The sequence below is a fragment of the Burkholderia sp. SR8 genome (genome assembly GCF_052851275.1).
In genome coordinates this window covers 229,045-285,269 of the sequence record NZ_JAULUC010000006.1, presented here as the reverse complement: position 1 = coordinate 285,269, position 56,225 = coordinate 229,045, and the positions used below count along the sequence as shown (strand labels likewise).

Sequence of the window (56,225 nt, the reverse complement as noted above, 5' to 3'; positions counted from 1 at the left end):
GCGCGGAGTTCCGCGCACGATCTATTTCGACAACGTCGCCCGCACCGTATATTCGCCGCCCAGCGCCGCATGTTCGGGCCGCACGAAATACCGCGACGAATCCAGATCGGCCGGCATCGGCTCGACCGGATAACCGTGCTTCTCCCACGCATCGAGGCCGCCCTTCAGCGCCTTGATGTTGTGCAGCATCTTCTTGCGCTGCATCTTCGCGATGAGCCGCTTCGCGGTCGCTTCGTTCGGGCACACGCAATACACGACGATCGGCCGCTTCAGCAACTCGGGATCGAGCAGATCCGGCGAATCGAGATCGACCGGCACCGCACCGGCGATCCGGTATGGCTCGCGCTCACGGACCGCGCGCGGCCGCGCATCGAAGATCAGCGGCGGCTCGCTCGACGTCATCATCTCGACGAGCTGCGGCGGCGAGATGCGCACCTGTGCGAGGTAGCGGCGGAACTGCACGCGGCGCACCCAGCGGTAAAGCAGGAACGTGATGAAGATCGCGAGGAACGCGTCGAGGATCGTGCCGCCGCTCGCGCGCACCCACAGCACGAACTGGACGATCTGGTCGTGCACGGCCGCGCCGCCGACCAGCCAGAACGCGGCCCACAACGACGCGCCGGCCAGATCCCAGAACAGGAACACGCCGACGCCGATCGCGGTCGTGCCGAGCAGCGGCGCCGACACGAGCCCGAGACCCGGCAGGAATTTGGACAGGACGAGCAGCGGCGCGCCGTATCTTTCGAATACGTTACGCGCGAAGCGCAGCGTGGTGTCGAGCGACAGCGAGAAGCGCACGAGCCCGTTCAGCAGACGGCGGCCGCGCGTGCGGCCCATGAAGAACCACAGCGAATCGGCGAGCATCGTCGCTCCGATGGCCGCCGCAAACATGCTCGCCCAGGACGCCTGCCCCATCGCCGCCATCGTACCGCCGAGGATCAGCATCGGCACGGCCGGCACCGGCACGCCGAGCTGCGTGATCAGTACGCTCGCGAACACGGCCCACGGGCCGAGCGACGAGGGAATCGCAATGGGAAAGTGCCACACGGCGGCGCTCCTGGAAGACATGCGGACCGTGCGACGGGGGCGCCGCCGATACGGCTGGCAGCGATCGCCGCGGCACCTCCGCGCCGACCCTGCACCACGCTGCATTCTAAACGGGTTTGGCCGGGGCCGCGCGCAACGGTTGGCGCGGCGCGCTTACGCGTCGCCGCGCCGCGCGAGACCGGCGACGTATTCGGCGTACTCGGGGAACGCGGCAGCCAGCGCCGTCGCGTCCGCCAGTTCGAACTCGGCGAATTCGAAGCCCGGCGCGACCGTGCAACCGACGAGCGCGACGTGATCCGGCGACGCGCACCGTGCGCCGAACCAGCGTCCGGCCGGCACGACCGCCTGGAATACGGTGCCCGGATGCGTGAGCGGGTTACCGAGCCGATGGATCGTCAGGCCGTCGTGTTCGTCGAGCACCCACACTTCGAGCGGATCGCCCGCGTAGAAATGCCAGACCTCGTCGGAACGGATCCGGTGCCACGACGAATACGCGCCATCGCACAACAGGTAGTAGATCGCGGTCGACGCCGCGCGCGCCGCACCGTCGGCAGGACGCACGACCGAATCGGTTGCGCGGTACGTTTCCCGGAAATAGCCGCCTTCGGGATGCGGCTGCAGGTCGAACTGGCGAATCAGGTCGGCAGCGGAGATCGGCATGGCGAATGACGTCGGTAAAGTGGGAACCCGGGCACGCGGCGTATGGCCGTGCCGATCGAGGACGCGATCGGCGGCCGTCGCGTGCCGCTGCGTCGATCGCCGCGGCCATGCACGCGGCGACGGATCGCGTGCAACGCAGCGCGCGACGATGAAGCGGACACGCGCCGATGCTGCCAGAAGTGCGGGCCACGATGCAACCGGCCGCATCCGATCATGCGTGCGCGATACCTCGCATGTGCTGCACGCGGGTCGCTACGCGCGACGCGCCGCCACGCAGGTCACATCGACACGCGGCCGGCGTGCTGCGCACTGCAGCCCTCTGCACGCCCGCCAGCGAGCGTCAGCGCGCCTTTGCCGCCGCGACCGGCTCGTCGTGCCGCACCAGCAGCACGGGCCGGTCGGCCGCGCGCAGCAGCGATTCCGCGACACTGCCGAGCAGCAGCCGGCGCAGCCCGTGGCGCCCGCTCGTTCCCATCACGATCAGATCGGCATCCGCCTCGGCCGCGGTGCGCATCAGCACCGCTGCGACGTCCTCGCCATACGCGTCGAGCGCGCGCACGGTGCCCGGCACGTGCTGCTGCTCGAGCACAGCTTTCGCGTCGTCGAGCACGGGCGTCGCCGCGTCGACGGCCGCGACGTCGCCGGCGCGTTCGGCCGCAAAACCCGCGTCGACATCGACGAGCTGCGGCCTGTGTTCGACGACATACGCGCACGTGACCTCGCCGCCGGACGCCGCCGCGATCCGGATCGCCTCGTTCAGCGCGAGACGCGCGCTCGGGCTGCCGTCGAGCCCGACGAAAATCCGCTTGTACATGGTCTGCCCTCCGACCGGGTGCCCATCGCGCACCGGCGCGACGGCGCACCCGCCACTGCGGGCCGGCCCGATGCCGGCTCGCCTGCCGAACAGTCTGCCCCACGTGCCGACGCGCGGGTTGACGCGCATCACAACCGCTGCCGGAACGCCCGCTGCTCCGCCCGGCCAACGTCTTTTTAGCTGACCCTATTACAAAAAATGTGTAAAACGCGCACAATTTCGTCTTGAAAACAGACATCGCACGCGGCCGGTGCGAGTTTTTCCCGGTTTTGCCGCGCCGCCCGAGTGCCCCGGGCGGCCCCGATACCAGAATGGCCATCGAATGACCGCTAGTGGAACCCCGCCGCGCGACGCCCGAGGGCCCACGCGCTTCCAGACCATGTTACGCCAGCCGCTCGCGGCCGGCGTCGTTGCGCTGTTCGCCGGTGCCGCGGTGTCGCTCGGCGTCGCGCTGCTGGTGCGCGAACAATGGCAAGGCGCCGTCCAGACGCGCTTCGAGCGCCGCACGACGCACGTGACGGCGATGCTGCGCCACGAACTGCAGGCCGGCGTCGCCGTCCTCGAAGGGGCGCGCGGCGCGTTCGCGCTCGCACCGCAGATGACGCCCGAACAATGGCGCCGCTATGCGGACACGCTCGACCTCGACAGCGGCCGCTCGCCCGTCCGTCAGATCGGCTATGCGCCGCTGTCGCCGGCAGTGCGCGCCGCGCTCGTCGGCAACGCGCCGCTGCCGGCCGGTCCGCTCGCAGTGGCGGCACTCGGCGCGCCCGCGTCCGGCTCGGCCAGCGTGCGCTTCGGCGCGCAGGACCGCGCCCCGCTCGCGCGGACGCTGCGAACCGGCGATGTCGCGCTCGGCATCCATCCGACCGACAACGATACGTCGCGCGACACGCGCATTCTCACGCTGTTCCTGCCGGCGACCGCGGCGTCGCGCGCGGCCTTCACGCCGGCAGGCGGCCGTGAATCCGCAGTCGACGGCGTGCTGTTCGCGGAACTCAGTCCGAGCCGCGTGGTCGAGCGCGCGCTCGATGCGGAACGCGGGCTCGACCTGCGGCTGAGCGCCGGCGATGATCCGCATCCGATCGCGAGCGCGGAGACGACGACCGACGAGGCGTCCGCGTCGCCGGACCTGCTGCGGCGCACCGACCAGCTGAATTTCGGCGGCACCGTGCTGACGCTCGCCTATTCCGCGGACGGCCGGCCGAGCGCGACCGGCGCGCAGCGCGCGGCCGGCACGGTGCTCGCCGCGGGCCTGATCGCGTCGTTCGCGTTCGCGGCGCTCGTCCATGCGCTGCTGCGCGGGCGCGCGGGCGGCGCAGACGGCGCCAGCAGCCGCGGCATCCTGAACGAAGCGCGGATGATGGGCATCATCCGTTCGTCGATGGAAGCGATCATCACGATCGACGAAAAGCAGACGGTCGTGATCTTCAACCCGATGGCCGAACAGGTGTTCGGCGTGTCGGCGATGGAGGCGATCGGTGCACCGCTTTCGCGTTTCATCCCCGAGCGGTTTCGTGCCGCGCATGCGAAGCACGTCGACCAGTTCGGCGTGACGGGCGTGTCCGAGCGGCAGATGGGCCGCCAGCGCGTGCTGTTCGGGCTGCGCGGCAACGGCGAGGAATTTCCGATCGAGGCGTCGATCTCGCAGATCCGCGACGCGTCCGGCAAGCTCTATACGGTGATGCTGCGCGACATCACCGAGCGGCAGCGCGCGGAGAATGCGCTGAAGCAGTCGCGCGAGGAGCTGCGCGAGCTGTCGGCGAACCTGCAGAACGTGCGCGAGGAAGAAAAGACGCGGATCGCGCGCGAACTGCACGACGATCTCGGCCAGCAGCTCACCGCGCTGAAGATGGACCTGTCGGTGATCGAGCAGCAACTGCGCGCGCCAGGCGATGCGCAACCGGACGACGGAATGCTGTCGCACCTGCAGGGCATGCGCCGGTTGATCGACGCGACGGTCGCGTCGGTGCGCCGCATCGCCGCCGACCTGCGCCCCGTGATGCTCGACGACCTGGGCCTCGTGCCCGCCATCGAGTGGCTCGCGAACGACTTCACGAACCGGTACGGCATCGACGTCGAGCGGCACATCGAAACGGGCGGCCTCACGTTCACGAGCGCGGGTGCGACCACGCTGTTCCGGATCGTCCAGGAAGCGCTGACGAACGTCGCGCGCCATGCGGATGCGACGCGCGTCGCATTGCGGCTCGACATCGAGGAAGGCTTCTGCGTGCTGCGCGTCGCGGACAACGGCCGCGGCGCGGCACCGGGCGGTACCGCCCACGAGGACAAATCGTTCGGCCTGATCGGCATTCGCGAACGCGCCCACATGCTGGGCGGCAGCGTGACGATCGACACGGCGCTCGCGCGCGGCTTCTCGATCACCGTCGCGTTCCCGCTCGCCACCGTTCAACAGGAAACCACCCTCACATGATCAAGGTGCTCATTGCCGACGACCATACGCTCGTGCGCGACGGTCTGCGGCACATTCTCCAGAACGCCACCGGGTTCGAGGTGGCCGGCGAAGCGTGCGACGGCCCGTCGACGATCGCGCTCGTCCGATCGACGCCCGCGCAGGTGCTGGTGCTCGACCTGTCGATGCCGGGCCGCAACGGCGTCGAGCTGATCAAGCAGATCAAGGACGAGAAACCCGCATTGCGCGTGCTCGTGCTGACGATGCACGCGGAACAGCAATACGCGGTGCGCGCGTTCCGCGCCGGTGCGTCGGGCTACCTGACGAAGGAAAGCGCGAGTGCCGAACTGGTCGGCGCGGTGACGAAGGTCGCGACGGGCGGCGTCTACGTGAGCCTCGCGATGGCCGAGCAGTTCGCGCAGAGCCTGAACGAGCCGGCCGAGACGCTGCCGCATCAGCGGTTGTCCGATCGCGAATTCGACGTGTTCCGCCGGATCGCCGCCGGACAGACGCTGACCGAGATCGCGCAGGCGCTGTGCGTGAGCGCGAAGACGGTCAGCACGTACAAGACCCGGATCCTGGAAAAGATGCAGATGCCGCACGAAGCGGCGCTGGTCCGCTACGCGCTGCGGCACAAGCTGCTCGACGAAACGGACGACGTGTAGGCTTCGGAACGACGGACCGGCTTCGTCGACACAGCCATCCGCGGCTGCCGCCGAACCGGCGCATCGTACCGGTCACGCGCGCGGCGGCCTGCCGCGCGCGCGCACGCCGGTTACGTCATTTGGCCGGAACCGGGCACGCGAGATCGCCTTCCTCGCACGACAGATAACCCCTCAGCGTTTCGTTGCGCGTCCTGGTCAGATCGTCGAGACAGGTCGACACGACCATCGGGTACACGCTGCCGCCTTCGGCGTTCGCGCTGGAGAAGTTGCACTCGGCATCGCGATAGGCGATCCATGCGCGCTGCGCATTCACGAGTTTCTCGGCGAGCGGCTTCGCGTCGCGTAAGCGCGCGGTGACGGCCTGGTACGTGCGGTTCAGCTCTGCGTCGGATTTCTTGTACGCACGATCGGCGCACGCGGTCAGCGTCGCCTGGTCCGTCGCGTTCGCACAATTCGCCTGCGCATGGGCAAGGTTCGCCGTCAGCGCGAGCGCGCACAGCAGGCCGGTCGAGACACGCATGGATGCTCCTGTTTGTTTTCGTTGAAGTCGTGGAACGTGGTGCCGGGCTTGCCGTCGCGCGGCGTCGCAGGCCTGCCGGCGCTACCCCATCCGCCGCGCCTGCGACGGCGCGGCGATGCCGACCGCGATGCTAGCGCACGCGCGGCGGATTGTCAGCCGGCGCGCTGCTCGCCGCAGATGCAAGAAAGCCCGCACTCGGCATACGAGTGCGGGCTTTGCGGTTCGGCACTGCGTGGCGGCCGACAGGCCGCGCGGTGAGCGCTTAGTGACCGAAATAGACCGACGAACGATCGGCCGCAGCCGGCACGACCACGCGCTGGCCCGACTGCGACGCGGCGACCGCGTTCGCGCCGTAGCCCGTTGCGTCGGCTTGCGCGCCGGTGTTCTGGGCCGCGGCAATCTTCGCCTGCGCGGCCTGGATGTTTTCCGGATAGTTCATCCAGTCGTTCGGGTTGTAGCCGGCCTTTTCGAGCTGGACCAGCTCGGCGCGCACTTGCGCGCGCGTCAGCGGTTGCTGGTTCGACTGCGCAAACGAGACGACCGGTGCGGCCACCAGAGCGGCCAGTGCAACTGCCTTGATCAGCGATTTCATGATGCTTACCTCCAGATTGTTTTGTCAGGCGCTTCCGACTCGGTGGTCGTTGCGCATGAGTGGAAGTCTAGGTGGCGCGGCTATCAGGGTAAATACCTAAATCGCTAATTCACTGTTGACCGAATCCGTACAATTGGCGGGCATGCGGCTGAATCGTCGGAGGATTATCGACGCATCCGCACCCAATAGGCGGTGGCGGGTTCGGGGCCAGCCGCCAGCATCGGTGGAGCGATCAAGCGCTCGCTACTGCGAACTGCTGGCCGCGTCGGGCGAAACCGGTGCAGGCGTGGGCGCCGGCGCCGGTACCGCAGAAGGCGCGGCGGCCGGTGCGGAGCCGACGCTCCCGCCGCCCGGGTTGAGCGGGCTCGTCGCGCTGCCGCCCGCGGCCGGCGGCTGTACGGGCTGCGGCTGCGGCTGCGACGACTGCGACGCGCCTGCCGACAACGCAGCGGCCGATGCCGCCACTTCCGATGCCGGAATCCACTCCTCGACGATGCCGCCGGATGCAGCCTCGGGCGCCGATGCCGCAGCAGCAGCCGACGCCGCACCGTCGTCCGCCTCCGGCTGCCGCTCGATCCGCTGCGGCCTGACCGGCGCCGGCGCCTTCTTCGGCTCGGACCCGAACCAGCCGTCGAACAGGTCCGTCACGCGTTCGCGCGCCGACGCGAACCAGCCGGGCGACGGCTCGGTATCGAATTTCAGCTTCGTGTCGACGATCCGTGCACGCTGCGCGCGCTGGAAGAAGTCGCCGACGATCGGCAGCGCGCTGTGCGCGCCTTGCCCCCAGTAGTCGCTGCGCAGCGTCACGCGGCCGTCGTCGAAGCCGACCCACGCGCCGGCGACGAGCCCCGGCTGCATCAGGATGAACCAGCCGTCCGCGTTGTCCTGCGTGGTGCCGGTCTTGCCGGCCACGTCGCCGCGAACCCCGAAGCGCGTGCGGATGCTGCTGCCGGTGCCGCGCGTCACGACGTCGCGCATCACGTCGAGCAGCGTCTTGTCGGTTTCGGCGTCGAGCGCGCGCTCGGGCGGCGCCGGCGTGTATTCGGCGAGCACGTCGCCGTGGCGGTTCTCGATGCGCGTCACCATTTGCGGCTCGACGTACAGCCCGCCGTTCGCGATCGTCGCGTACGACGCGACCATTTCCTTCAGCGTCACGGGGCTCGTGCCGAGCGCGAGCGACGGCACGCGCTCGAGCGGGCTTTCGCGCACGCCCATGTCGCGGGCCAGCCGCGCGACCGCCGACGGGCCGACCTTCTCCATCACCTGCGCGGTGATCCGGTTGCGCGACAGCGCGATCGCATCGCGCAGCGTCATCGGCTTGCCGGTGGGCGGCACGTCGTCGTTCGGCCGCCAGATCTCGCCGCCCTTCAGCGGAATCTCGACCATCTGGTCGATGAACGTGTCGTCGGGCTTCATCCCGTTCGCGAACGCGACGCCATAGACGAACGGCTTGAACGTCGAGCCCGGCTGACGCCGTGCCTGCGCGACGTGATCGAACGGCTCGCTCGTGAAGTCGCGGCTGCCGACCCACGCGCGGATCTGCCCGTCGCGCGGATCGATCGCGACGAAGCCGGCCTGCACGTTGGTCTTCGCCTTGCACAGCGCGCGCATGAAGCCGCGATCGGCCGCGAGCTGCTTCATCGCCGCCGCATCGTCCTTGCCGGCATCCTGCGCGGCCTTGTACTCGGGCGACTCGCGCATGAACGTGCGGAACACCTCGTTGTCGGTGCCGCAGCCGTCGCGGCCGCTCCATGCGTTGTTCGCAATGCCCTGCAGCTGGTTCGCCTGCTGCGTCAGCGCCTGGGTCGCCATCTGCTGCAGCCGCGCATCGATCGTGGTACGCACGATCAGCCCGTCCGAATAGATGTTGTAGTCGTTGCGGTCGGCCCAGCCGATCAGCCATTTGCGCAGTTGCTGCGCGAAATGCGGTGCGGGCCCCGGCGGTTCCTTCTGGCGCTCGAAGTCGATGCGCAGCGGGCGCCGCTGCAGTTGCGCGAACTGCGCGGGCGACAGCTTGCCGTACTTCACCATCTGGCCGAGCACGGTGTTGCGCCGCTGCAGCGCACGCTCGGGGTTCAGCACCGGGTTGTAGTAGCTGTTGCCCTTCAGCATCCCGACGAGCGTCGCGCTGTCGAGCACGTCGAGCTCGTCGGCCGACTTGTCGAAATAGGTGCGTGCGGCCATTTCGACGCCGTACGCGTTGTACAGGAACGGCACCGTGTTCAGGTAGGTCTCGAGGATCTGGTCCTTGCTGTACACGGCCTCGATCTTCAGCGCGGTGATCGCCTCCTTCACCTTGCGCGTGAGCGTCGGCGCGCGGCCGATCTCGTCCGGATACAGGTTGCGCGCGAGCTGCTGCGTGATCGTCGAGCCGCCCTGGCGGTCGCCCGAGAACGTATGGAGCGCGGCCGACGCGGTGCGCTTCCAGTCGAGGCCGTGATGCTCGTAGAAGCGGTGATCCTCGGTCGCGATCAGCGCGTCGACCATGTGCGGCGAAATCTGCTTGAGCGACACCCATTCGCGGTTCGACGGCTTGAATTCCGCCAGCAGCTTGCCGTCGGCGGACAGCACCTGCGCCGGCTGGTCGACACGCGCCTTGCGGATGTCGCCGATGCCCGGCGTGAACGGAATCAGCGCCAGCACGTACAGCACGAACAGCGCCGGCACGGCGGCGGCGGCGCGCAGCACGCCGCGGCGCGTCGGATGACGGACATGGTGCCGGGCAACGGCCAGCACACGCTTGATGGACACGGCGGCAGCGGCCGCGACGGGTTGGGCGCGCGCGACCCATTTGGCACAGAGGTCACGCACTGACGACACGTTTCGGCGATTCACGCGGATGGGGGATCTGCTGGAAAGGCTGCATCGTACCAAAAGTCGCGCGGCCCGCCGGCTGGCGGGCTTCCGCGCCCGTCCGAATCGCGTCCGGTCGCGCATCGCCGCAACAAAAAAGGCGCGCGCCCCGCAGCGGGACGACGCGCCAGGCCTGGTACGACCCGGTAGCGCGCGCCGCTGCTCAGCGCACGAGAAAACCGTAGGTCAGCGGATCGCGCTCGTCGACGATCCAGTTCGCGAACCCGCAGATGTGCGCGCTGCCCTCCACTTCCGGGATCACGGCCGGGATGTCGCCGACCGTCGTTTCGCGCAGCACGCGGCCTTTGAACACCGTCCCGACGATCGACTCGTTGACGAGCGTCTCGCCGGCCGCGAGCAGCCCGCGCTGGTACAGCTGCGCGACGCGTCCGCCGGTGCCGGAGCCGGTCGGCGAGCGATCGACCTCGCGGTCCGCGAACACGCAGCAGTTCGCCTGCGTCGAGCCCGGATGGCGCGGCGCGTTCGCGACGATCGTGCCGTAGATGTGGTTGATTTCCGGAATCTGCGGATGCACGACCGGATACTTCGCGTTCGCGGCGGCCTTCACTTCCGCGCCGAAGCGGATCAGCCTTTCCACCGCCGCCTCGCGCACCGGCAGGTCGAACGGCGCACCGTCGACGTAGAAATAGAACGCGCCGCCGTACGCGATGTCGCCGGTCACGGTGCCGAACGACGGCGTGTCGACCGACACGTCGCGCCGCCAGATGAACGACGGCACGTTGACGAAGCGCACCGGGCCCGCGTGCTCGCCGTCCCATTTGACGAACGCTTCGATGAAGCCGCACGGCGCGTCGATGCCCACGCGCGTCTCCGGCACGGTGCGCTGCACCCAGCCCAGCTCGACCGCCGCCGTCGACAGCGCGATCACGCCGTGTCCGCAATGGTCGCTGTAGCCTTCGTTGTGCACGAAGATCACGCCGAAATCCGCGTTCGGCGACACCGGTTCGGTCAGGTAGCCGCCATACATGTCGGCGTGGCCGCGCGGCTCGAACATCAGCGCGCGGCGGATCTCGTCGGCGTTTTCCTTCAGCCACGCGCGGCGCTGGACGATCGTGTCGCCCGGCAGGCGCGGCAGCCCGCTCGTGACGATGCGGAACGCTTCGCCGCCGGTATGGACTTCGACGGTGGAAAGGGATCGGGAAATTTTCATTGAGAATCGAAAGCGTAAAGACGAAGGACGGCGCCGCGGCGCCGTCCGGTGACGATTACTTCGCGTACGGCACGGGCAGCCCGTCGCGGATCACGTAGACGGTGGTCGGCGCGCCCTTCAGGTCGCCGCGTTCGTCGAACGCGTACGTGCCCGCGACGCCCGCATAGTTGGTCTTCGCGAGCTGCGCGATCAGCTTCGCCTTGTCGGTGGTCGTGCCGGCCTTGACCATCGCGTCGGCGAGCAGCTTCATGCCGTCGTAGTAGTTGACGCCGTAGACCTGCGTATCGGTGTGATAGGTGTCGTGGTACTTCTTCAGGAATTCGCGGCCGGCCGGCGTCTTCTCGAGCGCGACGCCGCCCTGCGCGCAATAGACGATCGACGCGGCCTCGCCGGCGACCTTGCCCATGTCGGCCGAGCAGATGCCGTCGCCGCCGAGCAGCTTCGCGCGCAGGCCGCGCTGCTTCATCTGCTTCGCCATCGGCGCGCCCTGCGCCGCATAGCCGCCGAGGAAGATCACGTCGGGGTTGCTGGCCTTGATCTTGGTGAGGATGCCGAGGAAGTCGGTGGCCGACGAGTTCGTGTACTCCTGGTCGACGATCCTGATCCCGTTCGCCTTCGCGACGTTCATGAACTGTTCGGCGACACCCTGCCCGTACGCGGTGCGATCGTCGATCACGGCGGCGGTTTTCGCGTGCAGCGTCTTCGCGGCGAAGGTGGCCATCGTGCCGCCGAGCTGTTCGTCGCTCGCGCCGATCCGGAAGATGTTCTTGAAGCCCTGCCGCGTGAGCGCCGGGTTCGACGCGACCGGCAGCATCGGCACACCGGCATTCGCGTACACGCGCGACGCGGGAATCGCGACGCCGGAGTTGTACGGCCCGAGCACCGCGACGACGCCCTGGTCGACCAGGTTCTGTGCGACCTGCACGCCGGCCTTCGGGTCGGCCTGGTCGTCCTCGGACACGAGCTTGAACGTGACCGTCTTGCCGGCCACCTTCACGCCCGCCTTGTTCAATTCGTCGACGGCGAGGCGCGCGCCGTTTTCATTGTCCTTGCCGTTCGCGGCCTGCGGGCCGGTGAGCGGCGCCGAATGGCCGATCGTCACGACTTCCTGCGCGTGCGCGGCAGTCAGCGAGCCGGCGGCTACGGCCACCGAGAGCACGGTCATGAGGTGTCGCATCGCGTCTCCTGATTGGTTTTGTGTGAAACCAATGTAGGACACGCGTGGTCACCGTGCAAGCAGTTTCAAAATGTTTGTCGCGGTTCTGGTCGATTTCAAAACCACCATGCCGACGTGCGGCCCGTTCGAAGTCACTTCGGCGCGATGTCGCGCCGCACGCGCCGAATGTGCTGCTCGACGTAGAACGCGGCCGCGTCCGCGTCGCCGGACACGATCGCCTCGTAGATCAGCCGGTGCTCGGACACGTAGAGCCGGATGCGGCCCGCGTCGTAGATGCCGTCGTCCTTCAGCCGCTTCCATAGCGGCTGGTCCATCGTCTTCGCGACTTCGTCCGCGATCTTCACGATCAGCGCATCGCCGGTCATCAGCGCGAGCTGCCGGTGGAACAGCCGGTCGCTCTCGTTCCACAGCGCGCGCTGCTGCGGATCGTCGATGTCGGCGACGGTTTCCATCTGCGCGAGATAGCGTTCGGCAACGGGATCGGCACGGCCGTGCGACGCCGCAAGCCGCGCGATCGCGGGCTCGAGGATGAGCCGCACGTCGAGCGTCGACGTCGGGCTGAAGTCCGCAGCGGACGCGTCGCGCGCGTCGCCCCGCTGCGCGAGCACGTCGAGCGGCGCCGACACGACGTAGGTGCCCGAATTGCGCTTGGTGAACACCAGCCCTTCGTTCTGCAACGCGCCGAGCGCCTCGCGCACGGCCGGCCGGCCGACCTGGAACAGCGCCGCGAGTTCGCGCTCCGACGGCAGCCGCGAATCGGCCGGATAGCGGCCCGCGCGGATCTCGTCGCGGATCTTCTCGGCGACCTGTTCGTAGATCTGCAGCGGCCGGAAACCGGCTTCGAGCGATTCGGGACGCGCGGACATCATCTGGGGCTCCTGCCCGGTCGGGACGGTGGTTCGGGAATGGGTTCGCACTATACCGAAGCCGCACCGGTACCGGTATGCGTGGCGCCCGTCTGGACCGATACTAGAACCAAAAGCGCCGATCCGCTTGATTTTCCGGCTTGCAGGCTGCCCAGTAACTGGTATAGATTCGATCCACGATACCGCCATCGCGATGACGGCGGCTTCCGGGGCGAGCGCGCGCTGCGCCCGTCGTCCACGCTCACACGACACAACCCACCGACACGATGACCGCTCTCTCCCGGATTCCCGCCTTCGATGCCGCCGAAACGGCCGCGCTGCTCGACTACCCGGCGTTGCTCGCCACGCTGACGCACACGGTCGCCGAATACGCGGCCGGCGAAATCGTCAGCCCCGAGCGGCTCGTCGTGCCGCTGCAGGCGGGCGGCGTGATGCTGTCGATGCCGTCGAGCGCGCGCGACCTCGCGAGCCACAAGCTCGTGAACGTATGCCCCGGCAACGGCGCGCGCGGCCTGCCGACGATCCTCGGCCAGGTCGCCGCGTACGACGCGACGTCGGGCGAAATGCGCTTCGTGCTCGACGGCCCGACGGTCACCGGGCGTCGCACGGCGGCCGTCACCGCGCTCGGGATTCAGGCGCTGCACGGGGCCGCGCCGCGCGACATCCTGCTGATCGGCACCGGCAAGCAGGCGGCCAATCACGCGGAAGCGCTGACGGCGATCTTTCCGGATGCGCGGCTGCACGTGCGCGGCTCGCGCGCGGGCAACGCGGCCGCGTTCTGCGCCGCGCACCGCGCGCAGGCGCCGCAACTCGCGCCGCTCGACGGCGACGCCGTTCCCGATGCGATCGACGTCGTCGTCACGCTGACGACGAGCCGCACGCCCGTCTATCGCGAAGCGGCGCGCGAAGGCCGGCTCGTGGTGGGCGTCGGCGCGTTCACCGCGGATGCCGCCGAAATCGACGCCGACACCGTGCGCCACAGCCGGCTCGTCGTCGACGATCCGGCCGGCTCGCGCCACGAGGCCGGCGACCTGATCGTCGCGCAGGTCGACTGGCTGCAGGTCGCATCGCTGGCCGACGTGCTGGCCGGCCGGTTCGAGCGCCGCGGCCCGCTGCTGTTCAAGACCGTCGGGTGCGCCGCGTGGGATCTCGCCGCATGCCGCACGGCCCGCGACGCGCTGGACGCGCGGCAGCGCGGCTGATTCGGCGACGACACCGGCACAACGACGGCAACGACGGCACAACAACGCCGCCGCTCCCCGCATTGGCGGCTACGCCCGCACCGCGGATACGCCGATACGGCGCACGCACCGCGCTGCCGGTTCCCCGTACGCGTTGTAGGAAACGCCCTACAACGCGGCGAAGCGGCCTACACAAACTTCCAACTCGGCCGATTTCATTTTTGGCGGCGCAACACGATACTGCGCGCATGAATGCCAGCCTGCCACCCGATGCCGCGCTCAGGGTATTCCTCGTCGATCACGCCGTCGCCGTCCGGCAGCGGATCGCGCTGCTCGTCGGCGCGATCAGCGGTGTCGTGGTCGTCGGCGAAGCCGAAGACGGCCAGGACGCGTGGCTGCAGATCGTCAGCAGCCGCGCGGACGTGGTGATCGTCGACCTGCGGCTCGCGGACGGCAGCGGTCTCGAGCTGATCGGGATGCTGTCGAAGGCCGCGCCGAAGGTCGTCACGATCGTGCTGACGAACCACTCGGCGCCGGCATTCAGAGAGGCATGTGCGGCAGCCGGCGCCGATCATTTCTTCGACAAGACCGCCGAATTCGACGCTGCATGCCGCGTCATCGAATCCCTGGTGCACGCTCGCGCGCGCCACCCCTGACCGAGCCGGAGTGACTCATGTCTACCGCCACCGCCTGCGCCCCGCCCGTCGCGCGCCGGCCCGCGATTCCGCTTCATGCGGTCGCACGCACCGACGTCGCCAAACATCCGGCTGCGCGCTGCTCGGTCTGCGCGATGCGCTCGATGTGCCTGCCGCCGGACCTCACCGCCGACGAGTACGGCCGGCTCGACGCGATCATCTGCTCGACCCGGCACGTCCGCCAGGGCGACGCGCTGTTTCGCACCGACGATCCGTTCCAGAGCATCTATGCGGTCCGTGCGGGGTCGTTCAAGACGGTGATGATGCATCGCGACGGACGCGAACACGTGACCGGCTTCCAGATCGCCGGTGAAACGCTCGGGATGGACGGCATCGGCGGCGGCCGGCACTGCTGCGACGCGATCGCGCTTGAGGACAGCGTCGTGTGCATCATCCCGTTCGGCGCGCTCGAGGCCGCGTGCCGCGAAATGAAGCCGATGCAGCACTTTCTGTATCAGATGCTGAGCAGCGAGATCGTCCGCGAATCGACCCAGATGCTGCTGCTCGGCACGATGTCGGCCGAGCAGCGCGTCGCGCATTTCCTGCTGAACCTGTCGTCGCGTTTCGAGGCGCGCGGCTATTCGGCATCGGAATTCAACCTGCGCATGACGCGCGAGGAAATCGGCTGCTATCTCGGCATGAAGCTCGAGACGGTCAGCCGGATGTTCTCGCGGTTCCATCGCGACGCGCTCGTCGAAACGCGCGGCAAGCGTGTGCGGATCATCGACGCGCAGGCGCTCGCGGAAGTCTGACCGACGCGGCACGCGTCACGGCGCGACCGCCGGCAGCCCGGATGCGCCGGAAGCGCCGGAAGCGGTTCATACGCTGAACGTCTGCGATGCCTTCATTTCGATCCATGTCATCCCGGCCCGCAGCCCCTCGATCGCGGCCTCGTGCTCGGTCGCGTACGCGTGACTGTGCTCGAACGTATGATGAAAGCGCGCCGGCCCCGAGCCATGCTCGACCGACACGCGGCAGCGGAACTCGCCGGATTCGCACGGCCGCGTCTCGATTTCGACCGACCAGTCGCGTTCATGAAGCGTGCCTTGCAGTGTCATGCGCCCTCCTGCGGTGTCAGTCGCCGATCCGGAAATGACCGCTGTGCAGCAGCACCGGCCGGCCGCCGATTTCATCGAGCATTCGTCGTGCCATCGCCTCGATCGCCGACCGATGCGCTTCGAACGCCTCCAGCAAGTCGCGTTCGAGCAGCGACGGCGCGCCGAAATGGTCTTCCAGCGCTTCGGCCGTGATCGCGCACTGCACGCAGCGGCCGTCGACCAGCGCCGAAAACGCGACGACCAGATCGCGTGCGCAATATTCGGGCGGTTCCGGTGGAAAGGCAATCTGCATCTGTCCGCGTGTCATCGTCGGGAGATCCCGTGACATCCATGACATGAGCATAGCGGCCCGCCTCGCCGCACGCTTGACCCACGTCAACCGGCTCGCTGCGCCGCACGATGCGGCGCGTCATCGCGCGGCCGGACGCGGTTCAGCCCGCGTCGGCGTCGATTGCCGCACCGCGCTCCGCCAGCAGCTCGCGCAGCACGCTGCGATGGCAGCGGCGCTCGTCCTCGCAATAGCAGCCGAGCGAGAATGCGCTCGTCGCCGACAGCGCGGCGAGCAGGTCCAGTACCTTCGGCGCGTCGCCATGCGCCATCTCCGCGCGGAAGTGGCGCGTGAACGCGCGCCATTCGGCGTCGGTTTCGGCAGCCAGCGCCTGCGCGACGAGTTCGGGGCTCGGCGACAGCGTCGGCAACCATACATCATAGTAGTTGCGCGTCGCGAATTCCGCCTTCGGTACGCCGCGCGGCGGCCGCCGCACCGTGCCGATCCTCACGCCCTCGCCGGCCGCGCGCGGCGAGCCGAGCCGTACGATCCGAATTGCCATGCCGCTCCTTCGTCGTGAATGCGCTGCGCTCGATCCGTCATCGTAACGCCGCGCCGCCGGCGCGCAACAAAAAACCGGCTGCCTCCGCGCGGGAGACAGCCGGTTTCGACGCTGCAGCCGCAGCGCCCGCAGGCGCGCCGGTCAGACGCCGCTCTTCAGCACCTTGCCGATCGCGTCCGCGACGATGCCGACGTTCGAATCGTTCAGGCCCGCGACGCACATGCGGCCCGAACGCAGGATATACACGCCGTGCACTTCGCGCAGCGCGTCGACCTGCGATTCGGTCAGGCCCGTGTACGTGAACATCCCGCGCTGCTTCACGTAGCGCGTCAGCGCTTCGCCGCTGACGTGGTCGCGCAGGCCGTCGTGGATCGACTGGCGCATGCGGGCGATGCGGCGGCACATCGCGGCGAGCTCTTCTTCCCACTGCTTGCGCAGCGCGGGCGTGTTGAGCACGGTCGCGACGACCTTCGCGCCGTAGGTTTGCGGGTTGCTGTAGTTCGAGCGCACCGCGCCGGCCAGCTGGCCCAGCACGCGCTCGGCAGCCGCCGCATCCTCGCAGACGACGCTCAACCCGCCGACGCGCTCGCCGTACAGCGAGAAGTTCTTCGAGAACGAGTTCGCGACGAGTGCCGGCACGCCGCGGCGGGCCAGTTCGCGCACCGCGAACGCGTCCGCATCGAGGCCCGCGCCGAAGCCCTGGTACGCCATGTCGACGAACGGCAGCAGCCCGCGCGCCTCGATCACGTCGATCAGCTTCTCCCATTGGCCTTCGTCGAGGTCGACGCCGGTCGGGTTATGGCAGCACGCGTGCAGCAGCACGACGCTGCGCGCCGGCAGCGCGTCGATCGCCGCGAGCATCGCGTCGAACTTCAGGCCGCCGGTCGCTTCGTCGTAGTACGGGTACGTGTTCACCGTGAAGCCCGCGCGCTCGAAGATGAAGCGGTGGTTTTCCCAGCTCGGGTCGCTCAGCCACACCTGCGCGTCCGGGAAATAGCGCTTCAGGAAATCGGCGCCGACCTTCAGCGCGCCCGAGCCGCCGAGCGTCTGCACGGTCGCGATGCGGCCGGCCGCCCGCGCCGGGTGATCGGCGCCGAACACCAGCGCCTGCACCGCGTCGCGATACGCGGCGAGGCCGACCATCGGCAGATACGGCCTCGGGCCGAGGTCGCGCTGCAGCGCGGTTTCGGCTTCGCGCACGGCATCCATCACCGGAATCCGGCCTTCGGCATCGAAATAGATGCCGATGCTCAGGTTGACCTTCTGATCGCGCGGATCTTTCTGGAAGTTCTCGTTGAGCGTCAGGATCGGATCGCCCGGGTACGCGTCGATGTGTTCGAACATGGCTATGTCGGTCTCGTTTGGAAGAATGGTCGGGGTGCCTGTGTCGGCGACGTCAGCGCACGGACGCGCGGTCGCGCAACGCGTAGCCGGCATTCTTCTGACGGAAGCGATACCCGATCGCGAGCACCGCGAGCCATACGGGGATCAGGTACACCGACAGGCGGAGGTCCGGCGTCAGGTACATCACGACGAGAATGCCGGCCATGAACGCCAGGCACAGGTAATTCGTGAAAGGATAGCCCAGACTGCGGAAGGAAGTCTGCTCCCCGGCGATGCGCTTGGCCTGGCGGAACTTCAGGTGGATCAGCGTGATCATCGCCCAGTTGATGATCAGCGCCGACACGACGAGGCCCATCAGCACCTCGAACGCCTTGCCCGGCATGAAGTAGTTGACCAGCACGCACACGCCGGTCGCGAGCGCCGACGCGCCGAGCGCGGCGAGCGGAATGCCGCGCTGGTTCACCGAGCACAGCACCTTCGGCGCATTGCCCTGCTTCGCGAGGCCGAACAGCATCCGGCTGTTGCTGTACACGCCGCTGTTGTAGACCGACAGCGCGGCCGTCAGCACGACGACGTTCAGCACGTTCGCGACCATGTTGCTGCTGAGCGCATGGAAGATCAGCACGAACGGGCTGCCGCCGGTGACGACCTTTTCCCACGGATACAGCGACAGCAGCACGGCGAGCGCGCCGATGTAGAAAATCAGGATCCGGTAGATCACCTGGTTCGTCGCGCGCGGAATGCTGCGCTTCGGATCGTCGGCCTCGGCCGCGGTGATCCCGATCAGCTCCAGCCCGCCGAACGAGAACATGATCGCCGCCATCGACATTACGAGCCCCGACACGCCGTTCGGGAAGAAGCCGCCGTGCTGCCACAGGTTCGCGACGCTCGCCTCCGGCCCCGCATGGCCGCTCGCGAGCAGCCAGCCGCCGAAGCCGATCATCCCGACGATCGCCGCGACCTTGATGATCGAGAACCAGAATTCCGTCTCGCCGTACGACTTCACGCTCGCCAGGTTCAGCAGGTTGATCGCGACGAAGAACACCAGCGCGGACACCCAGGTCGGCACGCCGGGCCACCAGTACTGCACGTAGATCCCGACGGCCGACAGCTCGGCCATGCTGACGAGGATGTACAGCACCCAGTAGTTCCAGCCGGACAGGAAGCCGGTGAAGTGGCCGACGTATTTGTCGGCGAAGTAGCTGAACGAGCCGGCGACGGGCTCGTCGACGACCATCTCGCCGAGCTGGCGCATGATGAAGAACGCGACGACGCCGGCCACCGCGTAACCGAGCAGCACGGACGGGCCGGCCATCTTGATCGTCTGCGCGATGCCGAGGAACAGCCCCGTGCCGAGCGCGCCGCCGAGCGCGATCAGCTGGATGTGCCGGTTCTTCAGCCCCCGCTTCAGGCCGTCCTTCTCGTTTCCAGAAACCATGTCTTCTCCACTCTGTCCGCCTCCGCCGGAAGCGGTGCGGCGCGCCTCGGTGTGCCGGGCGCTGTTTTACTGTGCCGGCCGCCGTTCGTGGGGCCGCCGGGTTGGGGACTGCAATCTTCGCGCGGCGACGCCCGATTCCTGTCCGCAGGCCCGCCGGACCGGCCGCCGACCGTCGCTGTCGCCCGCATTGCTGCGGCCGCACACGAAAATCCGGCGTCAGTTTAGCGTCGCGACGGCGAAATCGGGTTGCGTAACCCGCTCATGCAAACCCTACATTATGAGATAAGATTGCATCCAGGAGACAGATGAGGAAACAAAAATGCCTGAACCGGTTCTCGATCGCATCGATCGCCACTTGCTGTCGGTGTTGCAGGAGAACGGCCGCGCGTCGAACCTCGACCTCGCGAAGGCCGTCGGCCTGTCGCCCGCGCAGACGCTGCGGCGCCACCGCCGGCTCGAGGAAATCGGCGCGATCCGCCGTTACGAAACGCGTCTGTGCCCCGATACGCTCGGGTTCGGCGTCACCGCGTTCGTGCACGTGACGATGGAGCGCGGGCATATCCGCGACCTGTCGAAGTTCCAGAAACTCGTGTCGGATCTCGCGCAGATCCAGGAGTGCTTCTCGGTCACCGGCGACATCGACTACGTGCTGAAGGTCGTCGCGCACGACCTCAAGGGGCTGTCGACGTTCCTGCTCGAGACGCTGATGCGCATCCCCGGCGTGAGCGGCGTGCATTCGAGCGTGTGTCTCGACGAGATCAAGTGCACGAGTGCGATGCCGGTGGAGAGTTGACGCGACGGGCCGCGCGCTGCCGGGCAGCCGCGCTCAGTGAACCGCCTCGAACGCGCCGATCAACAGCGCCCCGCACGCAATCACCAGACACCCGCCCGCGCGGCGCGGCGTCAGCCGCTCGCCGAGATAGACCCGCGCGATCAGCGCCGCGAACACCACGCTCGTTTCGCGCAGCGCGGACACCGGCCCCATCGGTGCGCGATCCATCGCCCAGATCACGATCCCGTACGCGAGCGCCGCGAACACGCCGCCGCACGCGGCCTTCGCCGTTTCGCCGACATCCTGCGCAAGCCGCAACGGGCCTGCGCGCAACCGGTAGTACGCGGCCATCAGCAAGCCCGTCAGCACGAACATCCACGCGGTATAGCCGACCGTGCTGCCGCTTTCGCGCACGCCGATCCCGTCGACCACGCTGTACGCGGCGATCGACACGCCGGTCGCGAACGCGGTCGGCAACACCTGCGTCATCCGGTGCCGCGCATCGCGTCCGCGCCCGAGTCCGATCGCCATGATGCCCGCGCAGATCAGCACGAGCCCGCACTGCGCGCCCGCATTCAGACGTTCGCCGGCAAACGTCGCGGCGCCCAGCGTGACGAGCAGCGGCGCGGTGCCGCGCGCGACCGGATACGCGACGGTCAGGTCGCCGTGCTCGTACGCGCGCACCAGCAGCAGCGTATAGACGACGTGAATCACCGCCGACGCGACGACGCACGCCCAGCTCGCCGGCACGATCGGCGCCGCGGCCGGCAGGAACAGCAGCGCGAACAGCCCGATCGCGATCTGCAGCACCGTGGCCGAGCGCAGCCGGTCGCCGCTGCTGCGCACGAGCGCATTCCATGACGCATGCAGGAACGCGGCACACAGGACGGCGAACAAAACGGGAATCGGCACGCTGAATACTCGCTGACGGCCGGCAACGCGAAATCGTCGCCGCAGGCCGACCATCGTATGAATGCGTCACGGGATTGTCAAAAAAGCGCGCCGGCCCGCCTGCCGGCCGAATCCATCCGCCGCTCGCCGTCGCCCGGCCCACGCGGCGGCGGCGGCCGCGATCTCGCGCGCGGACGGCCGTGTCGCAACGATGGCATCCGGTCCGTCCCTTTCCGGTTTCTTTCGGTGCGCCGCGTGCCGTAATGAAATCGATACCGCGGCGCAACCGTCGCGAAACCGCTCCGCCCCCATATCTTCATACCGGGCTGTTCCAATGCCGGTGCTCTCTCACGATCACACGCTCCGCGCCGAACCGACACGGCGACGGCGCCGGTCTCCACCATCGAAAAACCTACCTGGAGTTTCCCGATGTTCCGTCAAGCCTTGCTCGTCACCGCCTGCGCCGGCGCAGCGCTTGCGCTGTTCGCCTGCGGCGGCAGCGACGATCCCACGTCGACGCCGGCCGTGTCGTCGCAGGACGCGCTGCAGACCGCCACGCCGATCAAGCACGTCGTCGTGATCTACGGCGAAAACGTGTCGTTCGACCATTACTTCGGCACCTACCCGAACGCGTCGAACCCGGCCGGCGAACCGGCGTTCACCGCGAAGGCCGGCACGCCGACGGTCAACGGGCTGACGGGCACGCTGCTCACCGCGAACCCGAACTTCACGAACACGGCCAACGGCACCGACGCCGCGAACCCGTTCCGCCTCGATCGCACGCAGGCCGCGACCGCCGACCAGAACCACGCGTACACGGCCGAGCAGCAGGCCGAGGACAACGGCCTCGCCGACCTGTTCCCGAAATACACCGGCAAGGGCTCGTCCGGCGGCGCCGGCGCGTTCGGCACGAAGGGCCAGGTGATGGGCTACTTCGACGGCAACACCGTCACCGCGCTGTGGAACTACGCGCAGCGCTTCGCGATGAGCGACAACGCGTACACGACGGTGTACGGCCCGTCGACGCCGGGCGCGCTGAACGTCGTGTCGGGCCAGACCAACGGCATGCAGATCGTCAAGACGTCGAAGCAGCCGTCGACGCTCGCGGCCAGCTCGTACTACATCAACGACGGCCAGGGCGGCTTCACGATGATCAACGACGTCGATCCGGGCTTCGACGTGTGCTCGAGCACGACCGACCAGGCGATGATGACCGGCAAGAACATCGGCGACCTGCTGAACGGCGCGAAGATCACGTGGGGCGGCTTCATGGGCGGTTTCAACCTGTCGACGACCAACAGCAACGGCACGACCGGCTGCAACCGCAGCACCGTCGCCACCGCCGTGAACGCCGCGACGGCCGACTACATCCCGCACCACAACTGGTTCCAGTACTACGCGTCGACCGCGAACCCGCAGCACACGCGCCCGAGCTCGGTCGCGGCGATCGGTTCGAGCGTCGAAGCCGACGGCAAGACCGCCGAACCGGCCAACCACCAGTACGACACCGACGACTTCTTCGCGGCCGTGAAGGCCGGCAACTTCCCGTCGGTCAGCTTCCTGAAGGCGCCGGCCGCGCAGGACGCGCACGCGGGCTACTCGGATCCGCTCGACGAGCAGGCGTTCGTCACGAAGGTCGTCAACTTCCTGCAGCAGCAGCCCGACTGGCAGAACACGGCCGTGATCGTCACCTACGACGACTCGGACGGCTGGTACGACCATGCGTACACGGCGCCGACGCGCGCATCGTCGGATGCGGTCGACCAGGTCAACGGCAACGGCAAGTGCGGCTCGGGCGGCACCACCGGCGTGAACGGCGGCACGGTGAACGGCCGCTGCGGCCCCGGCGTGCGCATCCCGCTCGTCGTGATCTCGCCGTACGCGAAGCAGAACTACGTCGACCACACGATGATCGACCAGGCGTCCGTCGTGCGCTTCATCGAGGACAACTGGCTCGGCGGCCAGCGCATCGGCGGCGGTTCGTTCGACGCGACGGCGGGCGACCTGCGCGGGCTGTTCGATTTCGCGTCGAAGCCGAACACCGCGCCGCTGTATCTCGATCCGACGCAAGGCACCGTGCTGAGCGCGGCGCCGTCGATCTGACCGGCATCGCATAACCGGTAGCGGCAAGCAGCAGGCCGGCGCATCGTGCGCCGGCCGTTTCCATTCAATGCGCCGCCTTTGCGCGGCATCCGACTTTCGATCGACAGCATGACAGCTCGTCCCGCGTTCCCGCCTCCCGATGCGTCCGGCGCTTCCGGTACCACTGCGCCGCGCGCCCCTGCCCGCGTGCTGCGTCGCGCGGCATTCGTGCTCGGCGCGGCCGTGCTCGGCTACGGCGCGTTCGCAATCGCGTTTCCGGCCCGTACGCCGGCGGCGATCGGCGACGTCGTCGCGGACTGGACGGGCGCGAACGCGCATCCGGTCGTGTTGCAGCGCCCCGCCGCGCAGCCGCTGTCCGCGGTCGCGCAGCTCGGGCGCGCGCTGTTCGTCGATCCGTCGCTGTCTGCGTCCGGCAAGCAGTCGTGCGCGTCGTGTCACAGCCCCGATCATGCGTACGGGCCGCCGAACGCGCTCGACGTGCAGCCGGGCGGCCTCGCGATGACGCAGCAGGGCTACCGCCCGCCGCCGTCGCTGATGTACCTGTACCGGCAGCCGAACTTCAGCATCGGCCCCGATGCCGGCGAAAACGACGCGGCGCCGAGCGTCGCGCAGCAGGCCGCGTCGGCGGCCGGCGTCGTCAAGGCGCAGAAGGTGGCCGGCACGGCCGCCGCGCCGCAACTCGTGCCGCAAGGCGGGATGTTCTGGGACGGCCGCGCCGATACGCTGCAGCAGCAGGCGTTCGGGCCGCTGCTGAACCCGGTCGAAATGGCGAACGCGAGCATCGACGACGTTGCGCGCAAGCTCGCGCAGTCGTCGCATCGGGCGCAGTTCGAGCAGCTGTTCGGGCCGCGCGTGTTCTCCACGCCGCAGCTCGCGGTGTCGGAGGCGATGTTCGCGATCGCGCGGTACCAGGTCGAAGATCCGTCGTTCCATCCGTACAACAGCAAGTACGACCGCTGGCTCGAAGGGCGTGCGCGCCTCACGCAGGCCGAGTTGCGCGGGCTGCGGCTCTTCAACGATCCGGACAAGGCGAACTGCGCGGGCTGCCACTTGTCGAAGCCGGGCAAGGACGGCTTGCCGCCGATGTTCACCGACTACCAGTACGAGGCGCTCGGTGTGCCGCGCAACCAGGCGCTCGCGCAGAACCGCAACCCCGAGTTTCACGATCTCGGCGTGTGCGGGCCGTTCCGCGACGACCTGAAGGACCAGACGCAGTATTGCGGGATGTTCCTCACGCCGACGCTGCGCAACGCGGCGACGCGCCAGGTGTTCTTCCACAACGGCGTGTTCCATACGCTCGACCAGGTGATGGCGTTCTACAACGAACGCAGCATCTCGCCGCAGAAGTTCTACTCGCGCGGCGCGGACGGCAAGGTCGACGTGTACGACGACATCCCGGCGAAGTACCGCGCGAACGTCGACGTGACGGATGCGCCGTTCGATCGCAAGCCCGGCGACAAACCCGCGATGACCGAGCAGGACATCAAGGATATCGAAGCGTTTCTCGGTACGCTGACGGACGAGCCGGTACGCTGACGGTTGGCTGTCGGTTGCCGCTCGCGCCCGCGGTGGGGGGCAGCCGCGCGTGCGGGATCAGCAGTTCGATTCGTAAGCTTGACTAGCGTCGGGGACGACTTGTCGGACGCCTGTCCCCCTTGATTCGTCTCCGCGGGCTGCGGAGTCGGTTCGACGAATACTCGTCCCGCCCGTTCGCTTTCGGCAACCGCGCTGCACTAGCGGAGCAGCGCAACGTTCTCGTCGATTCGGCGCTGAATGTCCGTCAAGGTGTCTTCGGTGATGATTTCCTCGTAGCGGCGCTTCGCAATGGCCGAAAACTGGCTGGCCACGCCGCACATTCCGTCGATCATGTCGCCGGCAGCAGCTGCGGGGAGCTCCGCTTCCTTTGCCAGTCCCAGCAATGCCGCTCGGTCGATCCGCAACGCCTCGCCCATGACGTCCATTTGGTGGTAACCGCCCGGCCCCTCGCAGAACGTCACATCGTAGGCCGGCGCGAGCTTCCAATCGCCGGATCGCGACATGACGTACGCGAAGTTTTTCGGATGATCGTCGCGATTGTTGAACGCGACATTGAACACAGCCCGTTCAAACGCCCGCGCCCTCTCGCGTACGTCGTTGGTGCACATGTGCGTCGCGCGCAAGAAGTTCACGTAATCGAGCGCACCCGGCGTTTTGTAATCGGCACCGGTAAACGCCGCAACGCTTTGCATGGGCACGCGCAGACCGTCCAGTCGATCGAAACGCCGGGACGCAAATGCCGCCATCCCGTCAGGCAAATTGAAATGCAGCGTGTCGGGAGTCTCGATGCCGCACATGCGCAAGCACTCGGCGTAGACCATTTCGATCGCGCACACCTCGGGATGCTCGTGCCGAGCGGGGAACTTGACCAACCACGCGTCAAACCCCGCCACCGCGGCCGTGGTAAATGTGCCGGACTGCGGATCACGATAGACCAGCGCCTTTGGCCTGGCGCCTTGCGGCGAGCCGCCGACCTGCAGCAGTCGATGAAGGAATTCGCCGCCGTCACCATCGAGGACGTCCTGGACCTCGGCCGCGAGCCGATCGAGAGGAATATCCGGCTGCGGTGCCCGGATCTCGGGCGCGACGGGCTCGAACGACATGGCGCCCATTGCGTGGTTGCCAATGTACGCCAACCGCTCCAGCGGCCCGATGCGTGCAGCGTTGAGACCGCGGCGTTTGAAGAGGCGGTCCATCAGCAGCATGCCCCATCCGTCGGGCAGCGCGTCATAGACGGGTCCCGGCAATCCAAGGTGGTGGGCCGGAAAGTCCTTGCGCAGCCTCGCCCCATCCAATGGGAGCGCATAAGACGACAGTTCCAGCCCCCTCTTGCGCGCGTCATCGCTGTATTCGAATACGATCAGCGGGCGCCCGGTGATCGCTGTCGTAGAAACCATCGATCCCCACAGCCAGTGTTCCCCCCAGCCGTCGTAATAGACATCGATCCGCTCGATCATTGTTCGTTGCCCCTCTTGACGCGCCGGCGTTTGGCACTTTCTTCGTACCGGCGAACGTCTTCCAGGCTATCGAGCCTCGGCAGGAACAATCCTTCGAGTTCCTTGCTTCGTCCCAGCACCATCGCGACACGGACGACCGTCTCGAGGCTCACATTGCGGCCGGCTTCCAGATTGGACACGGTATTGACGCCGACGCCGGCACGGGCGGCCACGTCGCTCTGCGTCAGCTGCAACGCCAGACGCTCGGTGCGAAGCCGCGCGCAAAGCAGTGCGACGATTTCGTCGGGTTTGCGGAAGCTTAATTCCAACATAGTGGGTCTTGTGTCGCGATATCGCTCATAACTCACAATATTATAGAGTTATGGACGAAGTGCGTGCAAGAAGAGTTATTCCCGCTTGTTGGGTCTTACGGCCGGATTTTCGATGCCAAGCCACTTCATGACGGAATTATGCCTCGCGACCCGTGCGCTTCGCGCATCGGGAAGAAGCAGTCCAAACACGCCAACGCGTGGCGCGGTTCGTCACATTCTCCGATACGTAGATGTGACCTGCCGTGGACCAGCTAGCGAGCAGCCGCCTCCGTCGTGCTGACGGCCGCGATCGCATTCTGCCGCCGCTCCGCCAATTGCTGCGCGAACCGGTACGCGACGAGCGAACCGGCGACGGCCAGCAGCATCGGCACGAGGCTGTCGTGATTCGCGCGCGTGAATTCGAGCACCAGCACGACAGCCGTGATCGGCATCTGCATCGAAGCGGCGAGAAACGCGGTCGCACCGACCAGCGCGCATCCGCCGATCGACGCCCCGGGCCACGCGACGCTCCACAGCCCGCCGAGCACGACGCCGAGCAGCGCGCCGTTCGCGAGACCGGGCGTCAGCAGCCCGCCTTCGGCACCGGCGCGCAGGCTGGCTGCCTCGATCGCCACCTTCAGCACGAGCAGCGTCGCCGCGAGGCCGATCGTCAGCGTGCCGTCGAACCCCAGCGACGCCGGCCCCTTGCCGTTGCCGAGCAACTGCGGAAACCGCATCGCGAGCATGCCGATCACCGCGAAGTTGACCAGCGCGAGCACCGGCAGCAGCCGGCCCTTCGGCGCATCGGCGCGTGCGCGCGTCGTGAGCCGCACGAAGCCGTACGCGGCGAAACCGAACAGCGGCCCGCAGACGATCGACCATGCGGCGAGCGGCGTGCTCGGCACGAACGCCGGCACCGTGTACTGGTGTTCGTTGCCGAGGCCGATCCACGCGACGACGGCCGCGATCGCCGACGTGACCACGGCGACCACCAGCGCGCGCAATTCGAACGTGCCGAGCAGCACTTCGAGCACGAATACCGCACCGCCGAGCGGCACGTTGTAGACGGCCGCGAGGCCGGCACCTGCGCCGCACGCGACCATCAGCCGGCAGTCGGCCGGCGTCAGCCCCGCGCGGTGCGCGAGCTGGCCGGCCAGCAGCGCGCCGATCTCGCGCGGCGCGACTTCACGGCCGAGCGGCGACCCGAGCGCGACCGTGACGATCTGCAGCAGCGCGTGAACCGTCGTGCTGACGAACGGCATCCGCGAATCGGCCGCGCGCACAGCGCGACGGATGCTGACGAGCGGCCGGCCGTAGCGGTACAGCGCCCACCAGCCGCCGCCGGCGACGAGCCCGCAAACGGCGAGCACCGCGACGCGGCGCAGCGGGTCGGCCCGGCTCACGCCCGTGAGGAAGCTCTCGGTGCCGACCGCGTGCGCGAGGCTGTAGCCATACGCGACGTGCTGGATCGCGTGCAGCAGCAGCGCAAGCAGCATCCCGCCGAACCCCGCGCCGACGCCGGTCAGGATCGTGACGGCAGCCATCCGCGCGAACGGACTGGCGAACGGACTGGCGGACGGCGAAGCAGATGCAGGAGCGGACGGGAGATCGAGGCGCATGGAATCGGCGAACGAGAGTCGGAAGGACGGCGCGCACCGCGCACGCCGCTGTCAGGACCGCATCGTAGGCGCCTGCCTCTCATGAGACAAACGTATTTTTTCGATCAACTCATGTGTTTTTCGCATACGACCGATAAGGCGACACCCGGCGGCTCATGCCGCCGTCACCGAATCCGCGTCACTCCGGATACGTGACGCGCTCCGGCTCCCGCCGCATGATTACTTTCCCGTGGCGCACCGACAGCGTGACCTTCGCCTGCCGGCGCACGGCCTCGTAGTCGCTGTCAGCGTCGAGCACGACCAGATTCGCCGGCCGGCCGGCCGCGATCCCGTAACCGTCGCCGAGATGCATCGTCGCCGCGCTGTGATCGGTGACGAAGTCGAGGCAGCGCTGCAGATCCTGGTAGCCCATCATGTGGCAGATATGCAGGCCGGCATCGAGCACGAGCAGGATGTTGCCGTTGCCGAGCGGATACCACGGATCCTTGATCGAATCCTGCCCAAAGCACACGTTCAGGCCCGCGCGGTCGAGCTCCGCGACACGCGTGACGCCGCGCCGCTTCGGAAACGTGTCGAAGCGGCCCTGCAGGTGAATGCTCTCGGTCGGGCACGACACGAAGTTCAGCCCCGCCCGCTTGAGCAGCCGGAACAGCTTCGAGCAGTACGCGTTGTCGTACGAGCCCATCGCGGTCGTATGGCTGGCCGTCACCCGCGCGCCCATGCCGCGCACGCGCGCTTCTTCCGCGAGCACTTCGAGAAAGCGCGAATGCGGATCGTCGGTCTCGTCGCAGTGCACGTCGACGAGGCAGCCGGTGCGCTCGGCCAATTCCATCAGGAAGCGGATCGAGCTGACGCCCTGCTCGCGCGTGTTCTCGAAATGCGGAATGCCGCCGACGACGTCCGCGCCGAGCTCGATCGCCTGCTCCATCAGCGCGCGCCCGCCGTCGAACGACTCGATGCCTTCCTGCGGAAACGCGACGATCTGCAGGTCGATCAGCCCGCGCGCCTCGTCCTTCACTTCGAGCATCGCCTTCAGCGCGGCGAGCGTCGGATCGGTGACGTCGACATGCGTGCGCACGTGCTGGATCCCGTGATCGCGCAGCATGCCGATCGCCGCATGCGCGCGCGTCTTCGTGTCTTCGTGCGTGATCGTCGCCTTGCGCTCGGACCACCGTTCGATCCCTTCGAACAGCGTGCCGCTCATGTTCCAGGCCGGCTCGCCGGCCGTCAGCACGGCGTCCAGATGGATATGCGGCTCGACGAGCGGCGCAATCGCGAGGCGGCCGCCCGCATCGACATCATCGGTACCGACGGGCGCGCGCGGCGCGGCTTGCGCATCGATCCGCGCGATCCTGCCGGCGTCGATGCCGATCGTGAACAGTCCGTCGCGGCCGCGCAGGCGTGCATTGATGAGGTTCATGTCGGTCCAGGCATGGGTGCGGCGCCAGCGCGCCGCGTGGTGGGGAAAACCGGTGTCGGCAACGCGGGCCGCGCCCGCTCAGTCGAAGTATTCGATCGTCAACCCGGTCGCCGCGCTCATCTCGTCGTTCGTCACGTCGCGCACGTGCTTGCCGAACGTCCATACATGCCGGCCGGGATCGCGCGCGCGATACACGCGATCGCCATAGAACGCGTCGGCCGGCGCCTGCAGGATCTCCGCGCCGGCCGCGCGCGCGTGTTCGCAATGCGCGTCGATGTCCGCGTCGTCGGGCAGATGCACGTGGACGTGCTGGGTATTGCGGTCGCCGGTGTCTTGCGGCGACGCGATGAAGTCGGCCCACGTGCCGCCGATCATCACGAGACTGTCGCCGAATTTCATTTCGGCATGCGCGATGTCGCCTTCCGGTGTGGTGACGACGAGCGCACGCGCGAAACCGAATGCACGTTCGAGCCATGCAAGCGCGGCTTTGGGGTCGCGGTAGCACAGCGCGGCACTGAAGGACGGACGGTGATGCGTGCTCATCGATGTCTCCTTGTCTCGGCATGGGTCCGCCCATTCTCCACGCGCACGCGGCGGCGATCAACTCCCCGCCGCGGCGGCGCGCGTGTTGTCAATGCGCGACGCGGCGGCCGCGGCGGCCGTACGCCACGCGTCGCGCGCTCCGCCGAAACGCCCGCCCTTCGGGCGCCGCACCGGATTGTGAACGCCGTGTGACGCACTCTTGCGCGCGTCGCAATGGAGCACTCGCACGCGGGCCGACGGAATCGGCCGCACGCGCCCCTACACTTGCGCCGAACTTTGGTTACCCAGTCCCACACGCAGGAGTCTCCGCATGAACAAAACCCTGGTTGCCGGCGCATGTGCCGCCGCGCTGTTCGCCCCGCTCGCGCACGCGCAGAGCTCGGTCACGCTGTACGGCCTGATCGACGCCGGCATCGCATATACCAACAACGTGAATGGCGCCGCCCAGTGGCGCATGGCGTCCGGCACGATCAACGGCAGCCGTTTCGGCGTGCGCGGCAGCGAAGATCTCGGCGGCGGCCTGAAGGCGCTGTTCGTGCTCGAGAACGGCTTCAACGCGAACAACGGTGCACTCGGGCAGGACGGCAAGCTGTTCGGCCGGCATGCGTACGTCGGCCTGAGCAGCGCCGGCTACGGCACGCTGACGCTCGGCCGCCAGTACGACACGATGGTCGATTTCGTCGCGCCGCTGTCCGCGACGTCCGGCGACTTCGGCGATACGGGCTTCGCGCATCCGTTCGACAACGACAACCTGAACCACTCGGTGCGCATCAACAACGCGGTCAAGTACACCAGCGACACGATCGGCGGCTTCAAGGTCGGTGCACTGTACGGCTTCTCGAACTCGGCGAACTTCGCCGGCAACCGTGCGTACAGCGTCGCCGCGAGCTACACGAACGGCCCGCTGAAGCTGGCCGGTGCTTACCTGCAGATGAACGGCACGAAAGGCTCGACGAGCGCGAGCCCCGGCGCGACCGACGTGGCCGAAGCGAAGAGCGTGAGCCAGGGCGGCTGGTCGGTCGGCGCGGACCGCATGCGCACGTATGGCGGCGGCATCAGCTACGTGTTCGGTCCGGCGACGGTCGGCTTCGTCTATACGCGCTCGCAGTACGACAACACGGGTTCGTTCGGTTCGACCGGCCAGGTCGCGTTCAACAACTACGACGTGAACGTGCGCTATGCGGTGACGCCGGCCGTCAGCCTCGCCGCGGCCTACGTGTATACGGACGGCAGCGTGTCGAACCCGGACAGCAAGCACGGCACCGATCCGAAGTGGCACCAGGTCGACCTGCAGGCCGTGTACAAGCTGTCGCGCCGTACCGACCTGTATGCGGAAGCGATGTATCAGCACGCATCGGGCCGCGGCTACCAGGCGTTCATCAACACGTCGGGCGGCGCATCGAGCACCGCGAACCAGATCGTCGGCACGATCGGCATGCGCACGCGGTTCTGAGCGCCGCCAGGCACGATCCGACCGCACGCCGGCCGCCGGCCATGCCCGTATTGGCTGAGAACGGGCTCGGCCGGCACGGTCGGCACGGTCGGCACGGTCGGCACGGTCGGCACGCATCAATGTTGTGCCATATGGAAAGCTGCCTGCCTGGAATCGGGGTTTTTGCGGCCGCACGCGCTGCATAGACTGGCATCGACGGTTCGGATCGCGCAGCGATCGACGAACCGGCCTCACACCCGTCTACAGGAGAACATCGTGAAATCGCTCGTCGCAACCGCCGCCGCTGCCGTCCTGCTTGCCGCACCGGCGCTGTCGTTCGCGCAATCCGCCAAGTCGCCCGTCACGCGCGCGCAGGTGCTGCAGGAGCTGTACGACCTCGAATCGGTCGGCTACAACCCGTCGCTCGGCGACGCGGGCAACTATCCGGACGATCTGATGGCCGCGCAGGAACGTCTCGCGGCAAAGCGGCTCGCCGAGCACAAGGCTGCGCAAGCCGCATACGGCCCGGCCGGTGCGGGCGCAACCGAATCGGGCGTCGCCGCGAAGCCCGCGCTGTGAACGCATCGCGCAAGACCGCGCCCGCATGACGTGTGTCGTGCGGGCGCGGTTTCCGTCGCGAAAAGCAGTTGGTGACGATGCGGCGGTCAGCGTGCGATCGTGCACGGCACAGCCGCCCGTGCAGCCGCAAAGCTGCGCGTGCCTCAGCAACCGCTGACCGCGACGCGGCGGAAGCACGCGGATGGAATTCGCTCAGGCGGCCTGCGGTTCGCGGCCGATCGCGTTCAGCGTCTCGACGTCGCGCGCGATCATCCCCGGCACCTGCGCACGCAGCATCTCGACCCACGTGCGCACCTTCGCATCGACGAAGCGGCGCGACGGATACAGCGCATACACGTTCATCTTCTGCAGGATGTGGCCGGGCAGCACACGCACGAGCGTGCCGTCCTGCAATGCGTCGATCGCCGAATACAGCGGCAGCATGCCGATCCCGATACCGTCGCGGATCGCGAGCGCGAGCGACTCGGCCGTGTTGGTCTGCACGGGCCCGGCCACGTGGATCTGCTCGACGCCGTCGGCGCCTTCGAGCACCCATTCGTGCGTCGGGAACGCGGGCGTGCAAAGCGTCAGGCATGCGTGCGCGCCGAGATCCTGCGGACGCGCGGGCGCACCGTGGCGCTTCACGTACTCTGGCGACGCGCACAGGATGCTGAAGGTCGAGCCGAGCAGGTGCGACACGAGTTCCGAATCGGGCAGCGACGACGCGGTCACGACGGCCATGTCGCTCGTGCCGTCGAACAGGTCGGGCATGCGCTGCGACAGCGACAGCTCGATCGACACGTCCGGGTACTGCGTGTGATAGCGCGTCAGCGCGGGCATCACGTAATGATGGCCGACGCTCGCGAAGCTGTGCATGCGCAGCACGCCGGCCGGCCGCTCGTGCGCGCAGCTCGCCTCTTCCTCCGCACGATCGACGTCGGCGAGGATCTGGCGGCAGCGCCGCAGATAGCTTTCGCCGGCCGACGTCAGCGCGAGGCGGCGCGTCGAGCGATTCATCAGACGGGTGCGCAGGCGCGCCTCGAGCTCCGACACCGCGCGCGACATCGCGCCCGTCGTGGAATTCAGCGATTGCGCGGCCGCGGTGAAACTGCCCGTCTCGACGACGCGCGTAAACACCCGCATGTTTTGTAGGGTATCCATTCCTGTGAACCACCTGTAGCGGAGCCGCTATTTTCCTCCAGCGGGTGCGGCAGATTGTTACGCGGCCTGCAACTATCGTTTCCCCGCAGCTGCGTTAATGCCCGCGCGCCGCACTCCTACAATCGGCGCCTCATCAGTCGAACGGACCCGTCCGGACGCGCCGCGGCACCGCACGCGCCCTTTCTTTTCATGAAGCCACAACCTGCGATCGAGCGACCTTCCATCGAACCGGCACGATGGAGAACCTGGCTCGATCCGCTTCGCGGCGCCGCGCGCGACTGGGCCGTGAGCGACGGGCTGATCTGGCTGCACCTCGCGAAGACCGTGCTGGCCGCGCTGCTCGCGATGGGCATCGCGATGCGGCTCGAGATGTCGCAGCCGCGCACCGCGATGACGACTGTGTTCGTGCTGATGCAGCCGCTGTCGGGGATGGTGTTCGCCAAGAGCTTCTACCGCGTGCTCGGCACGGCAGCCGGCCTCGTCGCCGCGCTCGCGCTCGGCGGGCTGTTCGCGCAACAGCCGGAGCTGTACATGGCCGGCATCACGCTGTGGATCGGCACGTGTATCGCGCTCGCAGTGCGCAACCGCCACTTCCGCTGGTACGGGTTCGTGCTGGCCGGCTACACGGCCGCGCTGATCGGCCTGCCGGCGGTGATGACGCCGCAGACGCTGTTCCAGTCCGCGCTCACGCGCGCCGCGGAAGTCGCGCTCGGCATCGCGTGCTCGGGCGCGGTCAGCGCGCTGATCCTGCCGCTCAGCTCGGCGAAGGCGCTGATGCGCTCGTTGACCGCCCGCCATGTGAAGTTTCCGGCGTTCGCGGCCGGCGCGCTGTCGGGCGATCTCGCTCGCGGCGATTTCGAACGGCGCTTCGCCGATTTCGTCGACGAGATCGTCGGCTTCGAAGCCAATCGCGCATTCGCGTCGTTCGAGGATCCGCACATTCGCGCGCGCAGCCGCCGGCTCGCACGGCTGAACAGCGAATTCATGAACGCGTGCACGCGGCTGCATGCGCTGCACCAGCTCGTCAGGCGCGTGCGCGCCAACCGGTCGGACGCCGTGCTCGACGCGCTTGCGCCGCACATCGACGGGCTCGCGCAACGGATCACCGCGTTGCGCGACGAACGGCAGCGCGGGATCGCGTCGACCACCGGCGCGCTGCTCGAACTGCGCCGCTTTCACGACGCATTGCCGAAGGCCGCGCGCGCGTCGCGCCGCGCGATCGAGGAGCATGCGGCCGGCGGCCTGCTCGATTTCGATACCGCGATCGAGCTGATGTATCGCTTCATCGGCGAGTATGTCGGTTATGCGGATACCTACGCCTCGCTCGACCGCGACGATCACGCGTTCGAACGCTCGGTCACGCGCTACGCGGTGAAGACCAATTCGTTCTTCGTCGGCTTCGCGTTCCTGCGCACGCTGGTCGCCGTCGGCGCGATGAGCGCGTTCTGGATCGCGTCCGAATGGCCGAGCGGCTCGCTCGCCGTGATCGCCACCGCGATCGCGTGCGCGCTGAGCTCGACGTCGCCGCGCGCGCCGAAGTTCGTTGCGCAGATGGCCGTCGGCGCCGCGTTTGCAACGGCCGCCGGCTACGTGTTCCTGTGCTACGTGTATCCGAACATCGACGGCTTTCCGCTGCTGTGCGCGGCGCTCGCCCCGGTGCTCGGCCTCGGTGCGTTTCTCGCGATGCGTCCGGGCCTGTCCGGCTACGGGATCGGCTTCGCGGTGTTCTTCTGCCTGCTGGCCGGCCCCGACAACACGATTGCGTATACGCCCGAAGTGCTGGTCAACAACGGCTTCGCCGTCGTCGTCGCGATGCTGGCGTGCGCGCTCGTGTTCGCAGTCGTGTTTCCGACCCACATGCCGTGGCTCACGGCGCGCATCGCGCACGATCTGCGCCGCCAGGTCACGCTCGCATGCGACGGCGCACGCGACGGCCTCGCCGCACGCTTCCAGTCGAGCACGCACGACCTGATGGCGCAGCTGCGCACGCTGCTCGTCAAGCGCACGCGCCAGCATCGCGACGCGCTGCGCTGGATGCTGGCGACGCTCGAAGTCGGCCATGCGGTGATCGACCTGCGCGACGAACTGCACGGATTCTGCGCATCCCGACCGCCGCAGACGCTGCGCTGGACCACGTCGGTCGATGCGGTGCTGCACGAGCTGCCGCGCTTCTTCGACGATCCGACGCCCGTGCACCACGCACGCACGCTGAAGTCGGTCAACCTGGCGATCCGCGCCGCGCAGCATGCGCTGCACGCGTGGTACGCGGTGCCCGATGCGCGTCACCGCATGCAGCGCATCGTCGGCTGCCTGCACTTCATCCGCAGCGCGCTGCTCGACAAGGACGCACCGTTCAACCGCCATCGTCATTGACGACAGGAACCGATCGCCCGCGGGCGGCGGGAATCGATGCGTGCGCAACGTGATCCTTGTGCCGATTGGAAATAAGCTCTGCACCCGCGGCGCTTAATCCTTAAGCAGTGCGAGCCTATAGTTTCCTCACTGCCAGCGAGACTGGCACCGACCCAGGAGAAACCGAAATGAAGCCGCTGCACCTCGCCCTCGTTGCCCTGTCGCTCACCGCCGCTGTCGCGCACGCACAGCCCGCGCCGGCCGATGTCGCGCAGCAACCGGCGAACCGCGCCGAAGCCGTCCAGGCCGCCGGTCGCGTCGATCGCAGCCGATCGACGCAGGAAGACCCGAACGCATGCGTGGGCCCCGTCAGCTTCTGCAACGTCTACTTCGGCAGCTGAGCATGACGGCGCGTCGTCACGGCCCGCGCCGCCGCGCGCGCATCGCACGCATCGCATGCGTGCGCGCCCGACGAGCCGGCCGCTCGCCGCAACGACACTGCCTGCCACGCCGCTTCGATTGAAGCGGCGCATGCCGTTTCAGGCGCCGCGTCCCGGCCGCCACCCCACTTCGCGCAGCGCATCGAGCAAGCGCGCCGGCCCGATCCCCTCGACCCGCGCGCCGCGTGACTCGACGTCGGTCCCCGCCACCAGCGCGTTCACGATCGCTTCCTCCACCGCTTCGGCCGCCGCGACGAACAGCGCGGAGATATGGTCGTTGTTCACCATCTTCACGGCCGTCGTCGGTGCGCCTTTGCTGCCGTAGTTCGCGGCCGGCAGCCCGTCGTTGCCGGTCGCGAACGCAAGGAAAATGTCGCCGCTCGAATCCTCGGTGCCGCCACCGACGCGCGCAAGCCCGACGCTCGCACGCTGCGCGAGCCGCGTGCATTGGTGCGGGAGCAGCGGCGCATCGGTCGCGATCGTGACGACGATCGAGCCCATCCCGGCTTCGCCCGGTGCGTCCGGCGCGCGGAACGGCGAATACACGTGCCGCAGTACTTCGCCGACCGGGTAGCCGGCCACACGCAGCATCTCGCGCACGCCGTAGTTCGCCTGCACGAGCGCGCCGACGGTCCAGCCGCCGGCGTCTTGGGCGACTACACGCGACGCGGTGCCGATACCGCCCTTGAACTCGTGGCAGATCATCCCCGTGCCGCCGCCGACGCCGCCTTCCGCGACGGGCCCGGACTGCGCGGCGGCCAGCGCGCGCAGCACGTGCGCGGCGCTCACGTGCTGCCCCCAGATATCGTTGAGCAGGCCGTCGTAAGTTTCCATCACGACCGGCATGCACCAGTACACGCGGCCGGCCGCCGCTTCGCGCTCGTTCGCGACCAGCGCATCGCGCACCGCGCCGACACTGTGCGTGTTCGTACAGGCGATCGGCGTCGTCAGCAGTCCGGCTTCGCGGATCCATTCGAGCCCCGTCGCATCGCCGTTGCCGTTCAGCACGTGCACGCCCGCGAAGCACGGCGAATCGTGCGCGGCGCCCGCCCGCGGCTCGATGACGGTGACGCCGCTGCGGATCGATGCGTCGCCGTTCTCGACGTTCAGCGTGCAATGCCCGACCCGCACGCCCGGGACGTCCGTGATCGCGTTGAAGCGGCCCGGCGTGCCGAGTCCGATGCGGATGCCGAGATCCCTCGTGCGCATGATGCAGTTCCTCCAGTCTTTCGGTGGTTCGGTGGTTCGGTGGGTTAGCGGGTTCAGAGCGCGCGGAACGCATCGCTGTGGCGCGCCCAGACCGCATACATCGCGAGCGCGGCCGCCAGCAGCCCGCCGATGATGATCAGGTCGGTCGGCTTCGTCGCGGTCGCAAGCGTCGTGTACAGCGTGTACGCGGCGCCTGCGACCGCGACGAGCGGCGTGACCGGCCACAGCGGCATCCGGTAATGATGTTCGACGTCGCGGCGCACGAACCGGCTGGCCAGCGCGGCCAGTCCGACGACGAGATAGATCAGCAGCAACAGGTCGACCGTGAACGCGGTCAGCTCGTCGAGGCTCGATACGAACACCAGCCCCGACGACGGCACCGCCAGCGCAAGCGTCGCGAGCCACGGCGATTCCAAGCGCGGATGGATCGTCGAGAATGCGCGGTTGCAGGTGCGCGACCAGAGCGCATGCCGGCCGCTGCTGTACAGCAGGCGCCCCATCGTGATCACGATCGCGATGATCGCGTTGAACACCGACAGGAAGATCCCGCCGCTGACCACGCGCGACACCACCGGGTTGCTCAGCGAGCGCACGACATAGCCGATCGGATCCGCGCTCTTCGTCAGCTCGGTCAGCGACGGCGCGCCGAGCACGATCGCGGTGAGCGGCACGAGCTCGACGACGAGGATCACCAGCAGCGAATAGATCACCGCCTTCGCGACGTTGCGGTTGCCGCCGCGCAGATCTTCCGCCAGATATGCGGCGGAGCCGAAGCCGTTGTAGCAGAAGATCGCCGTGCCGATCGCGGGCACGATCGCGGCGAGCGTCGCCGGCACCAGCGCGGTACCGCTCGCGACGACCGGCGCGACCAGCACGTCTACGCCGCGATGCGGCGAGCCGAAGCCGAGGCCCGCGATCAGCATCAGCACGCCGATCTCGACGACGAGGAACGCGCCGGTGATCCACGCATTCGTCTTGATGTTGAGCATCCCGAGCACGTAGCTGAGCAGCACGATCGTCAGCGCGACCGACTGGTTGCTGAAGTGCGTGCCGAGCGCATTGTTCAGGTACGGCGCGGCGCCGCTCGCGAGCACGGCCGGAATGAACACGCTGACGGACAGCACCGTGACGAAGGTCAGGTAACCGGGCAGCGTGCCGAACACGCGCTTGGCCATCACGTATTCGCCGCCCGCGCTGCGGTGCGCGGCGCTGAGTTCCGCGTAGCACAGCGCGAACGCGAGCGCGAGCACGCCGCCGAGCACGAACGACAGCACCGCGCCGCTGCCGGCCTGCTGGATCGCGAACGGCGCGATCACGAAGATCGAGCTTGCGGGCGTCACGCCCGACACGGTGATCATCACCGCGTCGCGCACGCTGAGCGTCTGCGACAGTGCGCGCGGCCCGTCTTCGCTGGCAGGCGTCGCTTGCAGCGTGCCCGTCGATTCCGACATCATCGCCATTTCGTTCTCCTGTGCTCCTTTGCTGCCGTTTTTTGAACGCCCATACTCGGGCCCGGATCATTGCGTGGCAGTCTAGGAAGCCAAATTCAGGACCGCTATTCCCCCTTCGTGTTACGCCCTCCGGTGGTGGTATGGATCGACTCTTCTCCGAAATCGCGATGCATCACGCGCTCGGCCGCGCGATCGATCATCTGGGCCAGCCGCGCTTCTGGCGCTTCCTGGTGCTGCTGCTCAACGAGATGGTGCCGTTCGACAACGCGCTCGCGACCGCGATCGGCCGCGACGGCGTGCCGCTCGTGCTCGAAGAATACGACACGGGCGGCACCGACGGCGCGTCGCCGGTGCCGCTTTACCTCAACGGGTTATATCTGCTCGATCCGTTTCTGCAGGCCGCGCACGACGGGCTCGCCGACGGCTGCTACCGGCTCGAGGAAGTCGCGCCCGACCTGTTCCGGCAAAGCGAATATTTCCTGAGCTACTTTCGCGACGCGGTCGGCGACGACGAAATCCAGATCCTGTTGCGTCCGCACCGCGACCTGCTGCTGTCGCTGTCGCTCGGCGCGGCCACGCGCTTCGACGTCGAGCCGCTCGGCAAGCTGACGGCCGCGATGCCGTGGGTGCTCGCGACGATCCGCCAGCACTGGCGGCTGGTCGGCGATGCCGCGCGCGCGACGCCCGACGACGATCTCGGCGCGCGCGTCGAGCGGGCGCTCGCGCGCTTCGGCGCGGGCGTGCTGACCGATCGCGAGATGGCGATCGCGCGAATGGTGCTGCGCGGCAATTCGTCGAAGGCGATCGCGGAGCGGCTCGCGATTTCACCGGAAACGGTGAAGGTGCACCGGCGGCATCTTTACGCGAAGCTCGGGATTTCGTCGCAGCCCGAGCTGTTTTCGCGATTCATTCAGGCGCTCGGCGAGGATGCGGCCGGCTAGGCGTGTCGATGCCGGGGAGCGCCGTCAGCGAGCCGATTCGATGAATCCGCCATCGGGCGCGTGGTGCGGCACGTACCAGCCGAAATACACCTCGGCCTCGACGATTCGCCCGTCGCGCACGCGCAAACGTTCGGCATTCCGGAAGCGCCTGCCGGCGGTCGTCGCGGCTTCGTACACGACGAACACGTATTCGCCGTGCACCGCCACGTCGACGAACTCGAAACCGGCGAGCATCGAGCTGTTCGGCCAGCAGCGCGCCAGATACGCGTCGCGGTCGAGCCGGTTGTCGAGCGGGCTCGTGAAATGAAAGTCCGGCGCGATCAGCGCTTCGATCGCGTCGCGGTCCTTGTCGACGTACGCGCGATAGCTCGCACGCGCTACGTCACCGGGATCGTCAGGCATCGTCGTTACCTCCGCGAAGTATCGGCGTGTGCGCAGCGGCCTGCGCCGCACCGACGCATCGATGAAACGAATTCGGGCAGCACGGGCGTGAACGGCCGGGCCGCGTGCGCAGATATGCGCGCACGCGCGGCCCGATGCGATTCGCGAAAACCGCACCGGCCGCCCCGCCTATTCCCCGCGCGCGACCCCGCGACCTGCAGCATCGCCGCGCCGACGCCGCGGTTGCCCGTTTCCGCACGCGCGGGCATGATGTCCGCCAGCGTGCGGGCGGCGCCGATCCGCGCTGGCGGTCGCCGGCAGCACGACCGGCATGCCGCGGACACGCCGCCGCCCGCATCATCGAGAGCAATCCGCGTGCCGCTCCCGGCCGCTCCTTCACCGACGCCATGTCACTACGCGCATTCAGAACGCTGGTCGCGATCGCCCGATACCGGACCTTCGCGCGCGCCGGCGAAGCGATCGGCCTCACGCAGTCGGCCGTGAGCCTGCAGATCAAGTCGCTCGAAAGCGAATACAACGTTCAGTTGTTCGACCGTTCGCGCCGCCAGCCGGTACTGACCGAAGCCGGCAACATCCTCGTCGCGCAGGCCGAACAGGTGCTCGCGATGGTCGACCGGATTCCCGATGCGCTCAGCGACGAGAAGAAACTCGTCGGCCGGTTGCGGATCGGCGCGATCCAGACCGCGCTGTCCGGCCCGCTGCCCGATGCGCTGCTCGCGCTGCGCGACGCGCATCCGTCGTTGCGCGTGCACGTTTCGGCCGGCATGTCGGCCGAACTGGCGAACCGCGTCGCGGCGGGCGAACTCGACGCGGCGATCACGACGCGCCCGGTGCGCCCGCATCCGGCCGAGCTCACGTGGACCACGCTGTACGAAGACCGCTTCTGGCTGCTCGCGCCGCCGCAATACGCGGAGCGCGACGCCGGCACGCTGCTCGACGCGTTGCCGTTCATCCGCTTCGACGCGCAGGCGTGGGCCGGCCGGATGATCGCGGCCGAACTGCGCCGCATCGGCGTGCGCGTACGCGAGGAGATGGTGCTCGACAGCGCGGAAACGATCGCGCGGATGGTCGCGCGCGGCCTCGGCGCGGCGGTCGTCGCGCTGCCCGACGCGACGCTCGCGCGACTGCCGCCCGTCACGCGCTTGCCGTTCGGCGAGCCGCAGATGGGCCGCGCGGTCGTGCTGCTCGAACACCGGTCGCGGCCGGCCGAGCGTTTCGCACGTGCGCTGGCCGCCGAAGTCACCGCGTCATCGATGAGAATTTCTCATTGAAGACCCGATAATTAACCATTATTCCTGCTGCATCCGCGTGTTAACTTGGCGGCACCGTCACTCTTTCGATTGCGTGCCGCCATGTCGCCTGCCGGATGGATTCCCGCTTCGTTCCGCTGTTCCGCCTGCCGGCCCTCCCGCCCGCTCGGCCCCGTCCGTCCGAAGGCACGCCGATGATCGGTCCGATCCTGCTCGCGCTCGCGCCGGTCGCGCTGCTGGTCGCGTTCGGCCACGGCCTGCGGCGCACCGGCTTCATCGCCGATGCGTTCTGGCCGCACGCGGAGCGCCTCTGCTATTACGTGCTGCTGCCCGCGCTGTTCGCCGACGGTCTCGCGAATGCGCGGTTGCAGGCGTTGCCCGTCGTGCCGCTCGCGGCGGCGCTGGTCGGCTCGACCGTGCTCGTCGCGGCGCTTCTTCTGCTGGTCCGCCGCTTCGTGCCGGTCGACGGCGCCGGCTTCACGTCGGTGTTCCAGGGCGCGGTGCGCTTCAACAACTATGTCGGCACGGCGCTCGCGGCCGGACTGTTCGGCGCGCACGGGATCGCGCTCGCGGCCGTGTGCGTCGCGGCAATCGTGCCGACCGTGAACCTGATGTGCGTGCTGGTCTTCGCGCGCTACGGGGAAACGCGGCTCGGCGCGTGGGCACTCGTGCGCCAGATCGAGTCCAATCCGCTCGTCGTCGGCTGCGCGCTCGGGATCGCGATGCAGGCCGCCGGTGTCGCGTTTCCGGCCGCGGTCGAGCCGGCCGTGCGCGCGCTCGGCGCCGCGTCGATGCCGCTCGGCCTGCTGTGCGTGGGCGCGGCGCTGAAGTTCGATGCGGCGCGCGGCTGGATGCCGCCGATGTGCATCGCATCGGCGTTCAAGTTCATGGCGATGCCGCTCGTCACGCTCGCAGCCGGCCGCCTGTTCGGGCTCGGCGATGCCGCGCTGACCATCGCGCTGCTGTTCCAGGCGCTGCCGACGTCGTCCTCGTCGTACATCATGGCCCGGCAGCTCGGCGGCGACGCGCCGCTGATGGCCGGCATCACCGCGTTCCAGACGATTGCCGCAGCGCTCGCGATGCCGGTCGTGCTGAGCACGCTCGCGTCGGCGCCGGGGTTGCGCTGACGGCCGGCATCGGTGCGCCGATTCAACAAGAACAGGATCGGCGACAGCCGCAGCAATCGCGACCGAACCCGTATGAATTCGACCGTCGCGCGGATCGGCGCCTGTCGGCGTTCGATCGCCGTGCGCACATTGCAGTCGCGCGTTCGCGATCGCGGGCGTCGCGCTGACCAATCGCGCGCAACGCCCATGTTCGGCTTCGCACCACTTCGGGGACGGATGTCGAATTCCCCCGCCCGCCCGCAATGGCCATGTCGTTGCACGAGACATACGCATCGCCGATACGCCCCCGGTTCTGCTCGCAGCCCCGCCAAAAACCGCCTATGGTGAAAGAAGCGGGTCGTTCCGCCGCCATTCGACTTCGCGTCGCTCGCACCGGCGGCCACGGCGCCGCGTTCCGGCACCATTCCCCGCGATCGTGCGCACGCCCGGCCGTGCATGCGATCGCGCCGCCAACCGGACTATCAGGAGGGCCTCATGAAAGCCGTGCTGCTCGTCAGTTCCGCCGTACTCGCCATGGCGTCGGTTTCGGCCTCGGCACAAGGCTCGATCACGAAAGCCGAAAACGGTGCGCTCGTCGCCGCGAACGGGATGACCGTCTATTCGTTCGACAAGGACAAGCCCAACGCCGGCACCAGCGCCTGCACGGGCCAATGCGAATCTCTGTGGCCGCCGTACAAGGCCAGCGCGACCGACGTCCCGGTCGGCCCGTACACGATCGTCAAGCGCGACGACGGCAGCCCGCAATGGGCGTACAAGGGCAAGCCGCTGTATTTCTTCTCGAAGGACATGAAACAGGGCGACCGCAACGGCGACAACTTCAAGAACGTGTGGCACGTGGTCGCGCCATAAGCGTTCGTTCCACGCGTTGCGCGCCGGCACACCCGCCGCGCGCGTAAAAAAGCCCGCCCCGATCGCGAATCGGGGCGGGCCTGTGCGCGTGCGTGCCGGCTGCAGCGATCGCGCTGCTGCCGGGCCGTGCGTCAGCGGTTCGACGGGAAGCTGAACACCGTGCCTTCGCGCACGCCGGCCGACGGCCAGCGCTGCGTGATCGTCTTGCGCTTCGTGTAGAAACGCACCGCATCCGGGCCGTACGCGTGCAGGTCGCCGAACAGCGACCGCTTCCAGCCGCCGAACGAGTGGTACGCGACCGGCACCGGCAGCGGCACGTTGATGCCGACCATGCCGATCTGGATGTTGTCGCTGAAGTAGCGCGCCGCTTCGCCGTCGCGCGTGAACAGGCACGTGCCGTTGCCGTATTCGTGCGCGTCGATCAGCGCCATCGCGTCGTCGAGCGACTTCAGGCGGATCACGCCGAGCACCGGCCCGAAGATCTCGTGCTGATAGATCGGCATGCCGGGCTTCACGTTGTCGAACAGGCACGGGCCGAGGTAGTAGCCGCCGTCGTGGCCGTCGACCTTCACGCTGCGGCCGTCGACGACGAGCGTCGCGCCCGCTTCCACACCCGCTTCGACGAAGCTCGTCACCTTCTCGAAATGCTGTTTCGTGACGAGCGGCCCCATGTCGACGCCGGCGCCGCTGCCCGGGCCGACCTTCATCTTCGCGATCTCGGCCTTCAGCCCTTCGACCACCTTGTCGCCCGTTTCGTCGCCGATCGCGACGACCAGCGGAATCGCCATGCAGCGCTCGCCGCACGAACCGTACGCGGCGCCCATCAGCGCGTTCACCGCGTTGCCGATGTCGGCGTCGGGCATCACGACCGCGAAATTCTTCGCGCCGCCGAGCGCCTGCACGCGCTTGCCGTGCGCGCAGCCGGTCGAGTAGATGTATTCGGCGATCGGCGTCGAGCCGACGAAGCTCACGGCCTTCACGCGCGGATCGGTCAGGATCGTGTCGACCGCTTCCTTGTCGCCGTTCACGACGTTCAGCACGCCCGGCGGCAGTCCGGCCTCGAGCGCGAGCTCGGCCATGCGCAGCGTCGACGACGGCGTGCGCTCGGACGGCTTCAGCACGAACGTGTTGCCGCATGCAACCGCCATCGGCCACATCCACAGCGGCACCATCACCGGGAAGTTGAACGGCGTGATGCCGGCGGCGACGCCGAGCGCCTGGAACTCGCTCCACGAATCGATCGCGGGGCCGACGTTCTTGCTGTGCTCGCCCTTCAGCAGCTCGGGCACGTATGTCGCGTATTCGACGTTCTCGATCCCGCGCTGCAGTTCGCCCATCGCATCGGCCAGCACCTTGCCGTGCTCGGCAGTGATGAGCGCGCACAGTTCTTCTGCATGCTCCTCTAGCAGCGTCTTGAAGCGGCTCATCACGCGGGCGCGCTTCAGCGGCGGCGTGTTGCGCCATGCGGGGAACGCGGCCTGCGCCGAGGCGATCGCGGCTTCGACGGTCAGCTTGTCGGCGAGCGCGACGCTCTTGTGCGATTCGCCCGTCGCCGGATCGAACACCGGCTGGACGCGGCTGCCGCCGTCGACGCGCTTGCCGTCGATCAGGTGGCCGACGGTGGAGGTTACGTTGCTGTCGTGTTTCATGTTTCGGGCTCTTTCGTGAATTCGGTTTTCGCTTGGGGACGCGCGGCGGCTCAGTCCACTTCGTTCAGTGCGTCGGACAGCGCGTTGATCAGGTTGTCGATCTCGCGCTTCTCGGCGATGAACGGCGGCGCGAGCTGGATCGTGTCGCCGCCGTAGCGCACGTAGAAGCCCTTCGCCCAGCAGCGCATCGCGATCTCGTACGGGCGCCGTGCGGGCTCGCCCGGCAGCGCCGCGATCGTCAGGCCGGCCGCCAGTCCGTAGTTGCGGATGTCCGCGATGTGGCGCTGGCCCTTCAGCCCGTGCACGGCCGCCTCGAAATGCGGCGCGAGATCGCGCACGCGGGCCACCGCGTCTTCCTTCACGAGCAGGTCGAGCGCCGCGACGCCGGCCGCGCATGCGACCGGGTGCGCCGAGTACGTATAGCCGTGCGGGAACTCGAGCATGTACTCGGGGCCGCCCGCAGCCATGAACGTGTCGTAGATTTCCTTCGTCGCGATCACGCCGCCGAGCGGCTGCGCGCCATTCGTGACCTGTTTCGCGAAGTTCATGATGTCCGGCACCACGCCGAATGCGTCGGCGCCCGTCATCGCGCCGGCACGGCCGAAGCCCGTGATGACTTCGTCGAAGATCAGCAGGATGTCGTGCGCGGTACAGATGTCGCGCAGGCGCTTCAGATAGCCTTTCGGCGGGATGACCACGCCTGCCGAGCCCGAGAACGGCTCGACGATCACGGCCGCGATGTTCGATGCGTCGTGCAGCGCGATCAGGTCGAGCAGACGGTCGGCCAGGTCGGCCCCGTTTTCCGGCATCCCGCGCGAGAACTTGTTTTCGGCAAGCTGCGTGTGCGGCAGGAAGTCGGCGTCGATCCCCTGGCCGAACAGCTTGCGGTTCGCGCCGATCCCGCCGACCGAGATGCCGCCGTAGTTCACGCCGTGATAGCCCTTCTCGCGGCCGATCAGGCGCGTCTTCGTACCCTTGCCCTTCGCGCGCCAGTAAGCGCGGGCCATCTTCAGCGACGTGTCGGCCGCCTCCGAGCCCGAGCCGGTGAAGAACACGTAGTCGAGGCCGGCCGGCGTCAGGTCCTTGATCTTGTTCGCGAGCTCGAACGACTTCGGATGGCCGAACTGGAATGCCGGCGCGTAGTCGAGCTGCGCGACCTGGCGGCTCACGGCCTCCGTGATTTCCGCGCGGCCGTGACCGAGGCCCGTGCACCACAGCCCCGACAGGCCGTCGAAGATCTTGCGGCCTTCGCCGTCCGTGTAATACGCGTCCTTCGCCGACACGATCATGCGCGGGTCGGACTTGAACTGGCGGTTCGCGGTGAACGGCATCCAGTGGGCGTCGAGCCACGCGGCGTCGGTACGGAGGTTCGTCTCTTCGTGCTGTTTGGCGATGGTCGTATCGGTCATGTCGGTCGGCGCGGCGCGCCCCTCCTCCTCGGGTTGATGTTGCGCATTGTCGGGACGTCAATTAGTCTTTTGAATATCGCAATATCAATGTTCACTTGCGCAACTATGCAAGCAAAGAAACCGAAGAGCCGCGCACTGCTCGGGCAGCTCAGCGACATGGACCTGCGGCTGCTGCGGGTCTTCAAGGGCGTCGTGCAATGCGGCGGGATGGCGGCGGCCGAGCTGGAGCTGAATATCGGCATCTCGACGATCAGCCGCCACGTGAAGGATCTGGAAACGCGCCTTGGGCTCGTGCTGTGCCGGCGCGGCCGCGCGGGCTTCACGCTGACCGCCGAGGGGCAGACCGTCTACGAGGAAACGCTGCGACTGCTCGCGTCGATGGAAGCATTTCGCAGCAGGATCGACGGCATTCACGACAAGATGGGCGGAGAACTGCACGTCGCGGTGTTCGACAAGACGGCCACCAACGCGAACGCGCGGCTCGGCGACGCGATCCGCCAGTTCGCGGACGAGGCGCCCGACGTCGCGCTGAACCTGCACGTCGCGTCGATCAACGAGGTCGAGCGCGGGATCATCGACGGCAGCTATCAGGTCGGGATCATTCCCGCGCACCGCAATTCGGGCAGCCTCGTGTATTCGGAACTGTTCGACGAGCGGATGCTGCTGTACTGCGGCCGCCAGCATCCGCTGTTCGACGCGCCGCACGGCAAGCTCACGTGGACGACGATCCGCAACCACGCGTTCGCCGGGCTCGGCTTCCATTCGCCGAACATGGAGTTGAGTCACCGCGCGAAGCTCACGCGCAGCGCGACCGCGTCCGACCAGGAATCGATCGCGACGCTGATCCTGTCGGGCCGCTACCTCGGCTTCCTGCCCGACCATTACGCGGAAAGCTTCGAGAACAAGGGCTTGATGCAGCCGATCGCGCCGCACCGGTTCAACTACCGGTGCCGGTTCGTGAGCCTGCTGCGGCGCTCGCCGCGGCCGTCGCGGGCGGCGCTGCTGTTCCAGTCGTGCCTCGACGCCGCGCATGCGGCGGCGCGGCCGGCCGGCGACGGCGGCGACGCGTAGCAGCCCGGCTCAGGCTTCACCGGCGCCGCTGCCGGCTTGCGACTGACGTCGCATCCGCACCAGGAAACAGACGGCGACCAGCGCGGCCGCGAACCCGGACGCCGCGCCCACCCCGAGCGCCCAGCGCGGGCCGAGATGGTTCGCGACCCACCCCGCGACCGGCGCGCCGATCGGCGTGCCGCCGAACGCAACGGCGAGCCGCAGCGCCATCACGCGGCCGCGCATCGCCGGCTCGGTCGACAGCTGCATCAGCGCATTGGTCGACGTGGTGAACGTCATCGCGGCGATCCCGGTCAGCACGAGCGCCGCCGCGAACAGCCAGTAGCCGGGCGCAACCGCACCGAGCGTGCAGCCGATTCCGAACACGGCGGCGCCGATCCACAAGTGCCGGAACAGCGGCCGTTCGCGGCGCGCGGCGAGCAGCGCGCCCGTGATCGTGCCGACCGCCATCATCGACGACAGGATGCCGAAGCGGCGCGCATCGACGTGGAACACGCCTGCTGCCATCGTCGAGATGAACAGCGGGAAGTTCAGCCCGAACGTGCCGATCAGGAACAGCATCACGAGCGTCGCTTTCAGGTCCGGCCGATGCCAGACGTAGCGGAACCCGTCGAGCAGGCTTCCTCGCGTGCGGCCGGCACGCACGTTCTCGCGCAATTCGTCGGCGCGCAGCAGCGACAGTGACGCGAGCACCGCGACGAAGCTGACGCCGTTGAGCAGGAACGCCCAGCCCGTGCCGACCGACGCGATGACGAAGCCGGCCGCCGCCGGCCCGATCATCCGCGCGGCGTTGAACGACGTCGAATTGAGCGCGACCGCGTTGGCGAGCTCGCGGTCGCCGACCAGTTCCGCGACGAAGGTTTGCCGCACCGGCGCATCGAACGCCGACGCGCAGCCGAACAGGAACGCGAACAGATATACATGCCACAGCTGCACGACGCCGGTGACCGTCAGCAGCCCGAGCGCGATCGCGAGGCCGCCCATCAGCGCCTGCGTCGTCATCAGCAGCCGGCGCTGGTTGAAGCGGTCGGCCGCATAGCCGGTCCATGGCAGCAGCAGGAGCTGCGGGCCGAACTGCAGCGACATCACGATGCCGACGGCCGACGCGTCATGGTGCGTGAGTTGCGTGAGCACCAGCCAGTCCTGCGCGGTGCGCTGGATCCACGTGCCGACGTTGGACACCAGCGCGCCGGCTGCCCACACGCGGTAGTTGAAACTGCGCAGCGAGCGGAACACGCCCGCGGCCGGCACGCTCATGGCCGCTCCGGGCGCGCGGCGTCCCGGAATTCGGCAAGCCGCTGCAGCAACTGCACGGCCGACGCAAGTTCGGCCTGCTCGTGCGCGGACAGCTGCACGTGCAGTGCGCGGAACAGCCAGTCGTCCTTCGCCGCGCGATTGGCCTGCAGCCGCTCGCGGAACGCGGGCGTGAGCGCGATCAGCGTCTGCCGGCCGTCGGTCGGATCGGGCGCACCGCTGACCGCGCCGATCGCTTCGAGCGTCGCCACCGTCGTGCGCATCGACTGCGGGCGCACGCTTTCCGCGCGCGCGAGTGCGGACACGGTCGCGGGGCCGTCGCGGTCGAGCCGCAGCAGGACCGACTTCTGCGACGACGTGAGGTCGTTCGGATGGGTTTGCTCGCGCATCCGGCGCATCAGCTTGCTGACCGAGATGCGGAGTTCGCCGGCGAGACCGGCAAGGTGCGCTGCTTCGGGAGACGACGATTGCGTGTTCATTCGTTCACGGTAGCATATATACAGTCTAACTGTACAGTTTGCCTGTAAATATAGCATGCACGTGCAAGCTCGGCCGCTCATGCGATCGATCCCCGTTCTGCCGCCCGATCGCGCTCTGCGATAATGCGCACTTCCCGTTTCCGCTCCGCCTTTCGCCATGACGCAGCCGTCCGCCCCGCTCTCCACCGACCTGCCGCCGATTTCGTGCCTGCCCGGCGACGCGCTGCCGTGGCTGCCGATGAGCGCGGACCTGCCGGGGCTCGCGATCAAGTATCTGCATATCAATGCGGCGGAAGACACGCTGACCGCGCTGCTGAAGATGCCGGCCGGCGGCACGCTGCCGCGCCACCGTCACGACGGCGAGGTGTTCGTCCATACGTTGCAGGGCGCGTGGCGCTACCGCGAGTACGCGTGGATCGCGCAGGCCGGCTCGACGGTGCTGGAGCCGGCGGGGTCCGTGCATACGCCGGAAACGCTCGGTGCGCCGGGAGAAGACGTGATTACGCTGAACGTGATGCGCGGCGACCTCGTGCTGCTCGACGACGACGGTCGCGAGACCGCGCGCGAAAATTGCCGCGTCGCGCTGCTGCGCCAGCGCAAGCATGCGCGCACGGCGCCGCACGACGCGACGGCGTTCGTCACGCGCTGAGACGCGCGTATCGGGCGGTCATCAGGCCGTTTCCCGCTCGTCGGCCCGCGCTTCGCGCCGCACCGCCTGCGGCGGCACGCCGAACCCGCGCACGAACGCGTCGCGCAGGTGGCGCCGGTCGCGAAAGCCGTTCTCCTTCGCGATCACGTCCAGTGAATGCCGGCTCTGCTCGATCATCAATCGCGCGGCTTCGAGCCGCAGCCGCTCGATCGCTTTCGCCGGCGACTGCCCGGTCTCGAGCGTGAACACGCGGCTGAACTGGCGCGGGCTCAGGTGGACCGCGGCGGCGAGTTCCTCGACGGTCAGCGCGCGGCTCAGGTTCTGCCGCGCATAGTTCAGTGCGTTCTGGATCCGGTCGGATTTGGGCGCGAGATCGAGCATCTCCGAGTGCTGCGACTGGCCGCCCGCGCGGCGCTGGTGCATCACGAGCTTGCGCGCGACCGTGCGCGCGGCGTCCGCGCCGAGATCCTTCTCGACCATCGCGAGCGCGAGGTCGAGGCCGGCCGTCATCCCGGCCGACGTCCAGATCGGACCGTCGACGATGTAGATCCGGTCCTCCTCGACGCGAATATCCGGAAAGTGCTGCTGCATGGCGCGGCCGTACGCCCAGTGCGTCGTCGCGCGGCGCTGCGCGAGCAGCCCCGCCTCGGCGAGCACGAACGCGCCCGTGCAGATGCCGGCGATCCGCCGCGCACGCGCGTTCGTGCGGCGCAGGAACGCGACGACGCCGGCCGGCGGCGGCGACGCGAGCGGATCGTTGACGCCCGCGACGATCCACGTATCGACGTCGATGCGCCGCCCGCGCAGCGCGCGCGTGGCGACCGGCAGCCCGAGCGACGAGCGCACGTCGCCGCCGTCGACGGAATAGTTGTCCATCGCGTAGAACGGCTCGCCCGCGCCCAGGTTCGCGTACTCGAACACGGACTGCGCGGCGAGCGCCATGATCTGGAAGCCGTCGCTGATCAGGAAGCCGATTCGGTGCATGCAGGTCTCCGGTGCCGGGGCGTCGCGATCGTCATGTTCGTCGCGCTCGACCCGATGTCCGAAATCATACCCATCTACGTCATTTGTGTCGCCGCGATTCGACGCCAGAATGCAGTCACGCACTCACTTTTCCCGACACGGAGCGACATCATGACTGAAGCACATCGCGGTACCGCCGTCATTACCGGCGCATCGTCCGGCATCGGCGCGATCTACGCCGACCGGCTCGCGCGCCGCGGCTACGACCTGATCCTGGTCGCGCGCAACCGCGACCGGCTCGCGGCCCTCGCCGAGCGCATCACGAACGACACGCAGCGCAGCGTCGAGATCGTCGGCGCGGACCTCAACGACCGAGCGGCGCTCGCCGCCGTCGAGGCGAAGCTGAAGCAGGACGCGAGCATCACGCTGCTCGTGAACAATGCGGGCATCGGCACGCATGCGGCGCTGCTCGACAGCGACGTCGATGCGATGACGCGCATGATCGACCTGAACGTGACCGCGCTCGCGCGGCTGACGTACGCGGCCGTGCCCGGCTTCGTCGCGCGCGGCCGCGGCGCGGTGATCAACATCTCGTCGATCGTCGCGATCTCGCCGGAAACGCTCAATGGCGTGTACGGCGGCAGCAAGGCGTTCGTGCTCGCATTCAGCCAGTCGCTGCATCACGAGCTCGCCGACAAGGGCGTGCAGGTGCAGGCCGTGCTGCCCGGCGCGACGGCCACCGAGTTCTGGCAGACCGGCGGCCTGCCGGTCGAACACCTGCCGAAGGAGATCGTGATGTCGGCGTCGGATCTCGTCGATGCGGCGCTGGTCGGCTTCGAGCGCGGCGAACTCGTGACGATCCCGTCGCTGCATGCGGCCGACGAATGGGATGCGTACGAGGCCGCGCGGCGCACGATGGCGCCGCATTTGTCGACGGATACGCCGGCGCCGCGTTACGCGGTTGCGCGCTAGTCGGGCGGTAGCCGCGTCACGGCCCAGGTTGTCCGGGGCGCGACGCGGACTGCGTACAGCCGGTCGTTGCTGGCTTCGGCAGAGCGATTGAGACCGTGGCGGCTCGAATCCCGCGCGTTGCCGATGGATCGGCACAGGTGCTGGCGCGACGGGACACGGCCGCATCCGCGGTCGACATGTATAGGGTTCAGCTGCACCCGCCGCAGTGCATGCGCCGCGTCGGCGCATCAACCGATCAACGCGCCCCTTGCGCCGTCTCGAGCGAAGTCGCGCGCACGCCCACCAGCATTGCAATCGCACATGCGGCCAGCAGCCCGGCGATCATCAGCATCGCCGAATCCATGTTGCCGGTGCGCGTGCGGATCACGCCGACGATCCACGGCGTGATCATCCCGCTCGATACGCCGATGCTGCTGATCAGCGCGATCCCGCCGGCCGCGCCGGCCCCCGCGAAATACGCGGACGGCACGGCCCAGAACACCGGATGCGCGGCGAAGATCAGCATCGCCGCGAGCGACAGCAGTGCCATCATCGCGACGATGCTCGGCAGGTGCAGCGTCAGCAACGCAAGCGCCACCGCGCCGCCGAACGCGCACGCGGCGAAGTGCCGGCGACGTTCGCGCTTGCGGTCCGAACGACGCGCAATCGCGATCAGGCCGGCCGCGCCGATCGCGTTCGGCACGATCGACAGCAGGCTGATATGGACGACGTCGTGGATGCCGAACTCGCGAATCATCAGTGGCATCCAGAACAGCAGCATCAGCAGCGCGGTCGTCAGCGAGAAATAGATGAACGCGAACAGATAGGTGCGCGGCGCGGCCAGCACCTGCCGCAGCGACGAAGCCGTGTGCGCGGGCGCATCGGCGCGATCGGCGGCCAGGTCGGCCGCGAGCCGCTGCCGGTCGTCGTCGGACAGCCAGCGCGCGTGTTCGGGGCGGTCGCACAGCCAGAACCACGCGATCACGCCGAGCAGGATCGCGGGCGCGCCCTCGATCGCGAACATCCATTGCCAGCCGTGCAGCCCGAGCACGCCGGACATCCCGCGCATCAGCCAGCCCGACAGCAGCCCGCCGACCATCCCGGCCACCGCGACGCCCGCATAGAAGATCGACAGCACCGACGCGCGCCGGCGCGCCGGATACCAGTACGTCAGATAGAACACCACGCCCGGGAAGAAGCCGGCTTCGAACAGCCCGAGCAGGAAGCGCAACACATAGAAGTGCTTCGCGCTGTCGACGGCAATCATCGCGACCGACACCGCGCCCCACAGGAACATGATCCGCGCGAACGTGCGGCGCGCGCCGAAGCGGCGCAGCAGCGCGTTGCTCGGCACCTCGAACAGCACGTAGCCGACGAAGAACAGCACCGCGCCGAGGCTGTACATCGCATCGGTCAGGCCGAGGTCCTGCCGCATCTGCAACTGCGCGAAGCCGATGTTGCTGCGATCGAGGATCGACACGATGTAGCAGATGAACAGGAACGGCACGATCCGCATGCCGATGCGGCGGTACAGCGCGTCGTTGTCCGACGCGGGGGAGCCGGACGCAGCCGCGTGCGCGGCGTCCGCTTGCAGGGGGATTGACATCGACCGTCTCCTCGTTGGATGCGAATACGGGCCGGACACGAAACGCGATGCCGATCACCGCCGCCCGCCGGCGGCGACCGGCCGTGGCTCACGCGCGCGGCGCGGATTCGCCCTTCACGCCGAGCATCAGCGCGGCGCCGCTCAGCGCGAGCAGCGCGGCGAGCAGGTACACCGCGAGATCCATGCTGCCGGTGCGCGTGCGGATCAGCCCGATCACCCACGGGCTGACGATCCCGCTCGTGATCCCGATGCTGCTGATCAGCGCGATCCCGGCCGCGGCGGCATTGCCCGACAGGTAGCGCGTCGGCACCGCCCAGAAGATCGGCAGCGCGGCGAAGATCAGCGTCGCCGCGATCGACAGGCACGCGAGCATCGCCGCGAAGCTGTGCAGGTGCAGCGTCAGTGCGGCCAGTGCGAGCCCGCCGCCGATCGTGCAGCACGCGAAGTGCTTGCGGCGCTCGCCGGTGCGGTCCGAGCGGCGCGCGATCAGGATCAGCCCGATCGCGCCGACCGCGTTCGGCACGACCGTGTACAGGCTCACGGCGACGACGTCGGTCACGCCGAAGTCGCGAATCATCAGCGGCATCCAGAAATTGAGCGTCAGCGATGCGCAGGTCAGCGAGAAGTAGATGAACGCGAACAGATAGACGCGCGGGTTCGCGAGCGCGGCGATCAGGCTGCGCTTGTCGTGCGCGCCGTGCGCATGCCCTTCGGCGCACAGCGCCGCGACGCGCGCCTTTTCATCGGACGTGAGCCACGCGGCATCCTGCGGCCGATCGACCAGGTACGTGAACGCCAGGAACGCGAGCACGATCGCCGGCGCGCCTTCGATCGCGAACATCCACTGCCAGCCGTGCAGCCCGAGCACGCCGCTCAGGTCGCGCATGATCCAGCCCGACATCAGGCCGCCCAGCACACCCGCGACCGCGACGCCCGCAAAGAACACCGAGATCGCCGCCGCGCGCCGGTTCGCCGGGAACCAGTAGGTCAGGTACAGCACGATGCCCGGAAAGAAGCCGGCCTCGAACACGCCGAGCAGGAAGCGCAGCACGTAGAAATGCGACGACTGCGACACGAACATCATCCCGGTCGACGCGAGGCCCCACAGCAGCATGATCCGCGTGAACGTGCGGCGCGCGCCGAAGCGCGCGAGCAGCAGATTGCTCGGCACCTCGCAGCACACGTAGCCGACGTAGAACACCGCGGCGCCGAGGCCGTACATCGCATCGCTGAAGCCGAGATCGTGCTTCATCTGCAACTGCGCGAAGCCGATGTTGATGCGGTCGAGGAACGACACCACGTAGCAGAGGAACAGGAACGGCACGATGCGCCACGCGATCTTGCGGAACAGCAGCGCGTCGCCGGCATCGTCTGCGGATACGGACGCCGACGCGGATTCGTAGCGGGAAGCCGGCGCCGCGACACTCGCGTGCGCGACCGCCGCTTCGGCGGGAAGCGATTGGGGCATGTCTCTCTCCAAACGGGCCGCGCGATTCGAGCGCGCAGCAGTCTCCGAGGGCGTGCGTGCGCCCTGCTTTCTTGTGAGATCGGAATGGGGCTCCGTGAAGCGCGGCTCAACGCGAGCGACGCCGTTCAAGGGCCTTCAGCAAAACGGCGGGACGTCCGCCCGGACGCCCGGCCGCCGCGACGCGCTCAGTCCTGCAGCGCGTCCCACATTTCCTTGTCGCGCTGCGCGGTCCAGATGCGCGGATGCGTGATGCCGCTCGCCTCGTCGAATGCGCGCGACACGTCGAACGGCAGGCAGTGCTCGTAGATGAACACATGGCCGAACTTCGGATCCATCGCTTCGCGCGTGAGCGCCATCGACGCCTTCAGGTCGAGCTTGCGCTCGACGGCCTTGCGGCCCTGCTCGAGCAGCGTCGTCACGAAGTCCTTCGTGTAGTCGAGACCCTTGTTCACTTCAGCCGGATTCAGCAGCGCGGGGCCGCGGCCCGGCACGAGCTTGTCGGCGCCGAGCGCGCGCAACGCCTCCAGCGTGGCCGGCCACTGTTCGAGCTGGGCGTCGCCGCAATAGCAGGCCGCGTCGTATTCGACGAGGTCGCCGGAGAACAGCACCTTCTGCGACGGCAGCCACACGATCGTGTCGCCCTTCGTGTGGCCGGAGCCGACGTGCATGATCTTCACTGCGAGCTTGCCGAGAAACAGCGTGATCTCGCGCTCGAACACGAGCGTCGGCCAGGTCAGGCCCGGCACCGTCTCGACGCCCGCGAACAGACGCGGGAAGCGCTCGATCTCCGACTTCATGTCGGCCTCGCCGCGCTCGACGATCATTTCGTAGGTGCCGCGGCTCGCGATCACGTGCTGCGCGCCTTCGGCGAAATAGGCGGATGCGCCGAGCACGCGCACCGCGTGGTAATGCGACAGCACGACGTGCTTGATCGGCTTGTCGGTCACGCTGCGGATCTTCGCGATCAGGTCCTGCGCCATCGCGGGCGTCGCGGTCGTGTCGACGATCAGCACGCTGTCGTCGCCGACGATCACGCCCGAGTTCGGGTCGCCTTCGGCGGTGTATGCGTACGCGTTCTCGGACAGCTGCGTCCAGGTGACTTTCTTCTCTTCCAGATCGGCTTGGGAGGCGAATGCTTTGGCCATTGTGCGTTCCGTGGCTGCGAGCCATGTGTTGACGGGGATGAGCGGATCATCGACCTGCGGCGATTATTTGTCAATGACAAAGTCGCTTGCTATTGTCTAATACGGGTAAACCTGCGGGCTGCCGCGTGAAATGGCGTCGGATACCATGCGGGGTTTCGTCATCGGAAGAATCATCGCGTGCAGAACCACGAAGTCAGCGCAGACGACGCGCCAGCGAAGGCGCAGCGCGGGATCCAGAGCGTCGAGGTCGGCGGCCGGCTGCTCGACGCGCTCGCGCGCCGGCGCAAGCCGCTCGGGCTGTCGGAGCTGGCGGCCGCGGCCGACCTGTCGACCGCGCAGGCGCACACTTATCTGGTGAGCCTCACGCGGCTCGCGCTCGTGAAACGCGACGCGCTCACCGGCAACTACGAGCCGGGGCCGCTGTCGCTGCGGCTCGGGCTGATGTCGATCGAGCGGC

52 protein-coding genes (1 of these 52 running past the window's edge) are annotated in these 56,225 nt (G+C 68.2%); 20 read left to right on the top strand and 32 right to left on the bottom strand.

What is annotated here, in order from left to right; translation table 11 throughout:
- Window positions 1–21: 21 nt before the first annotated feature.
- From Q3A80_RS10355 to Q3A80_RS10345, 3 genes are all read right to left on the bottom strand, one after another.
- Window positions 22–1,047: a DedA family protein/thiosulfate sulfurtransferase GlpE gene (locus tag Q3A80_RS10355; protein WP_446328950.1), complete on the bottom strand. Its 1,026-nt coding sequence runs from the start codon at window positions 1,045–1,047 to the stop codon at window positions 22–24.
- A 153-nt stretch (window positions 1,048–1,200) separates the two neighbouring features.
- Complete coding sequence (locus Q3A80_RS10350) at window positions 1,201–1,707, bottom strand: cupin domain-containing protein (protein WP_446328949.1); 507 nt, start codon at window positions 1,705–1,707, stop codon at window positions 1,201–1,203.
- A 340-nt stretch (window positions 1,708–2,047) separates the two neighbouring features.
- Entirely contained in the window at window positions 2,048–2,521 is a 474-nt protein-coding gene (locus tag Q3A80_RS10345) for a universal stress protein (protein ID WP_446328948.1), read from the bottom strand.
- Window positions 2,522–2,843: 322 nt separating this feature from the next.
- Here Q3A80_RS10345 and Q3A80_RS10340 point away from each other — a divergent pair, with 322 nt between their 5' ends.
- Window positions 2,844–4,952: a PAS domain S-box protein gene (locus tag Q3A80_RS10340; protein ID WP_446328947.1), complete on the top strand. Its 2,109-nt coding sequence runs from the start codon at window positions 2,844–2,846 to the stop codon at window positions 4,950–4,952.
- A complete protein-coding gene (locus Q3A80_RS10335; protein WP_151064603.1) occupies window positions 4,949–5,596 on the top strand; it encodes a response regulator in 648 nt (215 codons plus the stop codon). The genes Q3A80_RS10340 and Q3A80_RS10335 overlap by 4 nt, the downstream gene beginning before the upstream one ends.
- Window positions 5,597–5,711: 115 nt before the next feature.
- Here the strand turns inward: Q3A80_RS10335 and Q3A80_RS10330 are convergent, their stop codons facing one another.
- The 6 genes from Q3A80_RS10330 to Q3A80_RS10305 form a co-directional block, all read right to left on the bottom strand.
- Complete coding sequence (locus Q3A80_RS10330; protein ID WP_446328946.1) at window positions 5,712–6,116, bottom strand: lysozyme inhibitor LprI family protein; 405 nt, start codon at window positions 6,114–6,116, stop codon at window positions 5,712–5,714.
- A gap of 262 nt (window positions 6,117–6,378) precedes the next feature.
- Window positions 6,379–6,708, bottom strand: coding sequence for a DUF4148 domain-containing protein (locus tag Q3A80_RS10325; RefSeq protein WP_446328945.1), 330 nt, complete (start codon window positions 6,706–6,708; stop codon window positions 6,379–6,381).
- A gap of 243 nt (window positions 6,709–6,951) precedes the next feature.
- Window positions 6,952–9,519 carry a penicillin-binding protein 1A gene (locus Q3A80_RS10320; RefSeq protein ID WP_446328944.1) on the bottom strand — a complete coding sequence of 856 codons (2,568 nt, stop codon included), beginning with the start codon at window positions 9,517–9,519 and terminating at the stop codon, window positions 6,952–6,954.
- A 205-nt stretch (window positions 9,520–9,724) separates the two neighbouring features.
- On the bottom strand, window positions 9,725–10,732 hold the full coding sequence (gene lhpH / locus Q3A80_RS10315; RefSeq protein WP_446328943.1) for a trans-3-hydroxy-L-proline dehydratase: 1,008 nt from the start codon (window positions 10,730–10,732) through the stop codon (window positions 9,725–9,727).
- Window positions 10,733–10,787: 55 nt separating this feature from the next.
- A complete protein-coding gene (locus Q3A80_RS10310; protein WP_446328942.1) occupies window positions 10,788–11,909 on the bottom strand; it encodes a branched-chain amino acid ABC transporter substrate-binding protein in 1,122 nt (373 codons plus the stop codon).
- Window positions 11,910–12,040: 131 nt separating this feature from the next.
- Window positions 12,041–12,778, bottom strand: coding sequence for a FadR/GntR family transcriptional regulator (locus tag Q3A80_RS10305; protein ID WP_446328941.1), 738 nt, complete (start codon window positions 12,776–12,778; stop codon window positions 12,041–12,043).
- A gap of 263 nt (window positions 12,779–13,041) precedes the next feature.
- Between Q3A80_RS10305 and lhpI the strand changes: the two genes are divergently transcribed.
- From lhpI to Q3A80_RS10290, 3 genes are all read left to right on the top strand, one after another.
- On the top strand, window positions 13,042–13,977 hold the full coding sequence (lhpI, locus tag Q3A80_RS10300) for a bifunctional Delta(1)-pyrroline-2-carboxylate/Delta(1)-piperideine-2-carboxylate reductase (protein ID WP_446328940.1): 936 nt from the start codon (window positions 13,042–13,044) through the stop codon (window positions 13,975–13,977).
- 227 nt (window positions 13,978–14,204) lie between these two features.
- Window positions 14,205–14,612, top strand: a complete 408-nt coding sequence (locus Q3A80_RS10295) for a response regulator (protein ID WP_446328939.1) — start codon at window positions 14,205–14,207, stop codon at window positions 14,610–14,612.
- 17 nt (window positions 14,613–14,629) lie between these two features.
- Window positions 14,630–15,403: a helix-turn-helix domain-containing protein gene (locus Q3A80_RS10290; protein WP_446328938.1), complete on the top strand. Its 774-nt coding sequence runs from the start codon at window positions 14,630–14,632 to the stop codon at window positions 15,401–15,403.
- 66 nt (window positions 15,404–15,469) lie between these two features.
- Here the strand turns inward: Q3A80_RS10290 and Q3A80_RS10285 are convergent, their stop codons facing one another.
- The 5 genes from Q3A80_RS10285 to Q3A80_RS10265 all read right to left on the bottom strand — a co-directional run bounded on the left by Q3A80_RS10285 (window position 15,470) and on the right by Q3A80_RS10265 (window position 19,321).
- Window positions 15,470–15,709, bottom strand: coding sequence for a UDP-glucose 4-epimerase (locus tag Q3A80_RS10285; protein ID WP_446328937.1), 240 nt, complete (start codon window positions 15,707–15,709; stop codon window positions 15,470–15,472).
- 16 nt (window positions 15,710–15,725) lie between these two features.
- The gene (locus Q3A80_RS10280; RefSeq protein WP_446328936.1) at window positions 15,726–16,016 is read right to left on the bottom strand and encodes a DUF1488 domain-containing protein; all 291 of its coding nucleotides are present in this window, start codon (window positions 16,014–16,016) and stop codon (window positions 15,726–15,728) included.
- Window positions 16,017–16,140: 124 nt separating this feature from the next.
- Window positions 16,141–16,539: a DUF488 domain-containing protein gene (locus tag Q3A80_RS10275; RefSeq protein WP_446328935.1), complete on the bottom strand. Its 399-nt coding sequence runs from the start codon at window positions 16,537–16,539 to the stop codon at window positions 16,141–16,143.
- A gap of 141 nt (window positions 16,540–16,680) precedes the next feature.
- A complete protein-coding gene (locus tag Q3A80_RS10270) occupies window positions 16,681–17,883 on the bottom strand; it encodes an amino acid aminotransferase (RefSeq protein ID WP_446328934.1) in 1,203 nt (400 codons plus the stop codon).
- Window positions 17,884–17,935: 52 nt separating this feature from the next.
- Window positions 17,936–19,321 carry an amino acid permease gene (locus Q3A80_RS10265; RefSeq protein WP_446328933.1) on the bottom strand — a complete coding sequence of 462 codons (1,386 nt, stop codon included), beginning with the start codon at window positions 19,319–19,321 and terminating at the stop codon, window positions 17,936–17,938.
- Window positions 19,322–19,640: 319 nt separating this feature from the next.
- Between Q3A80_RS10265 and Q3A80_RS10260 the strand changes: the two genes are divergently transcribed.
- Entirely contained in the window at window positions 19,641–20,114 is a 474-nt protein-coding gene (locus Q3A80_RS10260; RefSeq protein WP_006479071.1) for an Lrp/AsnC family transcriptional regulator, read from the top strand.
- 33 nt (window positions 20,115–20,147) lie between these two features.
- Here Q3A80_RS10260 and Q3A80_RS10255 read toward each other — a convergent pair whose 3' ends face one another.
- Entirely contained in the window at window positions 20,148–21,059 is a 912-nt protein-coding gene (locus Q3A80_RS10255; protein WP_446328932.1) for an EamA family transporter, read from the bottom strand.
- A 354-nt stretch (window positions 21,060–21,413) separates the two neighbouring features.
- Between Q3A80_RS10255 and Q3A80_RS10250 the strand changes: the two genes are divergently transcribed.
- Together Q3A80_RS10250 and Q3A80_RS10245 are read left to right on the top strand one after the other, a co-directional pair.
- Window positions 21,414–23,087, top strand: a complete 1,674-nt coding sequence (locus tag Q3A80_RS10250) for a phospholipase C (protein ID WP_446328931.1) — start codon at window positions 21,414–21,416, stop codon at window positions 23,085–23,087.
- A 108-nt stretch (window positions 23,088–23,195) separates the two neighbouring features.
- The gene (locus Q3A80_RS10245; RefSeq protein WP_446328930.1) at window positions 23,196–24,623 is read left to right on the top strand and encodes a cytochrome-c peroxidase; all 1,428 of its coding nucleotides are present in this window, start codon (window positions 23,196–23,198) and stop codon (window positions 24,621–24,623) included.
- Between the two features lie 197 nt (window positions 24,624–24,820).
- Here Q3A80_RS10245 and Q3A80_RS10240 read toward each other — a convergent pair whose 3' ends face one another.
- From Q3A80_RS10240 to Q3A80_RS10220, 5 genes are all read right to left on the bottom strand, one after another.
- Window positions 24,821–26,080 (bottom strand): type II toxin-antitoxin system HipA family toxin, encoded by a 1,260-nt coding sequence (locus Q3A80_RS10240; RefSeq protein ID WP_446328929.1) that lies wholly within the window; start codon window positions 26,078–26,080, stop codon window positions 24,821–24,823.
- Window positions 26,077–26,391, bottom strand: a complete 315-nt coding sequence (locus Q3A80_RS10235; protein ID WP_446328928.1) for a helix-turn-helix domain-containing protein — start codon at window positions 26,389–26,391, stop codon at window positions 26,077–26,079. The genes Q3A80_RS10240 and Q3A80_RS10235 overlap by 4 nt, the downstream gene beginning before the upstream one ends.
- Window positions 26,392–26,642: 251 nt before the next feature.
- Complete coding sequence (locus tag Q3A80_RS10230; protein ID WP_446328927.1) at window positions 26,643–27,989, bottom strand: chloride channel protein; 1,347 nt, start codon at window positions 27,987–27,989, stop codon at window positions 26,643–26,645.
- Window positions 27,990–28,167: 178 nt separating this feature from the next.
- Window positions 28,168–29,409 (bottom strand): cytosine deaminase, encoded by a 1,242-nt coding sequence (gene codA, locus Q3A80_RS10225; RefSeq protein ID WP_446328926.1) that lies wholly within the window; start codon window positions 29,407–29,409, stop codon window positions 28,168–28,170.
- A gap of 78 nt (window positions 29,410–29,487) precedes the next feature.
- Window positions 29,488–29,952 (bottom strand): VOC family protein, encoded by a 465-nt coding sequence (locus tag Q3A80_RS10220; RefSeq protein ID WP_446328925.1) that lies wholly within the window; start codon window positions 29,950–29,952, stop codon window positions 29,488–29,490.
- Between the two features lie 310 nt (window positions 29,953–30,262).
- Between Q3A80_RS10220 and Q3A80_RS10215 the strand changes: the two genes are divergently transcribed.
- Together Q3A80_RS10215 and Q3A80_RS10210 are read left to right on the top strand one after the other, a co-directional pair.
- A complete protein-coding gene (locus Q3A80_RS10215) occupies window positions 30,263–31,405 on the top strand; it encodes a porin (RefSeq protein WP_446328924.1) in 1,143 nt (380 codons plus the stop codon).
- Between the two features lie 255 nt (window positions 31,406–31,660).
- Window positions 31,661–31,963, top strand: a complete 303-nt coding sequence (locus tag Q3A80_RS10210) for a DUF4148 domain-containing protein (protein WP_446328923.1) — start codon at window positions 31,661–31,663, stop codon at window positions 31,961–31,963.
- Between the two features lie 192 nt (window positions 31,964–32,155).
- Here Q3A80_RS10210 and Q3A80_RS10205 read toward each other — a convergent pair whose 3' ends face one another.
- The gene (locus tag Q3A80_RS10205; RefSeq protein ID WP_446328922.1) at window positions 32,156–33,103 is read right to left on the bottom strand and encodes a LysR family transcriptional regulator; all 948 of its coding nucleotides are present in this window, start codon (window positions 33,101–33,103) and stop codon (window positions 32,156–32,158) included.
- Window positions 33,104–33,292: 189 nt separating this feature from the next.
- On the opposite strand from Q3A80_RS10205, the gene Q3A80_RS10200 reads away from it, so the two are divergent.
- Together Q3A80_RS10200 and Q3A80_RS10195 are read left to right on the top strand one after the other, a co-directional pair.
- A complete protein-coding gene (locus tag Q3A80_RS10200; RefSeq protein WP_446328921.1) occupies window positions 33,293–35,476 on the top strand; it encodes an FUSC family protein in 2,184 nt (727 codons plus the stop codon).
- Between the two features lie 167 nt (window positions 35,477–35,643).
- Window positions 35,644–35,856, top strand: coding sequence for a hypothetical protein (locus Q3A80_RS10195; RefSeq protein WP_446328920.1), 213 nt, complete (start codon window positions 35,644–35,646; stop codon window positions 35,854–35,856).
- 138 nt (window positions 35,857–35,994) lie between these two features.
- On the opposite strand, the gene Q3A80_RS10190 is transcribed toward Q3A80_RS10195, so the two are convergent.
- Both Q3A80_RS10190 and Q3A80_RS10185 read right to left on the bottom strand, forming a co-directional pair.
- Window positions 35,995–37,104, bottom strand: a complete 1,110-nt coding sequence (locus tag Q3A80_RS10190; protein WP_446328919.1) for a DmpA family aminopeptidase — start codon at window positions 37,102–37,104, stop codon at window positions 35,995–35,997.
- A gap of 53 nt (window positions 37,105–37,157) precedes the next feature.
- On the bottom strand, window positions 37,158–38,564 hold the full coding sequence (locus Q3A80_RS10185; RefSeq protein WP_446328918.1) for an APC family permease: 1,407 nt from the start codon (window positions 38,562–38,564) through the stop codon (window positions 37,158–37,160).
- Window positions 38,565–38,695: 131 nt separating this feature from the next.
- Between Q3A80_RS10185 and Q3A80_RS10180 the strand changes: the two genes are divergently transcribed.
- Window positions 38,696–39,496 carry a helix-turn-helix transcriptional regulator gene (locus Q3A80_RS10180; protein ID WP_446328917.1) on the top strand — a complete coding sequence of 267 codons (801 nt, stop codon included), beginning with the start codon at window positions 38,696–38,698 and terminating at the stop codon, window positions 39,494–39,496.
- Window positions 39,497–39,520: 24 nt separating this feature from the next.
- Here Q3A80_RS10180 and Q3A80_RS10175 read toward each other — a convergent pair whose 3' ends face one another.
- Window positions 39,521–39,898: a nuclear transport factor 2 family protein gene (locus Q3A80_RS10175; protein ID WP_446328916.1), complete on the bottom strand. Its 378-nt coding sequence runs from the start codon at window positions 39,896–39,898 to the stop codon at window positions 39,521–39,523.
- 386 nt (window positions 39,899–40,284) lie between these two features.
- Here Q3A80_RS10175 and Q3A80_RS10170 point away from each other — a divergent pair, with 386 nt between their 5' ends.
- The 3 genes from Q3A80_RS10170 to Q3A80_RS10160 all read left to right on the top strand — a co-directional run bounded on the left by Q3A80_RS10170 (window position 40,285) and on the right by Q3A80_RS10160 (window position 43,124).
- A complete protein-coding gene (locus Q3A80_RS10170; RefSeq protein WP_446328915.1) occupies window positions 40,285–41,169 on the top strand; it encodes a LysR substrate-binding domain-containing protein in 885 nt (294 codons plus the stop codon).
- A gap of 173 nt (window positions 41,170–41,342) precedes the next feature.
- A complete protein-coding gene (locus Q3A80_RS10165; RefSeq protein WP_446328914.1) occupies window positions 41,343–42,275 on the top strand; it encodes an AEC family transporter in 933 nt (310 codons plus the stop codon).
- A gap of 474 nt (window positions 42,276–42,749) precedes the next feature.
- Window positions 42,750–43,124 (top strand): COG4315 family predicted lipoprotein, encoded by a 375-nt coding sequence (locus tag Q3A80_RS10160; RefSeq protein ID WP_446328913.1) that lies wholly within the window; start codon window positions 42,750–42,752, stop codon window positions 43,122–43,124.
- Between the two features lie 131 nt (window positions 43,125–43,255).
- Here the strand turns inward: Q3A80_RS10160 and Q3A80_RS10155 are convergent, their stop codons facing one another.
- Together Q3A80_RS10155 and Q3A80_RS10150 are read right to left on the bottom strand one after the other, a co-directional pair.
- A complete protein-coding gene (locus tag Q3A80_RS10155; RefSeq protein ID WP_446328912.1) occupies window positions 43,256–44,773 on the bottom strand; it encodes a CoA-acylating methylmalonate-semialdehyde dehydrogenase in 1,518 nt (505 codons plus the stop codon).
- Window positions 44,774–44,823: 50 nt separating this feature from the next.
- Window positions 44,824–46,182, bottom strand: coding sequence for an aminotransferase class III-fold pyridoxal phosphate-dependent enzyme (locus Q3A80_RS10150; RefSeq protein WP_446328911.1), 1,359 nt, complete (start codon window positions 46,180–46,182; stop codon window positions 44,824–44,826).
- A 105-nt stretch (window positions 46,183–46,287) separates the two neighbouring features.
- Here Q3A80_RS10150 and Q3A80_RS10145 point away from each other — a divergent pair, with 105 nt between their 5' ends.
- Complete coding sequence (locus tag Q3A80_RS10145; protein WP_446328910.1) at window positions 46,288–47,253, top strand: LysR family transcriptional regulator; 966 nt, start codon at window positions 46,288–46,290, stop codon at window positions 47,251–47,253.
- 9 nt (window positions 47,254–47,262) lie between these two features.
- Here Q3A80_RS10145 and Q3A80_RS10140 read toward each other — a convergent pair whose 3' ends face one another.
- On the bottom strand, window positions 47,263–48,510 hold the full coding sequence (locus Q3A80_RS10140) for an MFS transporter (protein ID WP_446328909.1): 1,248 nt from the start codon (window positions 48,508–48,510) through the stop codon (window positions 47,263–47,265).
- Complete coding sequence (locus Q3A80_RS10135) at window positions 48,507–48,986, bottom strand: MarR family winged helix-turn-helix transcriptional regulator (RefSeq protein WP_446328908.1); 480 nt, start codon at window positions 48,984–48,986, stop codon at window positions 48,507–48,509. Before Q3A80_RS10135 ends, Q3A80_RS10140 begins: the two co-directional genes overlap by 4 nt.
- Before the next feature lie 157 nt (window positions 48,987–49,143).
- On the opposite strand from Q3A80_RS10135, the gene Q3A80_RS10130 reads away from it, so the two are divergent.
- The gene (locus Q3A80_RS10130; RefSeq protein WP_446328907.1) at window positions 49,144–49,635 is read left to right on the top strand and encodes a 2,4'-dihydroxyacetophenone dioxygenase family protein; all 492 of its coding nucleotides are present in this window, start codon (window positions 49,144–49,146) and stop codon (window positions 49,633–49,635) included.
- Between the two features lie 21 nt (window positions 49,636–49,656).
- On the opposite strand, the gene Q3A80_RS10125 is transcribed toward Q3A80_RS10130, so the two are convergent.
- Complete coding sequence (locus Q3A80_RS10125) at window positions 49,657–50,619, bottom strand: GlxA family transcriptional regulator (RefSeq protein WP_446328906.1); 963 nt, start codon at window positions 50,617–50,619, stop codon at window positions 49,657–49,659.
- Between the two features lie 150 nt (window positions 50,620–50,769).
- Here Q3A80_RS10125 and Q3A80_RS10120 point away from each other — a divergent pair, with 150 nt between their 5' ends.
- On the top strand, window positions 50,770–51,570 hold the full coding sequence (locus tag Q3A80_RS10120) for an SDR family NAD(P)-dependent oxidoreductase (RefSeq protein ID WP_446328905.1): 801 nt from the start codon (window positions 50,770–50,772) through the stop codon (window positions 51,568–51,570).
- 235 nt (window positions 51,571–51,805) lie between these two features.
- Here Q3A80_RS10120 and Q3A80_RS10115 read toward each other — a convergent pair whose 3' ends face one another.
- The 3 genes from Q3A80_RS10115 to Q3A80_RS10105 form a co-directional block, all read right to left on the bottom strand.
- Complete coding sequence (locus tag Q3A80_RS10115) at window positions 51,806–53,155, bottom strand: MFS transporter (protein ID WP_446328904.1); 1,350 nt, start codon at window positions 53,153–53,155, stop codon at window positions 51,806–51,808.
- An 88-nt stretch (window positions 53,156–53,243) separates the two neighbouring features.
- Complete coding sequence (locus Q3A80_RS10110) at window positions 53,244–54,623, bottom strand: MFS transporter (protein WP_446328903.1); 1,380 nt, start codon at window positions 54,621–54,623, stop codon at window positions 53,244–53,246.
- Window positions 54,624–54,808: 185 nt separating this feature from the next.
- On the bottom strand, window positions 54,809–55,768 hold the full coding sequence (locus Q3A80_RS10105) for an MBL fold metallo-hydrolase (protein ID WP_446328902.1): 960 nt from the start codon (window positions 55,766–55,768) through the stop codon (window positions 54,809–54,811).
- Window positions 55,769–55,945: 177 nt separating this feature from the next.
- Between Q3A80_RS10105 and Q3A80_RS10100 the strand changes: the two genes are divergently transcribed.
- On the top strand, window positions 55,946–56,225 hold the start of the coding sequence (locus tag Q3A80_RS10100) for an IclR family transcriptional regulator (RefSeq protein ID WP_446328901.1). 1,379 nt of this gene lie beyond the right edge of the window; the window shows 280 of its 1,659 coding nt (coding positions 1–280); its start codon is at window positions 55,946–55,948; its stop codon lies off the right edge, out of view.

Coding starts and splice junctions, on each gene's coding strand:
- Q3A80_RS10150 (WP_446328911.1), bottom strand. CDS start 46,182: ATGACCGATACGACCATCGCCAAACAGCACGAAGAGACGAACCTCCGT.
- Q3A80_RS10160 (WP_446328913.1), top strand. CDS start 42,750: ATGAAAGCCGTGCTGCTCGTCAGTTCCGCCGTACTCGCCATGGCGTCG.
- Q3A80_RS10230 (WP_446328927.1), bottom strand. CDS start 27,989: ATGCGCCTCGATCTCCCGTCCGCTCCTGCATCTGCTTCGCCGTCCGCC.
- Q3A80_RS10345 (WP_446328948.1), bottom strand. CDS start 2,521: ATGTACAAGCGGATTTTCGTCGGGCTCGACGGCAGCCCGAGCGCGCGT.
- Q3A80_RS10325 (WP_446328945.1), bottom strand. CDS start 6,708: ATGAAATCGCTGATCAAGGCAGTTGCACTGGCCGCTCTGGTGGCCGCA.
- Q3A80_RS10140 (WP_446328909.1), bottom strand. CDS start 48,510: ATGAGCGTGCCGGCCGCGGGCGTGTTCCGCTCGCTGCGCAGTTTCAAC.
- Q3A80_RS10340 (WP_446328947.1), top strand. CDS start 2,844: ATGACCGCTAGTGGAACCCCGCCGCGCGACGCCCGAGGGCCCACGCGC.
- Q3A80_RS10270 (WP_446328934.1), bottom strand. CDS start 17,883: ATGTTCGAACACATCGACGCGTACCCGGGCGATCCGATCCTGACGCTC.
- Q3A80_RS10200 (WP_446328921.1), top strand. CDS start 33,293: ATGAAGCCACAACCTGCGATCGAGCGACCTTCCATCGAACCGGCACGA.
- Q3A80_RS10110 (WP_446328903.1), bottom strand. CDS start 54,623: ATGCCCCAATCGCTTCCCGCCGAAGCGGCGGTCGCGCACGCGAGTGTC.
- Q3A80_RS10115 (WP_446328904.1), bottom strand. CDS start 53,155: ATGTCAATCCCCCTGCAAGCGGACGCCGCGCACGCGGCTGCGTCCGGC.
- Q3A80_RS10215 (WP_446328924.1), top strand. CDS start 30,263: ATGAACAAAACCCTGGTTGCCGGCGCATGTGCCGCCGCGCTGTTCGCC.
- Q3A80_RS10145 (WP_446328910.1), top strand. CDS start 46,288: ATGCAAGCAAAGAAACCGAAGAGCCGCGCACTGCTCGGGCAGCTCAGC.
- Q3A80_RS10165 (WP_446328914.1), top strand. CDS start 41,343: ATGATCGGTCCGATCCTGCTCGCGCTCGCGCCGGTCGCGCTGCTGGTC.
- Q3A80_RS10250 (WP_446328931.1), top strand. CDS start 21,414: ATGTTCCGTCAAGCCTTGCTCGTCACCGCCTGCGCCGGCGCAGCGCTT.
- Q3A80_RS10235 (WP_446328928.1), bottom strand. CDS start 26,391: ATGTTGGAATTAAGCTTCCGCAAACCCGACGAAATCGTCGCACTGCTT.
- lhpI (WP_446328940.1), top strand. CDS start 13,042: ATGACCGCTCTCTCCCGGATTCCCGCCTTCGATGCCGCCGAAACGGCC.
- Q3A80_RS10350 (WP_446328949.1), bottom strand. CDS start 1,707: ATGCCGATCTCCGCTGCCGACCTGATTCGCCAGTTCGACCTGCAGCCG.
- Q3A80_RS10280 (WP_446328936.1), bottom strand. CDS start 16,016: ATGACACGCGGACAGATGCAGATTGCCTTTCCACCGGAACCGCCCGAA.
- Q3A80_RS10310 (WP_446328942.1), bottom strand. CDS start 11,909: ATGCGACACCTCATGACCGTGCTCTCGGTGGCCGTAGCCGCCGGCTCG.
- Q3A80_RS10255 (WP_446328932.1), bottom strand. CDS start 21,059: ATGGTCGGCCTGCGGCGACGATTTCGCGTTGCCGGCCGTCAGCGAGTA.
- Q3A80_RS10195 (WP_446328920.1), top strand. CDS start 35,644: ATGAAGCCGCTGCACCTCGCCCTCGTTGCCCTGTCGCTCACCGCCGCT.
- codA (WP_446328926.1), bottom strand. CDS start 29,409: ATGAACCTCATCAATGCACGCCTGCGCGGCCGCGACGGACTGTTCACG.
- Q3A80_RS10330 (WP_446328946.1), bottom strand. CDS start 6,116: ATGCGTGTCTCGACCGGCCTGCTGTGCGCGCTCGCGCTGACGGCGAAC.
- Q3A80_RS10130 (WP_446328907.1), top strand. CDS start 49,144: ATGACGCAGCCGTCCGCCCCGCTCTCCACCGACCTGCCGCCGATTTCG.
- Q3A80_RS10170 (WP_446328915.1), top strand. CDS start 40,285: ATGTCACTACGCGCATTCAGAACGCTGGTCGCGATCGCCCGATACCGG.
- Q3A80_RS10295 (WP_446328939.1), top strand. CDS start 14,205: ATGAATGCCAGCCTGCCACCCGATGCCGCGCTCAGGGTATTCCTCGTC.
- Q3A80_RS10275 (WP_446328935.1), bottom strand. CDS start 16,539: ATGGCAATTCGGATCGTACGGCTCGGCTCGCCGCGCGCGGCCGGCGAG.
- Q3A80_RS10245 (WP_446328930.1), top strand. CDS start 23,196: ATGACAGCTCGTCCCGCGTTCCCGCCTCCCGATGCGTCCGGCGCTTCC.
- Q3A80_RS10175 (WP_446328916.1), bottom strand. CDS start 39,898: ATGCCTGACGATCCCGGTGACGTAGCGCGTGCGAGCTATCGCGCGTAC.
- Q3A80_RS10290 (WP_446328938.1), top strand. CDS start 14,630: ATGTCTACCGCCACCGCCTGCGCCCCGCCCGTCGCGCGCCGGCCCGCG.
- lhpH (WP_446328943.1), bottom strand. CDS start 10,732: ATGAAAATTTCCCGATCCCTTTCCACCGTCGAAGTCCATACCGGCGGC.
- Q3A80_RS10305 (WP_446328941.1), bottom strand. CDS start 12,778: ATGATGTCCGCGCGTCCCGAATCGCTCGAAGCCGGTTTCCGGCCGCTG.
- Q3A80_RS10125 (WP_446328906.1), bottom strand. CDS start 50,619: ATGCACCGAATCGGCTTCCTGATCAGCGACGGCTTCCAGATCATGGCG.
- Q3A80_RS10120 (WP_446328905.1), top strand. CDS start 50,770: ATGACTGAAGCACATCGCGGTACCGCCGTCATTACCGGCGCATCGTCC.
- Q3A80_RS10180 (WP_446328917.1), top strand. CDS start 38,696: ATGGATCGACTCTTCTCCGAAATCGCGATGCATCACGCGCTCGGCCGC.
- Q3A80_RS10105 (WP_446328902.1), bottom strand. CDS start 55,768: ATGGCCAAAGCATTCGCCTCCCAAGCCGATCTGGAAGAGAAGAAAGTC.
- Q3A80_RS10135 (WP_446328908.1), bottom strand. CDS start 48,986: ATGAACACGCAATCGTCGTCTCCCGAAGCAGCGCACCTTGCCGGTCTC.
- Q3A80_RS10190 (WP_446328919.1), bottom strand. CDS start 37,104: ATGCGCACGAGGGATCTCGGCATCCGCATCGGACTCGGCACGCCGGGC.
- Q3A80_RS10265 (WP_446328933.1), bottom strand. CDS start 19,321: ATGGTTTCTGGAAACGAGAAGGACGGCCTGAAGCGGGGGCTGAAGAAC.
- Q3A80_RS10260 (WP_006479071.1), top strand. CDS start 19,641: ATGCCTGAACCGGTTCTCGATCGCATCGATCGCCACTTGCTGTCGGTG.
- Q3A80_RS10220 (WP_446328925.1), bottom strand. CDS start 29,952: ATGAGCACGCATCACCGTCCGTCCTTCAGTGCCGCGCTGTGCTACCGC.
- Q3A80_RS10155 (WP_446328912.1), bottom strand. CDS start 44,773: ATGAAACACGACAGCAACGTAACCTCCACCGTCGGCCACCTGATCGAC.
- Q3A80_RS10285 (WP_446328937.1), bottom strand. CDS start 15,709: ATGACACTGCAAGGCACGCTTCATGAACGCGACTGGTCGGTCGAAATC.
- Q3A80_RS10205 (WP_446328922.1), bottom strand. CDS start 33,103: ATGGATACCCTACAAAACATGCGGGTGTTTACGCGCGTCGTCGAGACG.
- Q3A80_RS10185 (WP_446328918.1), bottom strand. CDS start 38,564: ATGGCGATGATGTCGGAATCGACGGGCACGCTGCAAGCGACGCCTGCC.
- Q3A80_RS10240 (WP_446328929.1), bottom strand. CDS start 26,080: ATGATCGAGCGGATCGATGTCTATTACGACGGCTGGGGGGAACACTGG.
- Q3A80_RS10335 (WP_151064603.1), top strand. CDS start 4,949: ATGATCAAGGTGCTCATTGCCGACGACCATACGCTCGTGCGCGACGGT.